The 57,671-nt window shown below is 45.4% G+C and carries 40 protein-coding genes (1 of these 40 cut by a window edge); 27 read left to right on the top strand and 13 right to left on the bottom strand.

Features of this window, described 5'->3' with window-relative positions:
- The coding region (locus LJ658_RS07300; protein WP_230545821.1) for an MBG domain-containing protein at positions 1 to 2,776 on the top strand (2,776 nt) is incomplete at its 5' end.
- A 21-nt stretch (positions 2,777 to 2,797) separates the two neighbouring features.
- On the top strand, positions 2,798 to 3,703 hold the full coding sequence (locus tag LJ658_RS07305) for a PorP/SprF family type IX secretion system membrane protein (RefSeq protein ID WP_230545822.1): 906 nt from the start codon (positions 2,798 to 2,800) through the stop codon (positions 3,701 to 3,703).
- Between the two features lie 69 nt (positions 3,704 to 3,772).
- Here LJ658_RS07305 and LJ658_RS07310 read toward each other — a convergent pair whose 3' ends face one another.
- From LJ658_RS07310 to LJ658_RS07330, 5 genes are all read right to left on the bottom strand, one after another.
- Positions 3,773 to 4,882: a glycoside hydrolase family 76 protein gene (locus tag LJ658_RS07310; RefSeq protein WP_230545823.1), complete on the bottom strand. Its 1,110-nt coding sequence runs from the start codon at positions 4,880 to 4,882 to the stop codon at positions 3,773 to 3,775.
- A gap of 182 nt (positions 4,883 to 5,064) precedes the next feature.
- Positions 5,065 to 7,107: a tetratricopeptide repeat protein gene (locus LJ658_RS20525; RefSeq protein ID WP_230545824.1), complete on the bottom strand. Its 2,043-nt coding sequence runs from the start codon at positions 7,105 to 7,107 to the stop codon at positions 5,065 to 5,067.
- A 145-nt stretch (positions 7,108 to 7,252) separates the two neighbouring features.
- Positions 7,253 to 9,445, bottom strand: a complete 2,193-nt coding sequence (locus tag LJ658_RS07320) for an alpha-galactosidase (RefSeq protein WP_230545825.1) — start codon at positions 9,443 to 9,445, stop codon at positions 7,253 to 7,255.
- A gap of 60 nt (positions 9,446 to 9,505) precedes the next feature.
- Entirely contained in the window at positions 9,506 to 11,854 is a 2,349-nt protein-coding gene (locus LJ658_RS07325) for a glycoside hydrolase N-terminal domain-containing protein (protein ID WP_230545826.1), read from the bottom strand.
- Between the two features lie 166 nt (positions 11,855 to 12,020).
- On the bottom strand, positions 12,021 to 12,917 hold the full coding sequence (locus LJ658_RS07330; RefSeq protein WP_230545827.1) for an AraC family transcriptional regulator: 897 nt from the start codon (positions 12,915 to 12,917) through the stop codon (positions 12,021 to 12,023).
- Positions 12,918 to 13,113: 196 nt separating this feature from the next.
- On the opposite strand from LJ658_RS07330, the gene LJ658_RS07335 reads away from it, so the two are divergent.
- The 4 genes from LJ658_RS07335 (at position 13,114) to LJ658_RS07350 (ending at position 19,546) form a co-directional block, all read left to right on the top strand.
- The gene (locus LJ658_RS07335; protein ID WP_230545828.1) at positions 13,114 to 14,139 is read left to right on the top strand and encodes an aldose epimerase family protein; all 1,026 of its coding nucleotides are present in this window, start codon (positions 13,114 to 13,116) and stop codon (positions 14,137 to 14,139) included.
- A gap of 17 nt (positions 14,140 to 14,156) precedes the next feature.
- Complete coding sequence (locus tag LJ658_RS07340; RefSeq protein ID WP_230545829.1) at positions 14,157 to 15,503, top strand: sugar porter family MFS transporter; 1,347 nt, start codon at positions 14,157 to 14,159, stop codon at positions 15,501 to 15,503.
- A gap of 11 nt (positions 15,504 to 15,514) precedes the next feature.
- A complete protein-coding gene (locus LJ658_RS07345; protein WP_230545830.1) occupies positions 15,515 to 18,844 on the top strand; it encodes a DUF5107 domain-containing protein in 3,330 nt (1,109 codons plus the stop codon).
- 84 nt (positions 18,845 to 18,928) lie between these two features.
- Positions 18,929 to 19,546, top strand: a complete 618-nt coding sequence (locus tag LJ658_RS07350; RefSeq protein WP_230545831.1) for an HAD family phosphatase — start codon at positions 18,929 to 18,931, stop codon at positions 19,544 to 19,546.
- A 9-nt stretch (positions 19,547 to 19,555) separates the two neighbouring features.
- On the opposite strand, the gene LJ658_RS07355 is transcribed toward LJ658_RS07350, so the two are convergent.
- Positions 19,556 to 20,272 (bottom strand): GntR family transcriptional regulator, encoded by a 717-nt coding sequence (locus LJ658_RS07355; protein ID WP_230545832.1) that lies wholly within the window; start codon positions 20,270 to 20,272, stop codon positions 19,556 to 19,558.
- Between the two features lie 122 nt (positions 20,273 to 20,394).
- On the opposite strand from LJ658_RS07355, the gene LJ658_RS07360 reads away from it, so the two are divergent.
- The 11 genes from LJ658_RS07360 (at position 20,395) to LJ658_RS07410 (ending at position 35,120) form a co-directional block, all read left to right on the top strand.
- Positions 20,395 to 20,793: a glycoside hydrolase domain-containing protein gene (locus LJ658_RS07360; protein WP_255670475.1), complete on the top strand. Its 399-nt coding sequence runs from the start codon at positions 20,395 to 20,397 to the stop codon at positions 20,791 to 20,793.
- 79 nt (positions 20,794 to 20,872) lie between these two features.
- Complete coding sequence (locus tag LJ658_RS07365; protein WP_230545834.1) at positions 20,873 to 21,706, top strand: class I fructose-bisphosphate aldolase; 834 nt, start codon at positions 20,873 to 20,875, stop codon at positions 21,704 to 21,706.
- Between the two features lie 22 nt (positions 21,707 to 21,728).
- Positions 21,729 to 22,877: a Gfo/Idh/MocA family protein gene (locus LJ658_RS07370; RefSeq protein ID WP_230545835.1), complete on the top strand. Its 1,149-nt coding sequence runs from the start codon at positions 21,729 to 21,731 to the stop codon at positions 22,875 to 22,877.
- Positions 22,874 to 23,446 (top strand): D-lyxose/D-mannose family sugar isomerase, encoded by a 573-nt coding sequence (locus LJ658_RS07375; protein ID WP_230545836.1) that lies wholly within the window; start codon positions 22,874 to 22,876, stop codon positions 23,444 to 23,446. The genes LJ658_RS07370 and LJ658_RS07375 overlap by 4 nt, the downstream gene beginning before the upstream one ends.
- 3 nt (positions 23,447 to 23,449) lie before the next feature.
- Positions 23,450 to 24,466 (top strand): carbohydrate kinase family protein, encoded by a 1,017-nt coding sequence (locus LJ658_RS07380; RefSeq protein ID WP_230545837.1) that lies wholly within the window; start codon positions 23,450 to 23,452, stop codon positions 24,464 to 24,466.
- Positions 24,467 to 24,487: 21 nt separating this feature from the next.
- Positions 24,488 to 27,313: an FAD-binding and (Fe-S)-binding domain-containing protein gene (locus tag LJ658_RS07385; RefSeq protein WP_230545838.1), complete on the top strand. Its 2,826-nt coding sequence runs from the start codon at positions 24,488 to 24,490 to the stop codon at positions 27,311 to 27,313.
- A 61-nt stretch (positions 27,314 to 27,374) separates the two neighbouring features.
- On the top strand, positions 27,375 to 28,055 hold the full coding sequence (locus tag LJ658_RS07390; RefSeq protein ID WP_230545839.1) for a response regulator transcription factor: 681 nt from the start codon (positions 27,375 to 27,377) through the stop codon (positions 28,053 to 28,055).
- Between the two features lie 3 nt (positions 28,056 to 28,058).
- Positions 28,059 to 29,423 carry a HAMP domain-containing sensor histidine kinase gene (locus LJ658_RS07395; RefSeq protein WP_230545840.1) on the top strand — a complete coding sequence of 455 codons (1,365 nt, stop codon included), beginning with the start codon at positions 28,059 to 28,061 and terminating at the stop codon, positions 29,421 to 29,423.
- Positions 29,424 to 29,487: 64 nt separating this feature from the next.
- On the top strand, positions 29,488 to 30,759 hold the full coding sequence (locus tag LJ658_RS07400; RefSeq protein ID WP_230545841.1) for a TolC family protein: 1,272 nt from the start codon (positions 29,488 to 29,490) through the stop codon (positions 30,757 to 30,759).
- A gap of 27 nt (positions 30,760 to 30,786) precedes the next feature.
- Entirely contained in the window at positions 30,787 to 31,884 is a 1,098-nt protein-coding gene (locus LJ658_RS07405; RefSeq protein ID WP_230545842.1) for an efflux RND transporter periplasmic adaptor subunit, read from the top strand.
- A 98-nt stretch (positions 31,885 to 31,982) separates the two neighbouring features.
- Positions 31,983 to 35,120 (top strand): efflux RND transporter permease subunit, encoded by a 3,138-nt coding sequence (locus tag LJ658_RS07410; RefSeq protein ID WP_230545843.1) that lies wholly within the window; start codon positions 31,983 to 31,985, stop codon positions 35,118 to 35,120.
- A gap of 242 nt (positions 35,121 to 35,362) precedes the next feature.
- On the opposite strand, the gene LJ658_RS07415 is transcribed toward LJ658_RS07410, so the two are convergent.
- Positions 35,363 to 36,091 carry a GntR family transcriptional regulator gene (locus LJ658_RS07415; RefSeq protein WP_230545844.1) on the bottom strand — a complete coding sequence of 243 codons (729 nt, stop codon included), beginning with the start codon at positions 36,089 to 36,091 and terminating at the stop codon, positions 35,363 to 35,365.
- A gap of 293 nt (positions 36,092 to 36,384) precedes the next feature.
- Here LJ658_RS07415 and LJ658_RS07420 point away from each other — a divergent pair, with 293 nt between their 5' ends.
- Genes LJ658_RS07420 through LJ658_RS07430 form a run of 3 tightly spaced genes read left to right on the top strand, consistent with a single transcriptional unit; the run spans position 36,385 to position 41,975 of the window.
- Positions 36,385 to 38,190 carry a class I mannose-6-phosphate isomerase gene (locus LJ658_RS07420; RefSeq protein WP_230545845.1) on the top strand — a complete coding sequence of 602 codons (1,806 nt, stop codon included), beginning with the start codon at positions 36,385 to 36,387 and terminating at the stop codon, positions 38,188 to 38,190.
- 7 nt (positions 38,191 to 38,197) lie between these two features.
- A complete protein-coding gene (locus tag LJ658_RS07425; RefSeq protein WP_230545846.1) occupies positions 38,198 to 39,604 on the top strand; it encodes a sugar porter family MFS transporter in 1,407 nt (468 codons plus the stop codon).
- A 16-nt stretch (positions 39,605 to 39,620) separates the two neighbouring features.
- On the top strand, positions 39,621 to 41,975 hold the full coding sequence (locus tag LJ658_RS07430; protein WP_230545847.1) for a GH92 family glycosyl hydrolase: 2,355 nt from the start codon (positions 39,621 to 39,623) through the stop codon (positions 41,973 to 41,975).
- A 273-nt stretch (positions 41,976 to 42,248) separates the two neighbouring features.
- Here the strand turns inward: LJ658_RS07430 and LJ658_RS07435 are convergent, their stop codons facing one another.
- Positions 42,249 to 42,833, bottom strand: coding sequence for a DUF1543 domain-containing protein (locus tag LJ658_RS07435; RefSeq protein WP_230545848.1), 585 nt, complete (start codon positions 42,831 to 42,833; stop codon positions 42,249 to 42,251).
- A gap of 8 nt (positions 42,834 to 42,841) precedes the next feature.
- Positions 42,842 to 44,551, bottom strand: coding sequence for an FAD/NAD(P)-binding protein (locus LJ658_RS07440; protein WP_230545849.1), 1,710 nt, complete (start codon positions 44,549 to 44,551; stop codon positions 42,842 to 42,844).
- 185 nt (positions 44,552 to 44,736) lie between these two features.
- Between LJ658_RS07440 and LJ658_RS07445 the strand changes: the two genes are divergently transcribed.
- Positions 44,737 to 46,248, top strand: coding sequence for a glycoside hydrolase family 76 protein (locus LJ658_RS07445; RefSeq protein ID WP_230545850.1), 1,512 nt, complete (start codon positions 44,737 to 44,739; stop codon positions 46,246 to 46,248).
- A 102-nt stretch (positions 46,249 to 46,350) separates the two neighbouring features.
- Here LJ658_RS07445 and LJ658_RS07450 read toward each other — a convergent pair whose 3' ends face one another.
- A complete protein-coding gene (locus LJ658_RS07450; protein ID WP_230545851.1) occupies positions 46,351 to 46,626 on the bottom strand; it encodes a DUF4242 domain-containing protein in 276 nt (91 codons plus the stop codon).
- A 110-nt stretch (positions 46,627 to 46,736) separates the two neighbouring features.
- Entirely contained in the window at positions 46,737 to 47,894 is a 1,158-nt protein-coding gene (gene bshA, locus LJ658_RS07455) for an N-acetyl-alpha-D-glucosaminyl L-malate synthase BshA (RefSeq protein ID WP_230545852.1), read from the bottom strand.
- A 140-nt stretch (positions 47,895 to 48,034) separates the two neighbouring features.
- Between bshA and LJ658_RS07460 the strand changes: the two genes are divergently transcribed.
- The gene (locus LJ658_RS07460; RefSeq protein WP_230545853.1) at positions 48,035 to 48,457 is read left to right on the top strand and encodes a VOC family protein; all 423 of its coding nucleotides are present in this window, start codon (positions 48,035 to 48,037) and stop codon (positions 48,455 to 48,457) included.
- A gap of 7 nt (positions 48,458 to 48,464) precedes the next feature.
- On the opposite strand, the gene LJ658_RS07465 is transcribed toward LJ658_RS07460, so the two are convergent.
- Both LJ658_RS07465 and LJ658_RS07470 read right to left on the bottom strand, forming a co-directional pair.
- Positions 48,465 to 50,270 carry a serine hydrolase gene (locus LJ658_RS07465; protein ID WP_230545854.1) on the bottom strand — a complete coding sequence of 602 codons (1,806 nt, stop codon included), beginning with the start codon at positions 50,268 to 50,270 and terminating at the stop codon, positions 48,465 to 48,467.
- Positions 50,257 to 51,888 carry an amidohydrolase gene (locus LJ658_RS07470; RefSeq protein WP_230545855.1) on the bottom strand — a complete coding sequence of 544 codons (1,632 nt, stop codon included), beginning with the start codon at positions 51,886 to 51,888 and terminating at the stop codon, positions 50,257 to 50,259. Before LJ658_RS07470 ends, LJ658_RS07465 begins: the two co-directional genes overlap by 14 nt.
- A 205-nt stretch (positions 51,889 to 52,093) precedes the next feature.
- On the opposite strand from LJ658_RS07470, the gene mutL reads away from it, so the two are divergent.
- The 5 genes from mutL to cysS all read left to right on the top strand — a co-directional run.
- Positions 52,094 to 53,956 (top strand): DNA mismatch repair endonuclease MutL, encoded by a 1,863-nt coding sequence (gene mutL / locus LJ658_RS07475; protein WP_230545856.1) that lies wholly within the window; start codon positions 52,094 to 52,096, stop codon positions 53,954 to 53,956.
- Between the two features lie 28 nt (positions 53,957 to 53,984).
- Entirely contained in the window at positions 53,985 to 54,692 is a 708-nt protein-coding gene (locus LJ658_RS07480) for a rhomboid family intramembrane serine protease (RefSeq protein WP_230545857.1), read from the top strand.
- A 46-nt stretch (positions 54,693 to 54,738) separates the two neighbouring features.
- Positions 54,739 to 55,569 carry a rhomboid family intramembrane serine protease gene (locus tag LJ658_RS07485; RefSeq protein ID WP_230545858.1) on the top strand — a complete coding sequence of 277 codons (831 nt, stop codon included), beginning with the start codon at positions 54,739 to 54,741 and terminating at the stop codon, positions 55,567 to 55,569.
- The gene (locus LJ658_RS07490) at positions 55,566 to 56,678 is read left to right on the top strand and encodes an endonuclease/exonuclease/phosphatase family protein (protein ID WP_230545859.1); all 1,113 of its coding nucleotides are present in this window, start codon (positions 55,566 to 55,568) and stop codon (positions 56,676 to 56,678) included. The genes LJ658_RS07485 and LJ658_RS07490 overlap by 4 nt, the downstream gene beginning before the upstream one ends.
- 103 nt (positions 56,679 to 56,781) lie before the next feature.
- On the top strand, positions 56,782 to 57,671 hold the 5' portion of the coding sequence (cysS, locus tag LJ658_RS07495; RefSeq protein WP_230545860.1) for a cysteine--tRNA ligase. 571 nt of this gene lie beyond the right edge of the window; only the first 890 of its 1,461 coding nucleotides appear in the window; it begins with the start codon at positions 56,782 to 56,784; its stop codon lies off the right edge, out of view.

Raw genomic sequence — 57,671 nt, forward strand, 5'->3', positions numbered from 1 at the left:
TATAACAGCTGATAATCAAAGCAAGGCTTACGGTGACGCAGTTCCCACATTAACGGCCAGTTATGCCGGTTTTGTAAATGGCGAAACATCCGCCAGTTTAACAACGGCCCCAACGCTTGCCACGGCAGCAACTGCGGCCTCGCCGGTAAACACCTATGCAATTACCGGTAGTGGCGCTGTTGATTCAAATTATACAATCAGCTACGCGCCCGGGATATTAACAGTTAATAAAGCGTCGTTAACCATTACGGCAGATAATAAAACCAAGACCTATGGGCAAAGTTTAACAGGCGGTTCCGGTTCAACCGTATTCACGCCAACTGGTTTACGAAACGCGGAAACTGTAGGTACAGTGACCATAAACTACGGAACCGCCGCAGCTGCCAATGCAGCCGTAAATACCTATACCGGGCAGGTAATACCAAGCTCTGCTACCGGCGGAACATTTACAGCGTCAAATTATAATATCACCTACACAACCGGCGATATTATAGTGGGAACAGCCCCTTTAACCATCACTGCCAACAACGTAAACAAAATTTATGGTGACGTATTAGTTAATGAAACAGGTTCAACCGCATTTACTTCAACCGGTTTGCAAAACGGCGAAACCATAGGCGCGGTAAATCTGTCCTACGGTACCGGCGAAGCATCCACGGCAGCTGTGGCGACCTACAGTGGCCAGGTAAAACCGGGCCTTGCCGGTGGCGGAACATTTGTGGGGGGCAACTATGCAATTACGTATGCCAATGGCGATATAATTGTGGGTGTCAAAACAATCGCGGTAACGGCAACAGCGCAAAGCAAAATTTATGGCGATGCAGACCCTGCCCTGGCTTATACCTTTACACCGGCACTGGTAGCCGGCGACAGCTTTACAGGCGCATTATCACGGGCGGCTGGTGAGAATACGGGGAGCTATGCTATCGGAAAAAACACGCTTGCTTTAAGCAGTAACTACGCATTAAACTATACCGGGGCTAACCTAACCATTGGTACCAAAACAATCGCAGTAACGGCAACAGCACAAAGCAAAATTTATGGCGATGCAGACCCTGCCCTAACTTATACCTTTACACCGGCACTGGTAGCCGGCGACAGCTTTTCGGGCGCATTATCACGGGCGGCTGGTGAGAATGCGGGAAGCTATGCTATCGGAAAAAACACGCTTGCTTTAAGTAATAATTATCTTTTAACCTATAATACGGACAACCTGGTTATCGGCAAAAAAGTGCTGACAGTAACCGCTGCGGACAAGACCAAAGTATATGGAACAAATAATCCTGTATTAACCGTAATATACACAGGATTTGCGGGTGCCGATAATAGCAGCAGTTTGAATACACAGCCGCTTGCAACAACCACGGCAACTGCAGGAACGGGCGCTGGTACTTATGCGATAATCGCGGCAGGCGGGGTAAGTAATAACTATGTGTTTAACTACGTAACAGGTAACTTAACTATAACCCGGGCACTGCTTACAATAAAAGCTGATGATAAGAGCAAGACTTATGGTGCGGCAATCCCGGCGCTTACGGCAACGTATAGCGGATTTGTAAATAATGATGGGGTATCAGGTCTTACTACCTTACCGGCCATTGCCACCACCGCAAGCACTAATTCAACATCGGGTAACTATCCTATCACTGCAAGCGGGGCCGTAAGTGATAACTATACAATCGCCTATGTTAATGGTACACTAAGCATAAACCAGGTAACACTGATGGTGACTGTAGGTAATAAGACAAAGGGATACGGTCAGCCAAATCCATTGTTAACGGTTACCTATAGCGGTTTTGTCAATGGCGATACTCCGGCCAATATCACAACCTTGCCTTCTATCACAACTGCCGCCACGCCGGGCAGCGGAGCGGGCACTTACGCGATAACCGCAGGTGGTATGGTAATTCCAGGCTACACATTTAATTATGTACCGGGAACTTTAACAGTGACTAAAGCGCCGTTAACGATTTCGGCGGATAATAAAGCGAAGCTTTACGGCACTGCAAACCCGGTGCTTACGGCTAACTACAACGGCTTCGTAAACGGCGATAACAGTGCAAACCTGACTGCACAGCCGATCATCGCAACAACAGTAACTAATTCGACGGCGCCGGGCAGTTACCCGATTACGGTAAGTGGTGCGGCAGGCTATAACTATACCGTGAGTTACCAGCCGGGCGCCCTGACAGTGATCGCGCTGACGAATGGGGCGGCAGTTAATATGACAATCAGCCAGGGCACTTTGTCGCCTGCGTTTACTGTAGGGATAAACAACTACAACATACCGGTAGGTTATGACGTGGATTACCTGAAACTGACTTTGACCTATGATCCAACCGCCAGTGCGACAATAAATGGAACAGCGGTACCCAACGGTAGCCCAAGCTACCCGATAGCTGTACCGGCAGGAACAAGTACCGTTACCGTAATAATAACGGCGCAGGACGGTACGACAAAAACCATTTATACATTAAGCATCTATAAAGCCACGCCACCAACAGCTATTATCCCAACCAATATCCTGTCGCCAAATGGTGACGGAAAGAATGACAACTGGATAATAAAAGACATCGCACTTTACCCGAATAATGTAGTAACGATCTATGATCGTGCGGGCCGCGCGATTTATAAAAAGCAAGGCTATAATAACGACTGGAGCGGCACCGTAAACGGCGCTCCGCTGGCACAAGGAACCTATTATTATGTGGTAGAGCTTAGCCCTGGCATTACGCCTATAAAAGGCTTCATAACCATACTGCGCAATAACAATTAACAGGAACAGATTAACAGAATAATGAGAAGATCAACCATAAAAAGGCTAACTACGGTATTGCTGCTGATGGCAGCAACATTAAGCAGTAATGCCCAGTTAAACCCGTTCCAGGCAAGCTATTTCCAGAACCGCTACCTCTATAACCCGGCTACTGCCGGGATGAGTGACGGGCTGAATATCAGTACCGGCTACCGCCAGCAGTGGAACAATATCCCGGGTGGCCCTAAGAATATGATACTGGCGGCTGACCTTAAGCCTTCGGACCGTGTGGGCCTGGGCTTAAATATCGCGGACGACCAGTCCGGATTAATCAGGCAGACGCGGATCATGGGCACTTATGCCTATCATTTACCGCTGGGCGAAAACAACCAGCAGTTACACTTCGGCTTGTCGTTTGGGGTGGATGATTCCAGGGTAAACTACGCGGCTATACATGGCGATGTAACGGACGAGCAGGTTGCGCAATACAACCAGCTAAAGGCGTACATAGACGGAGATTTCGGGATAGCCTATACCAATAACCATTTATATATTGGCAGCGCGATACCGAATCTAAAATCAGCCTTTTTCAAAACTTCGGACAGCAGGTTTGATGCCGACCGGCTGCTGTTTGTTGGGATGGCAAGTTATAAAATACCCTTGCAGAGTGATGACCGCAGCTTTGTGCTGGAGCCGCTGGCCGGCTACCGGATAGTAAAGGGCTATGACAATATTATAGATGCCGGCGTTAATTTTACGTTAAACAACTACGGTTTGTATATGGAATCGGTATATCACAGCAGTAAGAGCCTTGGTATTGCTTTCGGTTTAGATCAGGATGCCTATGCGATTAACCTGGCTTATAACCTGGAGACCGGCCCGCTGGCCCAATATACCCAGGGCGCCTTTGAATTAGGCCTTAAATTAAGGTTGTTTAAAAAACCATAAAGCGCGGTTCAGACCTAAGAAACCCACATAAACCAGTGATCCTGCAAGGCTACCTTGCAGGATCACTGGTTAGTTCAAATGATAATGTTTCTCCAGCCAGGCGTAGCGGGCCAATATCTCGAGCATCCCGCCATGATCAACCAGGTTTTTAACACCGTCGCGGCCGGTAAACAGGCCCTTTTCATTTTTATCGGCTTTTAAAGTATTATCCAAACATTTTTTAAAACCAAGGATGTATTTAGTATCCTTATTGTATTTCAGCAAATGCTGGTAGGCCCTCAGCAATACGGCATTAAACCAATAGTCATCCCTGAATTTGTTGCCCCCATAAAAGTAGGTTAATGAGGCGTCGGCAATTTCATTGGCGTCGGCCAGGTATTTTTTGTTGCCGGTAATTTCATACAGGTAAACGTTCGACTCCAGCATCGTGCCGGTATTGTAAGACAAGATTGGCTTACTAATGCTGCCATCCTTTACGCGGATATTGTCATAATACAGTTTTGACGGCGCCTGTAGTTTGGCGTTGGTCCAGTTAAATATTTTTAAAGCGGTATCTAAATAAGCTCTATTTTTTGTGGCCTGGTATAACTGCAGGGCCACCAACACCCCCGGACCGTTTGAGCAGGTGTTTTTTGACTCGGTGGATCCTTCTTTCCAATAAATGCCGCCGCCCAAAACCTGGTCATAGCCGGTCATGATGAAAGCGTACATCGCTTTACCAAGGGCAAGGTCTGCTTTTTGATGTTTGCGGGCGTACGCGTCTAAAGCGGTAATGCCAATCCATTCATTATCGTCATAATAACGCTCGCCGGGTTTTAATTTCATAATGTAGTCGGTATAACCCGGTTTCGGCGGGGCGGGGCTGTAATAAGCGTTCATTATTTTAAGCAAGGGGGCCATGCGGTTTACCTTTGGCTCCAGTTTTTCTATTTCGTTGGCGGCCTGGTACATAGCGCAAAACGACCATAAATAAGAATATTCGCGCAGATAGCCGTTTTTGTTTTCGCGCTGCGCGGGGTCAAGCACTACAAAGTAGTAGCCCGATGTTTTGTCATAAAAGTTTTTTTGGATAGCAGCATCCAACGACCGCATTTCTTTTCTGTAGAAACCATTTTGCGCCGAAACTAAATTTGAAAAAGCCGCCAGAAACAGCGCAACTATTAAAAGTTTTTTATTCATAATCATAACTGGTAAATTGGTTCATGAATGTTGGATTTATAATGCTGTTATAATCCAATGCAAATAAAGCCGATATTATTTATAAAAGCGCGTTTAAAACAAAAGAGTTACTTTCCTGCCAGCTGATTTAATCGTTATCATCATGCCAGGCTCTTATTTGCCGCGACAAGCGGCGGTAAGTTTTAGCGGGCTGCCTGCTTAATATGGTTATAAGCTTCCTGTAAATTATTTTTTAATAATTGGTTGTCGGGGCTTATGGCCAGTCCCTTTTTTGCAGCGGCGATAGCGCTGTCCCACTGTTGCAGCTTATTATACGCGGCGCAAATATTGTTGTAGGCTTCGGGGAAGTCAGGTTTTAAGCCGATGGCCTTTTCACAGGCATCAATACATTGCATAAACCGGCCCGCATTGTAATAAAGCAGGCTGAGCGCCAGATATTTTTCGGCTGTTGGCGCTTGTTTAATCTGATCGGCCTCTGCATCAATTTTGCTTTTTTTGCTGATAGCCGCCTGCAGGTAATTTTTGATCTCGGGATGATTAGGTTCTAATTGCAGGCTGCTTTTTGCCCAGTTGTTAAGTTCGGTCCAGTTTTCGGTGTTCTCATAGGCGTCCATTAACAGCAAACGGGCATAAATATTTGCCGGCGACAGTTTTAAGGCGGTTTGCAGGTTGGTTATAGCCTCATTATACCTGCCGCGGCTGTTTAAAAAGCGGGCATAATAAATGTAAGCATCGGGGTAGTTGCTGCCAAACCACTGGCCTTTTTTAAAATAAGTTTCGGCAAGTTCGTCGTGGCCGGTGGCGGCTTTTAAAATGCCCAGGTTAACATACAGGCTAAAGTAGGTTGGCAACAGTTTTAAAGCACGCTGGTAATAAATACCCGCAGTCATATAGTCGCCGGCCGCCATTTTGCTCAGGCCGTAGTTCATTAGCCCGCGGCCATTTTCGGGGCTTTTTACTGTGACGTCGTACCATAAGCTTTCCTCGTTATCCCAAACCCGGTTACGCTGAAAGGTGCCGTAGGCATAACCCGCTAAAATCAGTCCTAAAATAACAGCGGATACACTTTTATAGTCAGGGACGTGTCCTGCAAAAAACGGCGACCATCGTTTAGCTAAAAGCGCTACCGTCCAGCTCACGCTGATCAGTAAGCCAACAAACGGAAAAAACATCCGGTGGTCGTTCAGCACCTCGGCCAGCGGGATAATGCTTGATGTTGGAAGCAGCGCCAAAAAGAACCAGCTAATGCCAAAGCTTATGGGGCGCAGTTGTTTTTTTTGAGCTGTGATAAAGGCGATAATCAACATTGCCAAAATAAAAGCCATACCGGCTATAAAACGCCAGTCGGCCATGTCGGGCACTAACTGCCAGTCAGAGTCGGCACTTAATGCATTCGGCACAAAAAACATCTGGAAATAATGGGCGATAACAAAGGGCTGCGTGATCAGATATTGAATGGGCGATGTGCCGCCGGCCTGCCATGTTTTTGGGGTTAAATGGTTAATCAGCCAATACATAAAAGCGCAAAGGACAAAAGCGGGAACAGACTTTTTTATGGCGTTAAATACCCGCTTAAACGGATTGCTTAAACCTGCCTGCTCCTCAAACAACAGCACATAAACAAAAAATATCGGCGCAAACATGATGGATGGCGGCTTAGCCAATGCCCCGATAATCACCGGGATCAAATACAAAAAATACCTGCGGCACCGTGCCGAGCGCTGGTATAAAACAAATGCCAGCACCACGGCCAGTGTTGATTGAAGATCGGCACGGGCAATAACATAATTAACGGTTTCGGCAATGGCGGGATGCAGTAAATACAGGGTTACGGCAATAAGCGCTACCCAGGTATTGCGCTTGTCATCAGGCACAGAAATATTAAAAATGCCGGTAAAGAACCAAACCATTAATAATCCCTGGAGTAAAAACAACAGGAAGGTTGACAGGTGAAAAAAGAACAGGTAATAATCGCCACCAAGCCAGTAATCAAAAGCTAACGAGGTAGTTACTATTGGCCGGTAGGATTGATTTTGCGGTAGGGTACTGCTGGTACTGCCATCTTTAAAAAACAGCGGGATATTACGGATGTTGCGGATATAAGCATTGTTTTCTATGGTATGCGCATCATCAAAATGAAACCCGTTATCAAAATGATTGATGTAGGTGATGGTGCACAGGGCCATCATCAGCAAAATACAAAACCAAAACTGCCGCTTTTTCACCCGGTTAAGTTATTAAACATTTGCCGTTTTATAAATGGTGGCGCTATATGTCAGTGATCTTATTTCTTGTTGTTGAAATGATAAGCGGAGGGATGTATTTTTCGCGCGAATAACACATCCCTGCCGCACCACTGTTCGGGGTTTGCTACTGCGCGTCAGCCTCCAAAATCACACTGGTACGGCCCGAGTTAACTTTGGGGTTAATACCAATCTTCATCAGGAAGTCCCCGGTATAGGTTTTGCTTTCGTCAATACCTGATCTGGAGCCCGGGTACAGGTTAATCTCCTTTACTTTATATTGCTTGCCGGGGTCCAGCCCTTTCAGGCGGATAGGCTGTATGCTGCCTTCGTCATAACGATAGTTAACCAGGTAATTAAACATGATAGCCGTTGTCCTGGCTTCGTTTACATACGCTATTGATGCTACGCTGCCTTCGCGTGGATTTAGCAGGCGATACTGGTCGCCCTGCCAAACAACGGGTTTAATTTCATCAAAGGTTTTAACCGCGTTTTGCACAAACCGCAAATCATTTTCGCCCAGTTTGCTTATTACAATATCAAAGCCCAGTTTGCCCATCATGGCAACATCAGTACGGTACTTAATAGGCAGCTTGCTCCAGTCTGTAACATGGTTTGAGCTGGCAATAGCCGGATAGAAATATGAATATTCCCATTGAATAAAAACACGTTCCAGCGGGTCGGTATTATCGCTTGGCCAAAACTCGGTAAAGTATTGCAGAGCCGCATAGTCAACACGGCCGCCCCCGCCCGAGCATAGCATCATAGGCACCTTTGGATATTTGGCACGGATGCGCTCCAGCACCTTATACAAACCGCGCACATAATCCACATAAAACTGCGATTGGTTTTTTAGATGAGCCGAGTAGGCGTTATAAATAACCGCGTTGCAATCCCACTTGATATAAGCCAGGTCGGGGTTTTTGGTGAACAGGTTATCAACTATCCCGTAAACAAAATCCTGCACTGCAGGGTTGCTTAGGTCAAGCTCCAGCTGGTTGCGGAAGTAATATTCGTCACGCTTAGGCTGTTTAATTACCCAGTCGGGATGTTTTTCATACAGTTCGCTTTTAGGGCTCACCATCTCCGGCTCAATCCATATCCCGAATTTAACACCGTTGTCCTGCGCGCCTTTAACTAAAGATGCTATGCCGTTGGGTAGTTTGGTTTTAGTTTCCTGCCAGTCGCCCAGTGCGGTATGATCGCCGTTGCGCGGGTATTTATTGCCGAACCATCCGTCGTCCAGCAAAAACAGGTCGACCCCCAATTTTTTAGTGTCTTTTAACAGCGAGGCCAGTTTTGCTTCATCAAAATCAAAAAAGGTGCTTTCCCAGTTATTTAATAAAGTTAAGCGGCTGCCTTTGCCGTCAAGTAACTTATAATTGCGTGCCCAGTGCTGTATGTTACGGCTGGCTTCGCCTTTGCCATTTTTTGACAAAGTGTACCAAAACGCAGGGGTAACAAAATCCTCATTAGGTTTTAGCTGATAGGGCGACGCGTAATTGTTAATGCCCGATATAATGCGCAGGTTATTCTCAGGGTCAAGCTCCAGATCTGTACGGAAATTACCGCTCCATTCTAACCCGCCATACATTACGGTACCGTCATCCTCGGTAGCAGGTTTATCTAACGACACCATAAAAACCGAGGGCTCAAATAAATTGGCACGGGTACCAAGTTTGGTGTCCAAAGTTTTTATGCCGTGGGTTATCCGCGTTTCTTCGGGGCGCATTTCTTTGGCCCAATCGCCGTGATATTGGGTTAACCAAAACGCCGGGGCTTTTAAGTATAGGTTTGCCGATGCAAATTTTTGCAGGGTAACAATGCCTTTTTCATTATTGCGGATATTGCTCCATTGTTCAACCACGTTATCTTTCAGGTAGGCTTTATAAAATAAAGTAACCTCAAAATTATAGGCCGGGTCTTTTAATAAAATACTGGTTAGGGTAATATCATCGCTGATGTGATCTGTCTTATGGCTTACATACTGCAAGTCGAGCGAGTAATTGCCATCGGCATGGATAACAGAAATAGCGGGCTCCAGCAAATTGCGCGAGCCTCCGGGTGTATAAGCCGAAGCCATTTGCCCGCTTGGGTCGTGGTTGCTGCCATAGGCCGCGGCCACATTACTGTATTCTTTACTGTCGTTTAATTTAGGGCCAAAATATATGGTGTTTAAATAATGTTTACCATCGGCCTGTAATACCAGCGCGTTTTTACTGGTTTCAACAGGGATGGTTACGGTTTGCGCCGCTGCTTTATGCTGTGTTAAAGCGCCTAACATTAAGGGCAGAATAAGATAGGTTACTTTCAGGTTCATTGATCTCAGTTTATAAATTGGTTGGTACTAAATAAGGGCCAGCATAATTAAGCAATTGGTTTAAATTAAAATTAAATTTTTACTGCTATTAATTAACTTAATTTGGCCGTTTACTTTCACTTTTACGGGTTTAGCCTGCGGCGATGTTATACGATAGGCGGTTACTTTTCCATTTTTCCATTGCAGATCAACCGTAAAATTGCCGCGCGCCTTTAAACCTTTCACGCTGCCTTGTGCTTTCCAGCCGGCGGGGATGGCAGGCAGCAAATTGATATACCCTTCGTGGCTTTGCAGCAGCATTTCGGCAATGCCGGCACAGGCGCCAAAGTTGCCGTCTATTTGAAACGGCGGACCGGCAGATAACAGGTTAGGATAGATGCCCCCGCCACCGCTATAGTTAATGCCGGTACTGGTTACCGGTTTCATCAGCTCATGAAAAAGTTTAAAAGCGCGGTCGCCGTCATGCAGCCTGGCCCAAAACAACAGTTTATAAGCGATAGACCAGCTCGGCCCGTCATCGCCCCGCACATTCAGGGTTTTCTTTGCAGCTTCGGCCAGTTCGGGCGTGCCGTCGGCGGTAATTTCTGAGGCTGGATAAATGCCATACAGGTGTGAAACGTGGCGGTGGGTAACCTCCGTTTCTTTATAATCTTCAAGCCACTCCTGGATGCGGCCATCTTTGCTGATAATGCCTGCCGGCGGGATCTCCGTAAGACGTTTTTGTAATTGCGCACGAAAGCCCGGGTCAATGCCCAGTGTTTTTGAAGCAATTATCACATTGGCAAAAAGCTCGCGCATAATCTGGTTATCAATAGTAGCGCCAATGCAGATGCTGGCATGGCGGCCGCTGCCGTCGGGCATTTCAAAACTGTTTTCGGGCGATGAGGACGGCACGGTAACCATATACCCGCTCTTAGGATCTTTAGTTAAAATACTGTTATAAAACTGCGCTGACCCCTTCAGGATGGGGTAAATACTTTTTAAGTAAACCTGGTCGTTGGTAAAAGCGTAATGATCCCACAAGTTGCTGCATAACCAGCCCGAGCCGGCTTTGGTTACACCCCACGAGGCGCTTTCGCCAGGCTCCGTCCAGCCCCAAACATTGGTGATTACATGTGCTACCCAGCCTTCGGCGTTGTAATAAGCTTTGGCGGTGCGCTCGCCGTTTTTTACCAGCCCGCGCACCAGCTCAACCAGCGGCAGGTTTAATTCAGACAGGTTGGAAACTTCAACCGGGAAATGGTTCATCTGTACGTTAACGTCCAGGTGGTAGTCGCCATTCCATGGCGTTTGGGTTTGATTGGCCCATAAGCCCTGCAGGTTGGGTGGCAGCAACCCAACACGGGTGCTGCAAATGCTTAAATAACGGCCATACTGATAAAACAGGACGGGCAGCAATTTATCGGCGTCGGGGTTATTATGAAAGTTGATTAACCGCTGGTCGGTGGTTTCATCGTCTTTACTACTCCCTAAATTTATACTAACCCGGTCAAACAGTTTTTTGAACTGGGCTATATGTTCCTGTTTTAACAGGGCATACGGCTTTTGCATTGCGGCGGCTAAATTTTGTGTCATTAATGCTTTAAAACCAACATTCCTGAAATCAGTAGCCGCCGACACATAAATGATAACTTCAGTAGCATTTTTTACTACAAGGTTGTTGCCGGTAGTGGTTAAAGTACCGCCGGTTAGCTTAACTTTCAAGTTTGCTATGTATTGCATGCCGTCGCCATCGGTCCCGTTATCAAGCCGACCCTCCATCTGCAATGCATTGCCATTTGTGGTTGTGGTAAACCGCTCTGGGCGGGTCAGGCCAATGCGGAGATTTAACCGGCCCTGTTTATCGGCAGTCAGCCGGATCACATCCACATCGTTGCTGAAGCTGGTAAAGTATTCGCGTTTATAGGTTACACCGCCAATTTGGTAGCTGCTGGCGGCAATGGCATTGTCCAGCGATAGCTGCCGTTGATAGCTGGTGGCTTTTGAAGCGTCGGCGCCACCATACTCAAATTGAAGGTCCAAATCGCCCAGGATTTGAAAACAGCCCCAGCGCTTACCTCCTGATCCGGGACCCTTGCAAACGAAGTCTTTATTAATTAAAGATTCCGCTTCTACATTTTTGCCGGCCAGCAGCAGTTCCGTGATCTCCGGTAGTTTCTTATAGGCCTCGTAATTATTGGCATCCTGCGGTGAGCCCGACCAAAGGGTAATATCATTCAGTGTTATCTGATCGTTGGTAATACCGCTGGTTGGCATCATGCCTAAACGGCCATTGCCCAACGGCAGGGTTTGTTCCCAGTTTGTTGCAGGCTTATCATAGTGTAACTTTAAAGGCTGTTGTTGAGCAAACCCGAAATCGGATATTATCGCCAAAAAGAAAACGGCAGGCGCTAGTTGTTTTAAGTTCATTGGTTTGGCTTAAATTTCTCGGTGACAGAAATTGGTTAATCTACAGGCTACAATTTTATTGTAAAATGCAGGCGTTAAAAATAGACAAAAAGGTTTTAAAGATGGACAATTATACTTTTTGATTATTTAGCGATTTGACGTTTTAGTAGTCGTTAAGGTGGTACACCTATTTTTTATGAGTTTTACGATACTTTAGCGGCGACATACCAATCAGCTTGCTAAATAATCTCGAAAAATAATATTGATCGTCAAAACCCAAGGTTGCGGCTATCTCTTTAATGCTGCGATCTGTAAAATATAAATGCTGACAGGATGCCTGGATTTTTAGCAGGTTGAAATAATTAATAGGCGACGAGCCGGTTTTTTGGTGAAACAACCTGGAGTAATGCGATACCGACTTACTACACTGCGACGCCAGGTCTTCAATCAAGAATTTTTTCCGGAGGTTCTTTTTCATATACGCAATGGAAGCACTTACCGAGTCGGTATCATAAGCTACGGGATTTAGTTGTTTGTAATAAACCAATGAAGTTACAAAGTGCTGCAGGTACAGGTTGGTTATCTCCATTTCTTTTTCGTGAAAGCTATGCTCAAGCATGGCGTACAACTGCTCAAACAGGTTTATGCGGCTTTCATCGTAAGGCACGGAATGTACAAGAGGCGCATTCTGTTCTGTTGACCGGTGGTAGATTGCATCCGAATTTAATCCGCTAAAATGCACCCAATATATGCTCCACGGATTGCTATTTGAACTTTTATACCGATGCCCTACATTTTTGGGGATAATAATGAAAGTGTTAGGTTTAAGCGTATACGTCCGGTCGTTTAAGTAGATATAGCCTTCGCCGTCAACGCAGTACAGCAATATATACTGACCGCTACCGGTTTTGCGCTCTCGGTCATGATAAATAGCTTTGGGGTAATAACCAACAGCTGTTAAATAAAAGTTCTTTATCAGCGGGTTATTGGTGATGATTCTTTTGATATTGGGTGGCAGAACAATCATCCGCTGACCAACAAAGCCTTCTTTTATTTTTTTATTGGATTCGGTAATATTGTTCATTATAAATGGGCTACTACGACGGGCTAACGTTCATCAAATGTACATTATCCATCATTAAGTCAGAAAATAGCAATATTACTTTTTTATTGCCTATGGTAATATTGTCCATTTAATAATAAATTTTATCCATTTTAGTAAGGGTTTTAGGCACTACTTTTATTCCACCAATTAAAACCATTTGTCCTGATATAACTATATGAGTACAACTATTACCCGTAAGGCATGGGGAACAGCGCATGGCGAAGATGTTTTTCTGTTTACGCTGCGAAACAGCGCGGGCGCTTTTGTTGAAATAACCAATTACGGAGCAACGTTGGTAAGCGTTAACGTACCGGATAGAAATTCAACGCCTGGCAATGTTATTATTGGCTTTCCTGATTTGGATGGTTATCTGCATGATACCTGCTATATCGGTTCAACCATAGGCCGCTATGCCAACCGGATCAGTAACGCCGGGTTTGATTTGAATGGACGTACCTATGAGTTAGAGGCTAATGACGGCGTAAATACAAATCACGGCGGGGCAAGTGACTTCAACAGCAAGATTTTTGGGTTCGAAATAAATGACGAAGAACTGGTGATGGTGTTGCACAGCAATGACGGCGACGGTGGTTTCCCCGGCAATTTGAGCCTGCGGGTAACTTATACCTGGAGCGATCTTAACGCCCTCAACATCCACTATAAAGCCGTAAGCGATAAGGATACTTTCGCCAATTTTACCAATCACGCTTATTTTAATTTATCAAACGGCGGGCTTGATATCCTGGACCATCAACTTGAAATTAACGCAGGTAAAATTGTTGACGCCGGTGATGATTATATCCCCACAGGAAAAATTATACCAGCCGCTGTTTTGTTTGATAACACGCGGTTGGGTGATAAAATAGCCATTAAAGCTGGCCGGCCCAAAGGTATAAATGCTTACTATATCTTGAATAACAACGCGCCATTCGCGGCCAAATTGACCCACCCGACGTCGGGCCGGACCTTGACGGTGACCACATCCTACCCCGGTATGTTTTGCTATACCGGCGACTATTTAAACAGCCAATATTTGAATACCAATAGCCGCACTTGCCAGCCTTTTGAGGGCCTGTGCCTTGAATGCCAGTATTATCCGGATAGCATGAACAGGCCCGAATTTCCACTGGCATTGCTGCCTAAGCATCATGTTTATGATGAGTTTATCAATTTAAAATTCGGGCTTATGTCCGTAAAATAGTTAACCAATTTTATAAAATGACAAACCAAATCAAACCGTTTAACAACGTTTATATTACCGGGATCTCTTTTATATCAGCGCTGGGCGGGTATCTGTTCGGGTTTGATTTCGCGGTGATATCCGGTGCATTGCCATTCCTGCGCAAAGAGTTTTTGCTGGATCCCGTTTGGGAAGGATTTTTGACCGGGTCGTTAGCGCTGGGTTGTATTGCCGGCTGCCTGCTGGCCGGCAACATTGCCGAAAAGTATGGCCGCAGACCCGGTTTGATGGTGGCGGCCTTTATTTTCGCGGTATCCTCATTAGGCATAGCATTATCCAAAGGTTTGGTATTTTTCGTGATTATGCGGTTTGCTGCGGGTATCGGTGTGGGCATGGCTTCTATGCTTTGCCCCATGTACATTGCTGAGATCTCTCCGGCATCTGTCCGCGGACGGAACGTAGCTATCAACCAGTTAACCGTTGTATTAGGTATCCTGATCACCAACCTCTGCAATTATTTTCTGGCCGATAAGGGCGTTGATGCCTGGCGATGGATGTTTGGACTGGGTGTGATACCATCCGCTATATTTTTAATCGGCGTGATCTGGCTGCCTGAAAGCCCGCGCTGGTTAGTAAAAGCCGGCAAGCCCGATAAGGCTAAACAGGTATTGAGTAAAATAGGCGCTACTGAATTTGTTAACACCACATTAAAGGCGATAGAAAAATCATTAAGTGGGGCCACCAAACAATCATATAAAGCCGTATTTGCAAAAGCTGTTCGCCCGGCAGTTTTGGTAGGTATTACACTGGCAGTATTCCAGCAGTTTTGCGGGATAAATGTGGTGTTTAATTATACTTCAACCATATTTGCTTCGGTTGGGTCAAGCCTGAATCAGCAGCTTTTTGAAACGGTTTCCATTGGTATTGTAAACTTGGTGTTTACACTGCTGGCCATGTGGCAGGTTGATAAACTGGGCCGCCGACCGCTGATGCTGATTGGTTCGCTGGGCTTATCGGTACTTTATATCGCGTTAGCATTTTCCTTACAGAGCCACCTCGCTGCCGGTATCATATCCATATTGGTGTTGCTGGCTATCAGCATATATGCTACCTCTATTGCGCCCATCACGTGGGTGCTCATCTCAGAAATATTCCCCAATAAAATACGCAGCGAAGCTTCTACCGTAGCGGTGGTATCATTATGGGGAGCTTATTTTATTTTAGTATTTACGTTCCCCATACTGGCTAAAGTATTGGGGACCTACGGGCCGTTTTACCTGTACGCGGCCATTTGTTTCTGCGGATTTTTATTCGTCAAAACAAAGGTCAAAGAAACCAAGGGGCAAACTTTGGAGGAGCTGGAAGACAATTTAATAAGACATTAACAGCATTTACCATGAGTGAATTATATGTAAATATCTGGGAAGAAAAAGTAATCATCCCCACTTACGGTATTGGCAAACCCGATAAAAACCCGATGTTTTTTGAGAAACGGGTATACCAGGGCAGCAGCGGCAAAGTGTACCCCAACCCGGTTATAGAAAAGATATTTGATGAGAAAGAAGATAAAGAATACATAGGCCTGTTTTTAGAGAACAAGTATATCAAAATCATGATATTACCCGAGTTGGGCGGCCGCATCCAGATGGCTTACGATAAGATCAAAGAGCGCCACTTTATTTATTATAACCAGGTGGTTAAACCGGCTCTGGTAGGCTTGACCGGTCCGTGGATTTCGGGCGGTATCGAGTTTAACTGGCCGCAACATCACCGCCCAAGCACTTTTGAGCCGGTAGACTATAAAATTGAAGAAAACGACAACGGCAGCAAAACTATTTGGGTGAATGAAGTAGAGCGCATGTTCCACACCAAAGGCATGGCGGGCTTTACTTTATATCCTGATAAGGCTTATATCGAGATTAAAGCAAAACTCTATAACCGCTCAACCCTGCCACAAACTTTTTTATGGTGGGCCAACCCGGCGGTTAAAGTAAATGATGATTACCAGTCGGTTTTTCCGCCTGATGTTAACGCGGTTTTCGACCATGGCAAGCGTGATGTATCAACCTTCCCTATAGCTACAGGTACGTATTATAAGGTCGATTATTCGCCGGGTACCGATATTTCGAGATATAAAAATATCCCGGTGCCTACATCGTATATGGCTATTAATTCGGAGTATGATTTTGTGGGCGGATATGAACATGATACCCAGGCCGGTTTGCTGCATGTGGCCAATCATCATGTATCACCGGGCAAAAAACAGTGGACCTGGGGGCACAGTGATTTCGGACAGGCATGGGATCGTAACCTTACCGACGAAGACGGCCCGTACATAGAGCTGATGACCGGCATGTTTACCGATAATCAACCTGATTTTAGCTGGCTGATGCCTAATGAGGAAAAACACTTTACCCAATACTTTTTACCTTACCGCGAACTGGGCGTAGTAAAAAATGCCAGCAAGGATATTTTATTGGCACTCGATTATCAGGTCGGAATTATCGACCTTAAAGTTTATGTAACCGGAGCGCAAAAATCCCTGAAAATTAAACTGAGTTATGAAGGTAAGACATTGTTTGAAGAAGTAACAGCTATCGTTCCTGAACAAGTTTATACCAAAAGTATCAATGCCGCAAATATTGACGAAAACCGCCTGCTCTTAACAATAACATCCCCGGAAGGGAAAGAACTAATAAAATATGACCCGGTAAGTAACAAGTTAAATAACACCCCGCAAGCGGCCAAACCGGCATTGTTACCGCATGAAGTTGAAAATACCGAGCAGTTGTTTTTAACAGGGCAGCATCTGGAGCAATATCGACACGCCACCTATAGCCCGGTGCCCTACTATGAAGAAGCTTTGCGCCGCGACCCGAAAGATATCCGCAACAACAATGCCCTGGGGTTATGGTACCTGCGCCGCGGCCAGTTTGCTAAAAGCGAACCATGTTTTCGCAGGGCGATTGAAACCAGCATCCAGCGAAACCCTAACCCGTATGATAGTGAATGCTATTATAATTTAGGCCTTGCCCTCAAATACCAGCATAAAAATACCGGGGCTTATGATATGTTTTATAAAGCTACATGGAGCAACGCCTGGAAAGGCAGCGGCTACCTCATGGTTGCGCAGTTGGATTTGGTTAATGAGGATTATGATCTGGCGCTGGATCATATCCAATCGGCCGTTGACAGTAATGCCAATAACAGCAAGGCTTATGTTTTAAAATCGGCAGCTTATCGTAAAAACAATAACGCCAATGAAGCAGTAGCGATAGCTAAAGCGGCTTTAAAACGTGATCAGTTTAATCTGGGCGCTTTGTATGAATTGAACCTCTCGGCACAGCAATCCGGCGAAAGCCAACAGGCAAAAGCATACTTAGATGAATTACTAAAATTATCAAGGGGCTGGTATCAAAACTTTATTGAATACGCTTTGGATTATGCCGCTGCCGGGTTATATACCGAAGCTTATGATTTGCTGCAATATGCTGTAGCTGGAAATAATACTAACCCGATGGTATATTATTACCTGGGTTATTTTCAATTCAAGTCGGGCAGCAAACAAGTGGCATTTGAGTTGCTTAAAGAGGCGGCCGCTGCTGATCCATATCTTTGTTTTCCGGATAGACTGGAAGATATTGCGGTGCTTAAATTGGCAGCCCAATTAAATCCTGATGATGCAAAAGCACCTTATTATTTGGGCAATTTATGGTATGATAAGGGGCAATATGATGATGCCATTATGGCTTGGGAGGCATCTGCCAAGCTGGACGGGAGTTTCCCGACGGTATTAAGGAATTTAGCGATAGCCTATTTTAATAAACGTAATGAACATGATAAAGCGTTGGTGTATTTTGAAAAAGCTTTTGCTTTGGATAAAACCGATGCACGCGTATTGATGGAGTTGGATCAATTATATAAACGACTTAATAAAGCACCTGCCGGGCGGCTTAAGTTGTTAGAGGATAATTTAACAACAACTATGGAACGCGACGATATCTATTTAGAACGCGCGGCTATTTATAATTTTTTAGGTGATAACGAAAAAGCATTAAGTTTAATTAGCCAGCGCCAGTTTCACCCCTGGGAGGGCGGAGAAGGTAAAGCTTCAGGACAATATGTGTACAGCCTGGTTGAATTGGCACGCCGGCATTTAAATAACAACGAATTTGCAAAAGCTATTTCATTATTGGAAAAAGCGCAAACTTACCCGCGTAACCTGGGCGAGGGCAAGCTTTTTGGTGCGGCCGAAAACGATCTATTTTATTGGCTGGGATGCGCGTATGAAGGTTTAAATGAACTGGAAAAATCAAAGAAATATTTCGGGGAAGCTACTAAAGGATTGGATGAGCCGTCGGTAGCTATTTTTTATAACGACCAGCAACCCGACAAAATATTTTACCAGGGCCTGGCCTGGAAAAAATTGGGCGATGCTGATAAGGCAACCCGGATATTTAATAAATTGGTTGAATTTGGTGCAAAGCATTTAAATGATAAAGTCAAAATCGATTATTTCGCGGTATCGCTTCCCAATCTGTTAATTTTTGACGATGATCTGGACATCCGTAACAAGGCGCATTGCCTGTACATACAAGGTTTGGGCCATTTGGGTTTGGAGCAATGGGACAATGCAGTTAAATTGTTTACTGATGTATTAAAATTGGATGCTGAACATTTTGGTGCCGGTTTGCACCTAAAGTTAGCTGGGTCGCGGGCTTCATAAACTTTTATAGTTATAGAGCTTAATTTACCTTTCCTTACAGGGAGCTTACAAAACCCTGCGCCATTTTTTTTAATTTTGCGGCCTATGGAAACAGCTGATCTATCTAAATACGACAAACTGGTAAATAAAAGCAACGGCCGCTACAAAGCATTTTTGTATGATTGTGATGGTACCCTTGCCGACAATATGCACGCCCATGCCCTAACTTATATAAAAGTAGCAGCCGACCGTGGCGTAACTATTACAGGCGAGATCATTGATGAACTGGCCGGCTGGCCGGTGCCTGCTGTGGTAGCCGAGATCAATAAACGTTATAGCTCAAACATGGATCCCGAGGAATTTGCTGAAGTAAGACAGCAATTGTATCACGATGAATATATCAGCAAAATAACTCCCGTTGAGCACGTTGTCGACCATCTAAAGGCTCACGTAGGCAAGGTAAGGATAGCCGTTGTTTCCGGTGGATCACGCGAAGCGGTTGAGAAAACTTTAAATGTATTAGGCATTGCCGATTTGGTGGAAACCCTGGTTTGCGCTGGTGAAACACCACACGGCAAGCCTGCCCCTGATCCGTTTTTGGCAGCAGCAAAAAAACTGGGTGTTGACCCTAAAGATTGCCTGGTGTTTGAGGACGGCGACCCCGGTGTACAATCCGCCATAGCAGCCGGAATGGACTGGGTGCGGATTGACCGGTTAGATTAGTTCGGCCCGTTAGAAACTGTCCTGCAAAAAATTTTCTTCGGTATTACAGTATAGCGACGAATATATTCTAAGCCCTTTATTATTGGTTTGTAAGCGCCTTTTCATATGCACAATAGGGTGCGTTGTTTTAATATTCAGTAAGCCGCTGATATTTTTATCGGCATGTATGGCCCATATCTTTTGCTCGCCCTCTTTAACTTCTATTTTATAATGTTCTTTTAAAATTTTAAACAAAGACTTGTTCTCTAAATTCCTTGACGAAAAATGAGGCAGGTCAACATTAGAAATATGTGTTTCTTCGTATAAAACCGGGATATTGTCGATATGCCTTAACCGGGAGAAGAAAATACACCCCGCTTCAGCTTCGGCCTCATCCAATTCATAAAAAAAGTCATCGGGCCACGCTTGTTTAACAGGTTTCTGTAAGATGGTAGTGGTTAACTTATGATTGCCAATCCCCGCTGTTACACCGCTTAATGACAGGATGCCCAAGCCACTTTTGGGTTCGGAAACAATGCTGCCTTTGCCATGCCTGCGGGTAATATAACCCATATTGGCTAATGAAGAAAGTGCCTGCCTTATCGTAACCCTGGTGGTATCGTATGACCGGCAAAGCTCGTTTTCAGATGGCAGAAGGTCGCCTTTTTTGTACTCGCCTTTTTCAATTAAAGATTTAAGGTCTTCAATTACTTTTTTATATAAATGGATTACTTCCTTTTTGCTCATGGATTTAGGCGATAGCAACACAAATATAGCATATTTTGTTGGTTTGGAGTAACGCAGACAGTGGCTAAAAACTTTAAATATTTACTTGTATATACAAGATAACTTTTCTATGTTTGGTTTTTATGGACCCGTTAGCGACTGAGCCCGGTCTCCAAACACCGTATATGCACAACTTTACCAACCATCCCTGGAAAACCCGGCAGATAGTAAATAAGATCCGTGAGGAAGAATATACCGATGGCCCCGGCGGTTTAAGTGGTAATGATGATTCGGGCCAGATGAGTGCCTGGTATGTTTTTGGAGTGCCTGGTTTTTACCCGGTAGACCCGGTGTCTGATAATTACCAGCTGGGGACGCCGCTTTTTAAACAGACAGTAATTAATATGGCAAGTGGCAAAAAGTTTATAATCAATGTATTGAAAAAATCGCCATCTTCCATTTATCTTAGGTCTGTATTACTAAACGGAACCAGTTATAAATTCAATACCATTTCTTATAAATACATTTCGCGGGTGGTGTAATGGATATTGAATTGTCAGCCACACATAAATAAAAAATTGAGACCCAACCGAAATACAACGCTAAAAACACCTTTGAAAAATGAAATCATACAGATTAAATAGATTATTTAACGGCAAGTCAGGGAACTGTTTTGACGTAGCTATAGATCACGGATTCTTTAATGAATATCCGTTTTTAAATGGTATAGAAAACATTCAGAAAGCTGTCGACGTCCTGGTAAATGCCGCGCCCGATGCAATACAATTAACCATAGGACAGGCACAATACCTGCAATCAATCCCCGGCCGCCATAAACCCTCGTTGGTTTTGCGTACCGATGTCGCCAATGTATATGGTAAAGATCTGCCACGTACCTTATTCAGCCGCATGATTGAAAACCCGGTTGAGCAGGCATTGCGCCTTGACGCTACCTGTGTAGTGGTGAACTTATTTAGTATCCCCGGCGAGCCCGAGGTAGCCGATCAATGTATCCGGAACATACTTAAAATAAAACCGGTTTGCGAGCGATATGCTATGCCGTTAATGATCGAGCCACTGGTGTTTCGCCCTAATACCGATGCGGGCGGTTATATGGTAAATGGTGATCCGGAGAAGATCATCCCGCTGGTTAGGCAGGGTGTTGAACTGGGAGCAGATATCATTAAAGCCGACCCGACCGATGATGTTACCCAATACCATCGTATAGTTGAAATTGCGGGTAATATCCCTGTATTGGTGCGTGGTGGCGGTAAAGCCAGTGACCAGGAAATTATGGACAGAACTTACGGCTTAATGCAGCAGGGTGTAAAAGGTATTGTTTATGGCCGCAATGTAATACAGCATGCTAATCCGGCCGGTATGACCAAAGCCCTGATGGCATTGGTACATGAAGGCGCAAAACCGGCAGATGTTATGCATCTGCTAAATAGTTAATCAGAATATTTAGATGGAATTGATGAAAACACTCAATATTGGAATTATAGGCGGCGGTTTAATGGGTAAAGAAGCGGCCAGCGCATTCGGGCGTTGGTTTGCATTAAATGATTTCCCCGCCAGGGTTGAGCTTAAAGCTGTTTGCGATTTAAATGAGGAGGTATTAGCCTGGTATAAAAATATCCCCACAGTTGATTTACTGACCACTAATTATAAAGAACTGCTTGGGCGCGCGGATATCGATATGGTATACGTAGCGCTGCCGCATAACCTGCATAAAGAATTTTACCTGGAAGTATTGGAAGCCGGCAAAGACCTGCTTGCCGAAAAGCCTTTCGGGATAGACCTGGAAGCAGCGTTAGCGATCAGGGATAAAGCCGAAGAATTGGGCCGCTTTGTCAGGTGCAGCTCTGAAATGCCTTTTCTGCCTGGCCCGCAACGGGTTATTGACGAGGTAAAATCTGGCCGTATCGGCGAGATCATTGAGGTTAAAGCCGGGTTTTTACACTCGAGCGATATTGACCCCACCAAACCCATCAACTGGAAAAGACAAGTTAAATTTTGTGGTGAAATTGGCGTAATGGGCGACCTGGGCATGCATGTGTTGCATGTGCCGCTGAGGTTGGGCTGGAAACCGGAGCTGGTTTATGCCAATCTGCAAAAAATAGTTACCGAACGCCCGGATGGCAAAGGCGGCATGGCCGTTTGTGATACCTGGAACAATGCTACTTTAAATACTCAGGTTATCATAGACGGCAAGCAGGTGCCCATGTTGCTGGAGATGAAAAGAATTGCCCCGGGCGAGACCAATACCTGGTACATTGAAATATTTGGCACCAAAGGCGGCGTGAAATATAGTACCAAGGATACCAAAGCCTTATGGACCTTCAGGTTTGAAGGCGAGCAGTTTTGGCAGCGTACCGATCTTGGTTTTAAAGGCGTACCGTTTCCTACTATAACCGGCGGTATCTTTGAGCCCGGCTTTGCAGATTGTTTTATGCAAATGCTGGCGGGCTACGTAGCGGAGCGCGAAGGGTTTTTAAACGGCCGGTTTGGCTGTGTAACTCCTGATGAGGCTGTTGCCAGCCATTATGTTTTTGACGCGGCGCTTAAATCTTTTGCTAATAGCTCGGTAGAAAAAGTGATTTATCATCAACAACAACCCGCATGAAACGATCAGAAATAAACGGGGCGATAGTAACCTCAGGCAGGTTTTTTAAACAAAACGGCTGGGCATTACCGCCGCAACCAAAATGGGATGTTACTGATTTTGGTTTGGGCGAGTTTTCAAACTATGGGCTGATCTTGATCAACCTGGCTGAAGAAGCCGAATACTGTGAAAAACTGATGTACGCAGCCAGGGGGCAAACCACCCCATCGCATACGCATAAAAAAAAGAAAGAAGATATTATTTGCCGCACCGGCGAGCTAATTATAAGATTATGGGCCCGGAACCCGGCAGATGGTGAAACAGATGAAACTTTCCGGATGAAAGTGAACGGAAATTTTCAAACCGTGAAATCAGGCGATGAACTTAGTCTGCAGGCGGGCGAGCGGATAACTATTGAGCCGGGTATATGGCATGAGTTTTACCCCGCGTCTGATGAATGCATTATCGGCGAAGTATCAACGGCAAATGACGACTTGAATGATAATTTTTTTGCTGATGCTAATATAGGCCGCTATGCCGAAATTGTAGAGGATGAACCACCGATAGTAAAATTACTAAGCGATAAATAAGCGATGAGAAACGGCATTTTAGTTGGCGGCAATTGGATAATTGACCAGGTAAAAGTGATAGACGTGTATCCGGACGAAGAAAAGCTGGCGAACATTCTAACCGAAAGCAGCTGTAATGGCGGCTCGGCGTATAACGTTATCATGGGGCTATCCAGGCTAAAAGTCAATTTCCCGCTTAGTGGCGTCGGTTTGGTCGGCGATGATGATCGCGGTAACCGTATCATCAGCCATTGCCAAAGCCTGGGGATAAACACCGCGCAGATCCATAAAACTAAAAAGGCCCGTACCTCTTACACCGATGTAATGAGCGTGCAGGGCACCGGTAAAAGAACATTTTTTCATCAGCGGGGCGCAAACGCTTTGCTGAATATTAAGGATTTTGATTTCTCGATATCACAGGATAAGATCTTCCACCTGGGTTATCTACTGTTGCTTGACCAGCTGGACATTATGGAAGCCGATGGCACGACCCGCGGAACCAGGGTGTTGAAAGACGCTAAAGAACAGGGCCTTATAACATCAGCAGATATTGTAAGTGAGCGGTCTAACCGCTTTAAAAATGTGATACCGCCATCATTGCCATACATTGATTATTTGTTTGTAAACGAATATGAGGCAGGTATGATAACCGATGTACAAACCATAGATGCCGACGGCAGTATCATTTTAGACAATTGCTATGAGGCCGCCCGTAAAATAGTAGCTATGGGGGTAAACCAATGGGTTGTCCTGCATTTTCCACAGGCAGTTATTGCCGTTAATAAAGATGGCGGCTCACATTACCAGGCCAGCATCAAAATACCGTCAGATAAGATCATGGGTGCGTCAGGCGCCGGCGATGCTTTTGCCGCGGGTGTACTAACCGGCGTACATAATGATTGGGATATAAAAGACAGCCTCAGGCTGGGCGTTTGCGCCGCTGCGTCGAGTTTATTTGAAACAACTTCATCAGATGGTATACTACCTTTGGATGAATGCCTTAAATTAGCAACGCTTTTTGGCTACCGGGAAGCCATTTGATCTTAAAACACCATCTTAATAGTGGATTTAAAAATTGGTAAATTACTGGAAGCAATACTGCCGGCCGGGCGGATAAAGACAGATCTGATTGATCTGGTAGCATCAGCTTCTGACGCCGGGTTTTATTATTTACGGCCCAAAGCCGTCGTACTTCCCAAGTCAGAACAGGAGATTGTCAGCCTGTTTGCATTTTCCAAACAACACCGTATCCCATTGGTATTTCGTACGGCCGGCACGAGTTTATCGGGCCAGTCTGTTACAGACGGGATACTGGTTGACCTGAGCCAGCACTGGAACAGGATAACCATAGAAAACGCCGGCGAAACCGTTAGGGTAAGGCCCGGCGCAATTGGCGTCAATGTCAACACCTATCTCAAAAAATACCAGCGTAAAATAGGCCCAGATCCGGCAAGCATCAATGCTGCTATGATGGGCGGCATTATATCAAACAACGCCAGCGGTATGTGCTGTGGTGTACGTAAAAACTCTTATCATACGGTAAAATACATTCGGTTTATATTACCTGATGGCAAAACATACACTACGGAAGCTGCGGAAGATTATGAAAGATTTAAACAAGAGTCTCCGCAGTTACACCGTATATTAACAGCGCTTCGCGGACAAATTTTAAGCGATGCCAAAGTTTATGATAAGATCAGGAACAAATACCAAACAAAAAATACAGTAGGCTATTCGGTAAACGCTTTTATAGATTTTGAGGAACCGTTGGATATCCTGGCGCACCTGTTAATAGGCGCCGAAGGTACGCTGGGCTTTATAGCCGAAGCCGTGCTTGAAACCGTAAATGACTATCCCGAAAAGCTGACGGCGATGTTATATTTCCCGGACATTTATTCGGCTTGCCGGGCTATTTCGCCATTAACAACCTCGGGGGCTGCGGCGGTCGAGCTGATGGACCGCGCCTCATTGCAATCTATAGAAAACATAGAAGGCATGCCCACGGAAATAAAAACACTGCCAGAAAATGCCGCCGCTTTATTAGTAGAATATCAGGGAAATACACAGGACGAACTAAAGCTGCAAATGGATAGCTTCCTGGCTATCGCCAATGATCTGCAGTTATTAAATCAGGCCGAATTTACGTCTGTCCCGTCCCGGCAGGCCTTGTTTTGGAAAGTGCGTAAAGGCATGTTTCCGGCTGTAGGCGCCATCAGGGCCAGCGGCACCAGTGTAATTTTAGAGGATATTGCTTTCCCGGTTGATAGCCTGGGTGATGGCATAGCTGACCTGCAATTGTTGTTTAAAAAACACGGTTATACGCGCGCCATTATTTTTGGACATGCCAAGGACGGTAACATTCACTTCGTGGTTACACAGGCATTTGATACCGCTGCCGAAATAGAACGGTACAGCATTTTTTTGCAGGATGTAGTTAACCTGGTTATAAAAAAATATAACGGCGCTTTAAAGGCAGAGCATGGTACCGGCCGCAATATGGCCCCCTTTGTTGAAACCGAGTGGGGCGGCGAGATTTACCGGGTAATGAAAGCTGTTAAAGAAGCCGTTGACCCGGACAATCTGCTTAATCCGGGTGTGATTATTAATGCCGATAAACAAGCCCATATAAAAAACCTGAAAGATTTGCCGCAGGTTGAAGAAGAGGTAGACCGCTGTATTGAATGTGGTTTTTGCGAGCATAAATGCCCAAGCCGTGATATTACACTTACGCCCCGCAAGCGTATCGTGGTGCGCCGCGAACTGATTAAACTTAAAGGTAAAGGTTACAATGGCCAGTATGCCGAGTTGCTGCAACAGTACCAATATGAAGGATTGGATACCTGCGCGGTAGATGGCCTTTGCGCCACAGCCTGCCCGGTTGATATTAACACCGGCGATCTGGTAAAGCGCCTGCGCAGGGAAAATCACTCGGGTATAGCAAACAAACTGGCGCTATATACGGCCCGGCATTTCAAAACAGTATATAGCCTGGTAAGATTTGCTTTGTCAACCGGTGTTTTTATCAATAAGCTGTTTGGGCGGCGGGCAATGTTCACGCTTACCAAAGCTTTACGCGGTGTTATTCCGGCGTTTCCGTTATGGTCCAATCAGCTGGCATTGGCGGGGCCAATTCCAAAAAACTTATATAAAAATAGCTATACCCGTTCGGTGGTTTATTTCCCGGCATGTATATCCCGGGCAATGGGCGAGAGCCAGGGCGGTCAAAAAGGAGTAATGCAAACTTTTATGGATGTATCTGCTAAAGCGGGCATCAATGTTATCATTCCAGCCGGTATTGAAAATAATTGCTGCGGACAGATCTATTCGTCAAAAGGGTTTAAAGATGCTTATGCCTATACGGCTAATCAAACCGTGGAAAAACTTTGGTCAATTACCGATGGCGGAACACTGCCGGTAGTTTTAGACATAAGCTCATGCACGCAAACATTAGCGCATTGCCGGCCGGTATTAACCGATGAAAACAAGGCCCGGTTTGATCAGCTGGTAATTATTGACAGTGTTGCTTATATTCATGATTATGTGATGCCGCAAATTACTATCGTTAATAAAAAACAAAGTATTGTTTTACATCCGGTTTGTTCCCTGCAAAAAATGCCGGGGCTGGAAAGCCGGTTTGCAAAAATTGCCGCAACTTTTGCAAATAAGGTTAGCCAGCCCGTTTTTGCCGGTTGCTGTGGCATGGCAGGCGACAGGGGTTTTCTTCACCCGGAACTCACGCAGTCGGCCACGCATCCCGAGGCAGCCGAAGTTAGAGCTAACAGCTTTGACGGATATTATTCCTCATCAAAAACCTGCGAAATAGCCCTGTCGGAAGCTGTTGGAAAAAACTATCACTCCATATTGATGCTGGTTGACGAATGTTCTTAACCGGTAAGATCATTATAACAAACAGCATTATAGGCTATAAACCACTTATATTTGCTACGGTATGGCACAGATTTTTTTAGTTGAAGACGAAGAACGGGTATCTGCTCTGGTAAAAAAGACGCTCGAAGAACATCATCATGTGGTAGAAACTGCCGCTGATGGGGCAGAGGCTGTAAGGCGGTTTGCAAACAAACCTTATGACCTGGTTATACTGGATGTGATGCTGCCTTATTTAACCGGTATCGAGGTTTGCCGCCATATTCGCCAAAAAAATAAAACCGTACCCATATTGATGCTTACTGCGCTCAATAGTGTAGACGATAAAGTCACCGGTTTAAATACCGGCGCTGATGATTACTTGGTTAAACCGTTCCATTTAAAAGAACTGCAGGCCCGGGTTGACGCATTGCTGAGGCGCAATATGTCGGACACTGCCCCGGTCATCACATTTGGGAAAATAACCTTAAATACCGCAAATAATTCTGTTGAGCGCGAAGGCCGGAAGATAATTTTAACCACTAAAGAATGTGCCTTGCTGGAATTGTTGATGAACAACAATGACAAGATATTATCAAGACAAACCATTGCCGAGAAGGTATGGGGAATATCTTTTGATACCGGTACCAACGTGGTAGATGTTTATGTAAACTACCTGCGCAATAAAATAGAAAAAGGTTTTACCGAAAAGTACATCCACACCGTTATCGGCAAAGGGTATATATTTAAAACAGAAGAGGCTTAAAAGGTGAAAATAAAGGACAGGCTTTCGCTTTACTTTACGTTAATAGGCTCCGGCATATTGCTGGCAGTTATGATATCGCTTTACATCTCTGTTTACACCATTGTCCGCAATGACTTTTACACGCACTTAAATGACAGGGCAAACACAGCGGCACAGCTTTATCTGAAAGCCGACGAAATAACGCCCGACTCGTTAAGCCGGGTCAGAAATCGGTTTTTAAAAAGCCTGCATGGCGAGGTAACCCGCATTTATGACGACCGTAACAGTGCGGCGTTTATCAGCGATAAAGAACAATACTGGGATCATAAAACCATAGAAGCTGTAAGAAGGCGTAATTATTTAGCGTATAGCAGTAAAGGCAACCAGGTAGTTGGTATTTATTATAAAGACAACCAGGGTAATTTTGTTATACTGGTTTCCGCCATGGACAGCACGGGCAAACGTCAGCTCGACGCGATATTTGATGCGATGGTTATTGTTTTTTTAATAGTAACCGCTACTTTGTTTCTGGTGAGCCGCTGGTTGGCGCAAAACACATTATCGCCAATAAAAAAAGTAGTGCAGCAAATGCAGCTTATTAAATCAACTAACCTGCACCTGCGGGTAAATGAAGGTAAGGGCAAAGACGAAATAAGCGAACTGGCCAATAATTTTAACAGATTACTGGAGCATTTGGAAAACGCCTTTGAATTGCAGCGGACCTATGTGGCTAACGCATCGCATGAGTTGCGTACGCCTATAACAACTATAATTGGCGAGGTGGAGCTTGCCCTGCGCAAAGAACCCAGCGCCGAAGAAAATAAAAGAACACTGCAACTGGTGTTAGAAGAATCGGAAAGATTGCGGGACACTATATCAGGGTTAATGGAACTTGCCCAGGTAGATATGGATTATACCATTGCCGAACAAGGCCCCGTGCGGGTAGACGAGTTGTTGTGGGAACTGCAGGACTATTGGGCAAATAAAATAAGACAGGGCGCATTGCAGGTTAACATTGAACATATGCCTGAAAGTGAATCAATGTTAACGATACCGGCTAATTATCAGTTGCTCTTCATCGCTTTAAATAACTTAATCAGCAATGCCTTTAAGTTTTCGGATCAAAGGCCCGTTAAGTGTAATTTCTATGCTGATGAGTCATTGATTCGCATGCAGATCATTGATTCGGGCATTGGGATACCCAGGGACGATCTCGACCTGGTATTTAAATCATTTTACCGCGGAAACAACTCGCACTCTTTTGCAGGGAGCGGTATCGGCTTATATGTTACCCAAAAAATAATCCAGCTTTTTCACGGCACGCTTAGTGTTGATTCTGTTGAAGGGCAAGGCACCTGCATGACTGTAAAATTTATACGCACAAATTAAATTCTAATACCGTTCTAATTTAGCCCGACCGGTCATAAGTTAATTTTGGCCCTTTAAATAAACTATGCGTTTTAAAGTCGGTCTTTTAATTTTTTCATTTTTAGTTTGTATAACAGCCATTAAAGCAAATGCCCAGGCTGATACCGTTTCTTTAACATTTCAGGATGCCGAAAAACAATTCCTGGCAAATAACTTCCAGTTACTTGCTCAAAAATATAATATTGAAGCATCAAAGGCCTTAATAACCCAGGCGAAGCTTTGGGATAACCCGGTATTAAGTACCGATCAAAATATTTATGACGGTAGCGGCAAGAAGTTTTTTTATCATAATAATAGCCTGGGGCAGGTATTTGTACAGCTTAGCCAGGTATTTACCACAGCCGGCAAGCGTGGCAAACAGGTACAGGTAGCCAGGGATAATGCCCAGGTGCAACAAGCTGCCTTTGACGATCTGATGCGCAACCTGCGCTATAATTTACAGTTAGACTTTAGCCAGCTGGCAACCTTGTTGGACGAGGAAAAAGTGTACCGGTTAGAGATCAGCTCAGCAACTAACCTGGTTAACGGTATCCAGAAGTCCTTTGATTCAGGTAATACTTCTATGAAAGACCTGATCAGGCTAAAGGCTTTATTATTTGGCCTTGAGAATGACCGGATCGAAAATAGCAGGCAGGTAAATGATTTGCAAACCGAACTTAAAACCTTACTTGGAGCAAAAGAAACAACATACATTACCCCGATTTTAAATAATGAAGTAAGCCAACCGATCAAACTGGATCTTCCGGTTTTGATCGGTCAGGCCGAAACCAACCGTGCTGATTATTTGGGCAACAAGTTTCAGCTTAATTCTGCAACGCATCAGCTGGCTTACCAAAAGGCACTTGCTGCCCCGGATATCACCGTGGGGGTATCCTATGACAAAAATAGCAGTTACGCGCCAAATTATTACGGTTTGCAGATAGGGTTGCCGCTGCCATTTTTTAATCGGAACCAGGGGAATATCAAAAATGCCGAGTATTCTTTAAAAAGCCAGGAAAACACGCTAAAAGACAATGAGCTACGCCTTAAAAACGAGGTAGCAGCGGCCGTGCGCCAATATGAATTAACCCAGGAATTGTTTTCGACCCAGCAAACAGCTTTTAATGAGCAGTATGATAAGCTGTTTAACAGCATGCTTAAAAGCTTTAAGGAGCGGCAAATTGGTTTGATTGAGTTTGTGGATTTTTTTGACACCTACAAAGACACCAAACTAAAAATACTGCAACAGCAAAACAACCTGCAAAAGGCCATTGCCGATTTAAATTTCGCCACCGGGACAACTATAATCAAGCCTTAATACTAACTAGTGATAATGTATATACTAATGAAAAGAGAAACGTTTTTGATTGGTCTCTCCGGCTTAATGCTTTTGGCCGCATGTAAACAAAAACAAGCGGATGTGCCCGAAAATAAACAGGTATGCGTGAGTGATTCTTTACAAAAAATGATCATGATAGATACCGCCAAAACCAGCACCATGAAAGATGAACTGGCCTTATCAGGCGAGGTAGCAAGCGATGATAACAACGTGGTAAAGGTTTTTCCTTTTTCAAGCGGACAGGTGATAGCCGTAAAAGTTTCTCTTGGCGACAAGGTAAGCAAGGGCCAAACGCTGGCTATAATGCGCAGCGCCGATGTCGCCGGTAATTATACTGATTTATCGTCTACACAATCTGATGTATTGGTAGCTAAACGTCAGCTTGAACAGGCAGAGTCGCTATACAAAAACGGTATTTCAAGTGAGCGCGATTATACTGAGGCAAAAGAGAGCTATAATAAAGCAATGGCCGCTAACCGCAAGGTTAAACAACAACTATCCATTAACGGCGGCGGCAACACCAGCGAGAATGGTACGCTGGTGATCAGGGCTCCGCAAAGCGGCTATATTATTGAAAAGAATATCACGTCCGGCAGCTTTATCCGTCAGGATAACAGTGGCAGCATGTTTACCATCTCAAATATGCAGGATGTATGGATCTGGGCAAATGTTTTTGAGTCAGATATCAGCAAAGTTAAAACAGGTTATACCGCCAAAGTAACCACGCTGGCCTATCCCGGGAAAGTGTTTATGGGTAAAGTAAATGAAATAAGCTCTGTACTGGATCCGGATAATAAGGTAATGAAGATCAAAATAGCGCTGCCCAACCCGGGGATGTTATTAAAACCTGAAATGTTTACCAATGTGGTGATCACCAATAATGAGAATGCGCAGGCGGTTTCTGTGCCGGCGAAGGCCGTAATTTTTGACAGCAGCAAAAACTATGTGGTAATTTATAATGGTAAGTGCGACTTGAAAGTGCGTGAGGTAAATGTAATTAAAACAGTAGATGATGTAGCCTACCTAGCCTCTGGCTTAAATCCGGGAGATAAGGTAATATCAAAAAATCAGCTGCTGCTTTATGATGCCTTAACCAGCGAATAGTTTTGAGATCCTGGTATCAATATAGTATCAACACTGATATGCACTTTGATACCATATAGCATCTTACTACCTGACACTAATTACTTGACACTAAACAAATGAATAAATTCATTAAAAATATAATCTACTTCTCACTAAAGCACCGCTATTTTGTGTTTTTTATGACCGCCGTACTGGCTGTCATTGGTGTGTGGAGTTACAGCAATACCCCTATTGAAACCTTCCCGGACGTTACCAATACGCAGATCATTATTATAGCGCAATGGCCGGGTCGCAGCGCCGAGGAGGTAGAGAAACTCATTACCATACCCATAGAGACGGTATTAAACTCGGTACAGAAAAAATCTAACCTGCGTACCACATCGGCATTTGGGTTATCCTATACCCGGATTATTTTTGACGACGATGTTGATGATGCCTTTGCGCGCCAGCAGGTATTAAGCCGCCTGGCTAACGCCGATCTGCCCGATGGTGTAAAACCGGAAATTGAACCGCCCTACGGCCCTACGGGCGAGATTTACCGCTACACCCTAAAAAGCAAAACCAAATCTTTACATGACCTTACCGCCATACAGGATTGGGTGCTTGACCGCCAGTTTAAATCTGTACCGGGTGTTGCCGACGTGAACAGCTTTGGCGGCGAAGAAAAAGCTTATGAAGTAAGCGTTAACCCGGCGTTACTTCAAAAATATGGGCTGACATCGCTTGATGTTTTTACGGCGATTAACCGTAGCAATATCAACGTAGGCGGCGATGTTATTGAGAAAAATGACCAGGCGTATGTGGTGCGCGGTATCGGCCTGATCAACAATATGGATGATATGAAAAGTATCATCATAAAAAATGTAAATAACGTACCAATATTGACCAGGGATGTCGCCGAAATAAAAGAAGCCGGACTGCCACGCCTGGGACAAGTAAGCCGCGACAAGCAAAAGGATGTAATTGAAGGCATCATCGTAATGCGTAAGGGCGAAAACCCGGCCGAGGTACTTGACCGTGTACGCGCCAAAGTAAAAGATCTTAACGATAACATATTACCCAAAGATGTAAAAATTGATACGTTCTACGATCGTACCAACCTGATGGATTTTTGTACCGAAACGGTAATCCATAATTTGCTGGAAGGTATTGTGCTGGTAACGGTAATTGTATTCCTGTTTATGGCCGACTGGCGCACCACGCTTACGGTGGCCATCATCATCCCGCTGTCGCTGTTGTTTGCTTTTATATGTATGCGCATAAAAGGCATGAGCGCCAACCTGCTCTCAATGGGTGCGGTTGATTTTGGTATCATTATAGACGGCGCAGTGGTAATGGTGGAGGGGATCTTCGTAGCGCTTGACCATAAGGCCAGGGAGGTAGGCATGGAGAAATTTAACAAGCTGGCCAAACTGGGCTTGTTTAAAAATGTAGGTGCCGAGATGGGTAAAGCCATCTTCTTCTCCAAGCTGATCATCATTACCTGCCTGATCCCGATTTTTGCGTTCCAGAAGGTTGAGGGCAAAATGTTCTCGCCGCTGGCGTATACCCTGGGGTTTGCCTTGCTGGGGGCATTGATATTTACGCTGACATTGGTGCCAGCTTTATCAAGCATCCTGCTTAACAAAAACGTGCGCGAAAAGCATAACGTTGTGGTGCTGTTTTTCGAAAACGGCATCCGTCGGATGTTTGGCTATACTTACAGAAATCCAAAAGCGAGCGTATTGGTGGCGGTAGCATTTATGGCGGTCACCTTCTTCTCGGCCAGGTTTTTAGGAACTGAGTTTTTGCCCGATCTGAATGAAGGCGCGTTATGGGTGGAGGCCGAGTTGCCAATGAGCGTTTCATTACCCGAAGCTGAAAGTATCAATCAAAAAATGATGCAGATACTGGCAAAATTTCCGGAGGTTAAGCAAACACTGGCCCAGGTGGGCCGTACCAACGATGGTACCGACCCTAAAGGCTTTTTTGATGTACAAATACAGGTCGACCTGAAAAATAAAAAAGAATGGCCCGCCGGCGTCACCTCAGACGGGCTCATTGACCAGATGGATGCCCAGTTAACCAAGATACCGGGTACCGTATTCAACTATTCGCAACCTATCCGTGATAACGTGGAAGAGGCCGTTGCCGGTGTAAATGCCGCGCTTGCCGTAAATATATTCGGACCAGACTTTAAGGTGCTTGATGGAAAGGCCAATGAAGTAATGAAGGTTTTAAAAACCGTAAAAGGTATTGATGACCTGGGCATATTGCGTAACCTGGGCCAGCCCGAATTTAGAATTGAACTTGATCAGCGTAAGATGGCGCTTTATGGCGTTGCTACTGCCGATGCCAACTCGGTAATTGAAATGGCCATCGGCGGTAAAGCTGCCACCGAGCTTTATGAAGGCGAGCGCCGGTTTGATATCCGCGTACGCTACCAAAAACAATTCAGGGATACCCAGGATAAAATTGAGAACCTGATGGTGCCCACACTTAATGGCTCAAAGATCGCCATAAAAGAAATCGCCACCATAAAAATACTAACCGGCCCGGCCTTTATTTACCGGGATAATAATATGCGGCACATTGCGGTGAAATTTTCAAACCGCGGGCGCGATTTGGGCAGCACCATTGCCGAAGCCCAGCAAAAAGTTAACCGCCTGGTAAAATTAGACCAGGGCTACTCGGCACAATGGGTGGGCGAGTTTGAGAACCAAACCCGCGCTTCAAACACGCTGGCTCACGTGGTGCCTATTTGTTTACTGGTCATTTTTTTAATCCTGTTCATCACTTTTGGTAATGTTAAAGACGCATCGCTGGTGATCATGAACGTACCGTTCGCGCTCATCGGCGGGATACTGGCGCTGCATATTACCGGCATTAACTTTAGTATATCGGCAGGTATCGGGTTTATAGCCTTGTTTGGGGTATGTATCCAAAACGGGGTGATCCTGATATCGGTATTCAAAAAGAACCTGGAAGAGCACATGCCGCTGGATACTGCTATTTTAGAAGGGGTAATATCCCGGGTGCGCCCCGTTGTGATGACCGCATTAATGGCCGCTATAGGTTTGATGCCTGCGGCGATATCTACCGGCATTGGCAGCGAAACGCAAAAACCGCTGGCCGTAGTAGTTATAGGAGGATTGATAACCTCCACAATACTTACATTATTGATTTTACCGGTAATATATGCCCTGGTGCATCGTTTAATACACAAGCGCGAGAACCGTAAATTATTAAAGAAAATAGGAGCCGTTCACGGCTAATATTAATTAGGTTAGGTTTGTTTATGCAGAAAGCCCCCAATCGAAAGATTTGGGGCTTCTGTGTTTTAGGTAACCGAAGTTTTACGGCGCCGGCGTTAGCCGCCTTAGAACAAGGATTGTTAAAATAAAAAAAAACTAACTTAGTAAAACCAGTTATCGGTTATACAATGATCATCCTCGTTGAAGGCATAAGCCTGGTGCCGAGCTTTGAGAATAAGCCATTAAAACAGAGTCATTTACAGTTATCGCGAACTCTCTACCGTATACACAAAACTATCAGCTTTGTAGTAACCCAGGTTATATTCAATGGGGCGTTCGCCGTGGTCAAAAACAAAGCGCTTGCGGAAAAGTACCGGGTCATTTACGGCTATTTTAAGTTTGCCGGCTATAAAAACATCCGCCGCTTTGGCGCTTATTTCTTCTTTAGACAGGGTAGCTATTACAGAATGCTCATTTTCCAGCATCTCATACAGCGGGGTGGTAAAATCCTCCTCGCCGCTTAAACCAACGCGGGGATGAAAGTAAGATACAAAGTACACAAAAGGCTCATCAGGCTTGCCCCGCAGCTTCTCCATTTTGAGGATTTTACGATCTGCTTTTATTTCAAAAAATTCAGCAATCTCGTCATCCGGCAATACCCATGATATATGGGTTTCAAAGTTTTTAATGGTGATACCCCGCAGCTTCATTTCCTGCGAGAAACTTAGCCAGTTATTTGATTTGGAACTTACTACGCCCCGGGCTACTTTGGTGCCGGTGCGTTTTTTTCGCACCAGTAATCCTTCAAAAACCAGCTTGTTGATGGCCTGCCTTAACGTTGAGCGGGATATAGCCAGGATCTTGGCCAGCTCAATCTCGCTCGGGAACGTTTTCCCGTTTTGGTATTCGTCCTCGGCAATCATTTTACGCAAAAGCAGTTCGGCCTGCGCGTGCAGGGGCATAGGGCTTTTATGATCGATGGAGTAGCGCATGTCTAAGAATATGCAATTATAAGGGTTTTAAAGCTTTGGTTGTGCATGGGCGTCTTAAATCATCCCGGCAGTGAGGAAGTCTCTTCCGCCGGGAAGGTTATTCACATTTGTTTGTTTTTTAAGAGTCGGGGGCCGACTGAGCTATTTATCGGGGCTATTTGATATCCTGATTTTATTTATAAGTTTGTATCAACAATAATAAACTAACCAACTATTAATTTTTTTTGAATTCGATTTCCCGGTCAGAACGCTATATTTGACATTTAATATGTACATACATTACAACATTTAAGATGAATATTTCAACTACCGGAAATCAGGATACCGATACACTACCCATTGAACAAATGCGCAAAACCACGCAATACTTAATGCCCAATACACTGCCTGATGTTAAGGATGGCGAGGTATATAATATCTACCCGGTTACCAAACTGGCTCCCGGTAAAATATTTAACGGCTATGGCAGCCTGGCCAAATGGATCATTGCGCAAAAAAAGGTGGTTATTGATGGCTTTGATGGTGTGATATGGGATGCAACCCAAAATGCCCTGCAAGCCGAAATTGAAAAAGCAGGCTTAACGGTAAACTTTATAGCTACCGCCGATTATTTTAAACCATCCGCAGAAATAGAAAAGCTGGTACACCCCTTTTTAGGTACGCCAACATCGGTATGGGGTACTAAATGTACGCTGGATCTGGCCGATCTTTTCGATTTAGCCACCGTCCCATCGCCTGATGAAAGCAGCGATATCAATATTGTGATAGGTACCGGTGCGGCTCTGGCTGGCTGGGACGCGCCTGTTGTTTATATCGACGTGCCAAAAAACGAGATCCAGTTCAGGATGCGGGCAGGCTCGGTAGGTAATTTAGGGACGGATAAGGTGATTGAGCCGGCGCAGATGTACAAACGCTTTTATTTTGTGGATTGGGTGTTGTGCAACGCGCATAAAAAAGCCATCCTTAATAAAATTGCCGTAGTAGCCGACGGGCAATGGGCAACCGATATTAACTGGATGTTTGGAAGCGACCTTTTAGATGGCCTTGACCAGATCAGCCGCTCGGTTATCCGGGTGCGTCCCTGGTTCGAGCCGGGTGCCTGGGGCGGACAATGGATCAAGAAACATATTCCGGGATTGAATAAAGACGCGGTTAACTATGCCTGGTCGTTTGAGCTGATCGTACCCGAAAATGGGCTGATCTTTAAAAGTGACGGTAACTTATTAGAGGTATCGTTTGATATGGTGATGTTTAACAACAACCAACAGGTATTAGGTAAACATGCCAATATTTTTGGCGATGAGTTCCCTATCCGCTTTGACTTTCTGGATACCTTTGATGGCGGTAATCTGTCCATCCAGTGCCATCCGCATTTAAAATACATTCAGGATAATTTTGGCGAGACCATCACCCAGGACGAGACCTATTATATACTGGATTGCAAGACCGATGCGCAGGTGTACCTGGGTTTCCAGGAAAGTATCGAACCTGAAGCATTTAAATCGGCCCTGATCAGCAGTCAGCTGGAAAACAAGGGGTTGAATATTACCGACTACGTACAATCGCACACCGCTAAAAAGCACGACCTGTTTTTGATCCCTAACGGAACCATCCATAGCGCCGGGGCAGATAACCTGGTGTTAGAGATTAGCGCTACGCCCTACATTTTCACCTTTAAAATGTACGACTGGTTAAGGCTTGACCTTGACGGTAAACCGCGGCCAATTAATATAGACCATGCCTTTAAAAACCTGGTGTTTGACCGGAAGGGCCAAAAGGTGCAGGACGAACTCATATCAAAACCGGCCGTGATTGATGAGGGCGACGATTGGAAACTGATCCATATCCCCACCCATCGCGAGCATTTTTATGATGTGCACCGTATTGATTTTGAAAGCAGCATTAGCGTTAATACCGACAACAACTGCCACGTAATGATGCTGGTGGAGGGCGAAACTGTTTTACTGGAAACCGACGACGGCACGCGCCACGTTTTTGCCTACGCCGAAACCTTTGTGGTACCGGCAGCGGCGCAATCATACACCTTAACCAACGTGGGCCAGCATACGGCAAGAGTTATAAAAGCATTTTTAAAATAAAAATAAAATGACAACACAGACGACAAAACAAAGCGGCACCTATCTGTACCTGGTATGCCTGGTTGCCGCCCTGGGCGGGTTTTTATTTGGCTTTGATACGGCCGTAATATCCGGCACGGTAAGTTTGGTAAAGCACGACTTTAATCTCAATGTTTCCTTAGAGGGCTGGTTTGTAAGCTGCGCCTTGCTGGGTTGCATTATTGGGGTGAGCGTATCCGGCAAGCTAAGCGATAAATATGGCCGCAAAATTATCCTGATCCTGTCGGCTGTATTGTTTTTGGCTTCGGCCTCGGGCTGTATGGTATCGGGCTCATTTGGCCAGCTCATCGCTTTCCGTTTAATTGGGGGGCTGGGTATTGGGGTGGCTTCAATGGTGTCGCCCCTGTATATCTCAGAGTTTTCGCCGTCACGTTACCGCGGGATGATGGTATCGTTATACCAGCTGGCCCTAACCATCGGCATTGTGGTGTCTTATTTCTCAAATGCTTACCTGGCCAACCATACCGGCGATACATTTAGCAGCGACACCATGCATAAAATATTTTCGGCCCAGGTATGGCGCGCCATGCTGGGCCTGGGCACTATCCCTGCCGGGATCTTCCTGTTGTCATTGCTGTTGGTGCCCGAGTCGCCACGCTGGTTATTGCTGCAGGGGCTTGAAGCAAAGGCAAAAGATATTTTAATAAAGATTGATGGCGCCGATGCCGCCAAAAAAGAAATAGCTGCCTTTAAGGCGGCAGGAGATACCCACGGCGACGGGGACTTGAAAGAATTATTTAAACCCGTTTATCGTAAAGCTTTATGGATAGGTTTGTTATTGCCGTTCCTGTCACAGGTCTGCGGCATCAACGCTGTTATTTACTATGGCCCGCGTATTTTAGAGCAGGCCGGTTTTACCTTAAACAACGCTTTGGGCGGCCAGGTTACCATTGGCCTGGTAAATGTGGTGTTTACCTTTGTCGCTATTTTTACAGTTGATAAGTGGGGGCGCAGGCCGTTGCTTTTTGTGGGAGTTGGCGGCGCGGTAATAGGGTTGTTAACCATTGGCGTACTGTTTGCGCTGGGTATTACTTCAGGGCCGTGGATATTGATATTTATTTTATTGTTTATTGCCTGTTTTGCCTTTTCATTTGGCCCGGTTTGCTGGGTGGTAATCGGCGAGATCTTCCCTAATGCCATCCGCGGCAAGGCCATGGCGTTAGCCACGCTGTCTTTATGGATAGCCAACTTTTTAGTAGGGCAATTAACCCCGTTGATGCTGGAAGATCTTGGATCATCGGTAACGTTCTGGCTGTTCGCCATCTGCTGTTCGCCGGCATTATGGATCACCTGGAAACTAATCCCCGAAACCAAAGGCAGATCGCTGGAGAATATTGACAATTACTGGAAAGAAAATTATAAAGCCGCTAACTAGTTAATCTTATTTATATATGAAAACAGGCATCAAATCAGGTTTTGCAGTTGCCGCTCTTTTACTGTCGGCGGGCCGTACCATGGCGCAGGACCTGTTGAAATATGTAGACCCAAACATAGGTACCGCGCATAGCCGCTGGTTTTTTTATACCCCGGCGGCAGTGCCGTATGGCATGGCCAAACTGGCGCCGTCAACCAACGGGCACTATGGTAATGCCAGTGGTTGGGAAGCTGTTGGATACGATACCCGGCACAACTCGATAGAAGGATTTGTGCATTTTCACGAGTGGCAGGTAGGCGGCGTTAGCGTGATGCCGGCCACCGGCGAACTTAAGACAAACCCCGGCGAACTGAATAAACCCAACAGCGGTTACCGTTCACATTTCGACCGTAAGAACCAGGTGGCGCAGCCCGGGTATTACAAGGTGTTACTGGACGACTACAATATCACCGCCGAGCTAACTGCTACCAAACATGTGGGTTTTCACCGGTACACCTTCCCCAAAAATGATCAGTCGCGTTTAATATTTGATATTGGCAATGCGCAGGGCGAGAGCGGGGCCGTTAAAGATGCGGGTATCAAAATGACAGATGCCACCCACTTTGAGGGTTATGTAATTACCTATCCCAAATACGTAAAAAAATATGATCCTGACGGGCAGGTCGCCATGTACTTTTATGGTGAAGTGAGCCGAAAGCCCTTATCGGTTGGCTCGTTTAATGCCGGGGGGAATAAGGCGGGTTCAAACAGCAGCAATGGTAAAGGCGCGGGGCTTTACCTTAATTACCAGACGCAGGCCGGCGAGCAGATTGAGTTAAAAGTAGGCTTATCCTATACCTCGATAGCTAATGCGAAACTAAACCTGGCTGCCGAGGCCAATGGCCTTACATTTGAAAAAGCCAGGCAACAGGCACAGGCTACCTGGCGCGCCGAGTTGGGTAAAATAGTTGTACAGGGAAGTGATCATGACAGCAAGGTAAAATTCTATACCGGCCTGTTCCATGCGTTATTGGGCAGGGGTATTGCCAGTGATGTTAACGGGTCATTCCCCAAACATGATGGTACAATTGGCAGGTTGCCCAGAGATAAACAAGGCAAATTCAGCTATAACTTTTATAATACCGATGCGATATGGGGCGCCTATTGGAACCTCACCCAGTTATGGGCCTTATCCTATCCCAGTCATTATAATGATTATGTACACACCGAACTGGAGATCTATAAAGAGCGGGGCTGGTTTGGCGATGGCATTGCCAACAGCAATTTCGTGTCGGGCGTTGGTACTAATATGGTGGGGCTGGCTATTGCCGGAGCTTACCAGGCAGGCATCCGCGATTATGATACCCAACTGGCCTACAAAGCTATCCGCGCAAATGAATTGGATGGCAAGGACCGTAAAGAGGGCTCGGGCAAGATGGATGTGGACGCGTTTGTAAAGTATGGGTACTCGCCTTTTTTGGATGCGGATAAAACAGATTCCACCGGCTCGCATTTCTCGGCATCACATACGCTCGAGTACAGCTTCAGCGCCTTTGCCGCCGCGCAAATGGCTAAAAGCATGGGTAAAACAGCCGACTATAAACTGCTGATCAAAAACTCAAACGGCTGGGAGCATATCTTTGATAAGGATCAAAAGCTAATACGCCCAAAGTATGCGGATGGCAAATTCATAGACAAGTTTGACCCGAACGAGCCATGGCGCGGTTTCCAGGAAGGTAACGCTATTCAATACACTTTCTTTGTGCCGCAAAACCCCGAGGGTTTAATTAACGCAACCGGCAAGGATGAGTTTAACAAACGCCTGAATGACATTTTTGAATCATCAGAGAAGGACGGCTTTAGCGGGGGGAAAACCATTGACGCGTTTGCCGGAATCAAGTCGCTTTATAACCATGGTAACCAGCCATGCCTGCATGAGAGCTGGCTGTTCAACTTCTCGGGCAAGCCATGGCTTACTCAAAAATGGACGAGGGCCATCTGCGATGAGTTTTATGGTGTTGAACCGATCCATGGCTATGGCTACGGGCAGGATGAAGATCAGGGCCAGTTGGGTTCATGGTACGTAATGTCGGCGCTTGGCCTATTTGATGTAAAGGGTTTTACCGACCTGCGCCCGATAGTTGAGCTAAGCAGCCCCGTATTCAATACCGCTACCATCAGGTTAGGTAACGGAAGGCAACTGTTTATCGAAGCAAAAAATAATTCGAAGACTAACGTTTATATCCAGTCGGCGGTGTTTAACGGCAGGGTGCTTAATAATTGCTGGCTGTATCGCGATGAATTAATGAAAGGCGGTAAACTGGTATTGACCATGGGCATTAAACCCAATGAGGCATGGGGCGTTAAGGTGCCGCCGCCATCGGCGCAATAATATAACCGCGTGATCCGCGAAAATGTGGGTCACGCGGATCACCAAAATCAAATAACCAATTGATAGTGAAATAATTAACACATAGAGCGGATCGCTTTTGGATCAACTTATTGGTCAGGATTTTTACGTTTAGATGCTGGCTAAGAAGCTGTAAATCAGGCGAATGAAAATGGTTGCTTTTTAAGCCGGTGGATCACTAATATCAATTTCTGCTGTCAGGCAAGTAAAGGACTTATCATCCTGTTCACAGCGGAATCGAACAGGCCTTTTAGCCTACAATCTGTCCAGCCTAAAATATCCCAGGTGCACCTCATCTTCCGGCAAGTCACAGCCGGGGGTGATCTCTAAATGGTACTGCGCCTTTTGCGCCGGTGGCAACATCTCTTCTATCTTATAAATATCATCTACATCAAGGCCATACTTATCGTCAATGTGCGCGTTGGCGCCTTTAACGGTGGTAATAGTATTGGTTTTAAAAAAGGCTGCTTTCTTGGCGTTCTGTATGGCCTGGGTACGGTCGGGTTTTACGCTTAATATAACGTAATGCTGTTCTTCCAGCCGGCCGGCAATATAGCCCCCCAGGTTGATGAAAAACAATTTATCCGGCGATGGTGTGGCGGCCCCCTCTTTCAAAATCACCTTAATATTATAACCATCGACCGTATTCACTTCGCGCCAGCCGTCAATATGCAGGTTGCCAACGGCCCCGCGCCAAAATACTTTAATGGCGGGTACCAGCTCTTTCAATGAGGCAGCTATCCCGAAAAAAAAGTCATGCTGCTCGGTATGCCGGCCCGGCGCTTTTGAGCCCAGCAACAGCATATAGAGTTTTAAGGGTGCCTCCGCCGGTTCAGTCATAACTTATCTTAATTAAACATATTTTTTATAATCGCATCCGAAGCAGCCTCGCAAAAATCAAGCCCCGAGTAGTCTGGGTTAAAGCCGCCGATATAAGGCACTGCCATTACATAAATACGATCATTAAAAGCGCCGTAATCATCTATGGGCTGAAAGCTGTCATTTATGGCAATGCCCGGTACCCTGAGGTAGTAGTTGCCTTTACCGTCGGTTTCGATATGATCATCGCCTTGCTTTAAAGCTTCTTTTCCGGCAGCTGCATCTTTAAACCTCAACCGGGCCGGGCTTACGGTTTGCCTGCTGATGAGGCTTTTAAAAGGCAGATCTTCAAAAGCCAGGTGGGGCTGGCCCACGCAGTCCACAAAAGTATCAAAGGCTACAGCCTGCGGCTGCCCGTCGGTATCGGTATAATAATAAACAGCGCCGGTGTTTTTGCCTGGTTCTACGTGGCTGTCGCCGCCCACCGCGATGATCTCAAGTACGCCGGCCTGGTGCAGGGCCATAATTTCTTCGCATGAACTTTGAGGCACAAATGCAATTACTATTGATATGAGCGGCATCAGTACCTTTTGTAATCTCAGGCTGTCTTCGGCTGATAAATATTTGGCCGGGTAATTCATGGAATAGCTAAGTATCGCCAGCACCTCTTTCCAGTATACAGATTCTTTTCTTTTGATGGAGCGTTCGGCCTCCGCATATTCGGCTTTAAACAGTTGAAACGGCTCAACATATTCGCGCAGGTCCATCATGCCGGCAACAAATGTTTCCAGGTCCATGTCTTTTATACGCTCATAAAACGCGGGCCGCTTATCGCGGAACAGATCCTTGAAATTATGCTCAAACAGGTAATCCAACGACATAAAGCCGCCGTTTTCTTTGCGGTGCGCCTGCATCCGGGCCCTGGTAAGGGTGCCTTCTTTTGAAAGATGCGGGTCTTCCAAATGAAACCTTACAGCAGGTAACAAACCCTCGCGCGAGTGCATGATCAATTTAAAATCGGCGTTGTCATCTGCCAGCCGGTAACGGCGCACGCCGTCATCGTCAACCGTAAACGTGCCGTTGGCGCGGGCCAGCGTGCGGATGGCGTCGATAGCGGTAAGCGATGATCCTTTGACAGCTACCGGTGCGTTTGTTTTTATAGCCAGTTTGGCTGGCGGGTAAGGCGAGTCGTAATAGCCCGTAACCGTACCTTCATACTTCGCGGGCCAGCGGTGCCCGGTGCAGATAATTACCTGGTCATATTCAAACAGCTTTTCGCCGTTTACCTGCAGGGTTACCTTTTGTTGTTCGGGATGATCTGTAATATCGGTAACCCGGCTGTCAAAATAAACCTTGTCCAAAATACCTGCGGCAGTTGCTTTAGCTAAAAGCAGCTCAAATTGCGCCACCAGGTACTGGCCAAACAGCAATCGCGGCAGCACTTTAAAATCATTATATTTTTGTGGGGTGATTTGGTAATGGTTCAATAATGCCGCCGGGGCGGTTTCAATCCATTCGGTAACCGAGGTCACCAGTTCAGGTATTTCGTTGCCGGATACATTGGTAATATGCTCATCCCGGGCGCCATCGGTACTGTAGGGCATGCCTTTACCCAGCTGTTCGTTTTTTTCAAAAATAGTTATCGACAGATCGGTGCGGTTAGCGTCTACCAATCTTTTAAACATAAACAGCCCGCTTGGGCCCCCGCCTATAATAGCTATGCGTTTTATATTCTCCAATTAAATGTCCCCACCATTAGAAGTGCTAACAGTTAATTTAAAAGTGGTTTAAATTGTTTTACCAGCCGGCGGTTTTTATGCAGACGATGCAATGTAACATATTCAAAACATTGACTTATAAATTGAATTTTATACTCAATATTGCCCGTAATAACCAATACACTAATTACTTAAATTACCCCGCTATGAAATTACTTTACTTACGCAGTGCGGTTGTGATGGCTTTTCTTACAATCACAGCTACCGGTTTTGCACAAACCGGGGGCATCACTTCCGGCGCCGTCTATTCATTAAGATCCAAATCTAACGGCAAATTGCTGGATGTAAGCAACGCATCGGTTGATAACGGCGCGATGGTTGATACGTGGACGGATACGCGGTCGGATGCCGAACGCTGGATAGTAAAACTGATCAGCAAAAATACCTACACGCTAACCAATGCCGGCAGCGGAAAATTGTTGCATGCGGCCGCTGTTCCGGCTGATTCTGTTAAAGTAGATCAAAGCGACGATACCAATAGCGACGACGTTAAATGGGTGATTAAAAAAGCCGGAAGCGGGGCTTACTTTTTGCAACCGGCCGCAAACCCCGCCTTTGCGCTTAATTTAAACGCTGCGGGAACTGCCGACGGGACCAAAGTTAATTTGGCAGCCTCATCAAATGCAGCTGTGCAAAAGTGGGTCTTCCAAAAAGAAACCGCACAGGAAGCCGCGCCGACATTAGCAACAGCGAAAAAAGTATTTGAGGATTGGTACAACGGCTATAAAATAGAGGAGCACAAAGGTTTTTGGGACCAGGCCGAAATGATGGAAACCGTTTTGGATGCCTATGAAGTTACCCGGGACCCCATTTACAAAGCGCGGTTTGATGTATTGTACAAAAATTTTATAAGCAATCATAAAGAGGATTGGATGTACAATAAATATAATGATGATATTACCTGGGCGGTGTTGTTTTGCGTACGCGGCTACCTGCTTACCGGCAACAAAACCTATCTGGATAAGGCTAAGGATCAATATGATAAAATGTATAAACGCGCGTTTACCAACAGCTATGGCGGTGGCTTGATATGGTTTGAAACCAAGACCTCAAAAAACGCCTGTATTGAAGGCCCTGCGGCAGTTGCCGCCTGTTACCTGGCAGAAGCTACCGGCGATAATACTTACTATGATAAAGCCATAGCGTTGTACAGCTGGTCGAAAATATACCTGTTTAACCCGGCTACCGGCAAGGTGAAAGACAATGTCGACCTGAATAAAAGGACAGGCCTGCCAAGAACCAGCAATATCAGTTTTACTTATAACCAGGGCACTTTTTTAGGTGCGGCAACTATGCTTTACAATTATACCAGGGAAGCCACTTACCTGGCCGAAGCGGAAAAGCTGGCAACATTTACCCGCGACACTATTTACAGGGGCAGGGTAATGAACAACGAAGACAGCGGCGGCGACCTCCCCGGCTTTAAAGGGATATTTGCCCGCTATGCCCGTAAGTATACGGCCGGGACCGGTAAAACCGATTTGGTTGACTGGCTGTACCTGAATGCCAGGGTTGCTTATAATAACCGCAACACTTATGGTATTATTCAAACCAAATGGGCAACGCGCACCAGCGAGGACAAGCCGGTATTGAAAAAAGGTTTTGGGCCGTCAACAGCGGTGTCGTTATTGATGAATACGTACCCTTTGAAAAAATAAGGGGCTGTCTGTCGTTATAAACCTTTTCGGATAGCAGGTTTAACTAAAAAGCAAGGCCCCGGTTTAACCGGGGCCTTGTGCATAATACTATCGCGTTGATTGTTATGATGCGCTGGTAGCAGGGTCGATAATAGTTGTTACCTCGGCTATGCTGGTTACAGGGAAGCCCCCCAGGCTTGCATGTTCACGTATTGCGTCTTCATTTTCGGCGATATGGATGCAATACATCTTATCGCCGGTAATGAAGGATTCCACCCAATGATAGGGTTTACCCATTTCATTCAGCACCGTGCATGATGCCTGTGAAATAGTTTGCAATTCCTGTGCTGATAAATTTCCGAGACCGGGGAAGTGTCTTTCGATAACAAATTTTTTCATAAAATTTTTATTGGTTTAAATTTTTAATTTAACCAATACGCAAATATGAAATTCAGGGTTGCCTGTTGTTGCCAAAATAATTGATAAAATAAATAGGGGTAAAACGATGCTTATGCTTTTGCGCAGCTGGCGGCCTGTTGCCGGGTTTTGGCTATCACTTCAATATAGTAGTTTTCATACAGCGGCAATATTTTAGCAAGGTCAAATTCTTTGGCGCGGGCTAAGGCGTTCTCTTTAAAAGCAGCCAGGCGGGCCTCATCTTCTAAAATATAAATAGCGCTGTCTGCCATGCCCTGGATATCGCCTATGTCTTTTAAAAAGCCGGTTACGCCATCAATATTCAATTCGGGCAAACCACCCGCGTTCGAGCTGATAACCGGTACTTTGCAGGCCATAGCCTCTAAAGCTGCCAAACCAAAACTTTCAGACTGTGACGGCATCAGGAACAAATCAGATACCGATAAGATCTCCTCAATGGCATCCTGCTTACCTAAAAAGCGGGTATCGTCGCCTACGCCCAGGTCGCGGCAAAGCTGCTCGCAATCGCTCCGCTCGCCGCCATCGCCAACCATTAATAGTTTTGATGGTATTTTTTCGCGGATCTTAGCAAAGATCCTTACCACGTCTTCGGTACGTTTAACCTTGCGGAAGTTGGAAGTATGGATGAGTATTTTCTCTCCTGCCGGCGCTATCGCTTTTTTAAAGTGATCCTTGGCCTGCAGGCTAAAGCGCTTCAGGTCTATAAAATTGGGTATTACTTTAATATCGTTCTCAATGTCAAAAAACTCGTACGTATCTTTTCTTAAGTTTTCAGACACTGCCGTAACCCCGTCTGATTTATTGATCGAGAAAGTTACCACCGGTTTATAGGTGCGATCTTTGCCTACCAGTGTGATATCAGTTCCGTGCAGGGTAGTAACCACGGGTATATAGATACCGAAGGTTTGTAAGATCTGCTTGGCCATAAAGGCCGCCGAAGCATGGGGGATGGCGTAATGTACATGCAGGATATCCAGTTTTTCAAAACGTACCACATCAACCAAACGGCTGGCCAGCGCCAGCTCATACGGCGGATAATCAAACAACGGATATTTGGATACAGAAACCTCGTGATAGAAAAGGTTTTCTGAGAAAAAATCTAACCGGGCAGGTTGGTTATAGGTTATAAAATGAACCTGGTGACCATTATCGGCAAGGGCCTTGCCAAGCTCTGTGGCTACAACCCCGCTACCGCCGAAAGTTGGGTAACAAACTATTCCGATTTTCATTAACGTAGATTACTGCTGTGATGATTAATTATGCAAGTTTAACAGCAAAATGTGGGAATAGTGTTTGCATTTTGTAATATTAATTTCGCCCGGCGAACACTAACAGCGGCTTTTACCGTTATTAACTTAGACGTTAATATATGGAACCTGCAATAAATTTAAATATCAAAGCCATACAGCATATTGGCATACCGGTAACCAATGTGGTTATGTCGGCATTGTTTTATAGCAGGCTGGGCTTTGCCAATGTGATGGAAAAGCAATTTGACCATAACGGCGAACAGGGTATCTGTATGATGATGAAGCGCGATGCGATGATTATTGAGCTATACCAGCTGCCTAATAACGCACTACCTGAAATAGCCGCGCGTAAAGACGGGCATATCGACCATGTAGCTTTTGATGTGGCAGATATAGACGAAGCCTATTCCATTATTAAAGAAGGCGGATTCAATATCATTGAGCCCGGGCCGGTGTTCCTGCAGTTCTGGACGGACGGTTGCAGGTATTTTAATATAACGGGCCCTGACGGCGAGCGGCTGGAGTTTAACCAGGTGTTGTAATCCCCGGCTAAAGCCCTTTCGCTATTGCTTTATAAATCACATCCTGTATGCGGGGCCTTATATTAAGGCTGCCCAGCTTGCTGCTTACCTTGGGATAGGTGCGGTTTGACAGGAATACATATACCAGGTTATATTTAGGATCAACCCAAACGCAGGTGCCCGTGTAACCGGTATGGCCATAACTATCCGGCGATGCCAGTTCAGATGGATAATGATGATCTGTTATGGGGTCCCAGCGGTCAAAACCCAAACCCCTGCGACTGATGCGGGTTTGTTTTGAGGTAAACAGATCAACCGTTTCCGGTTTAAAGTACTGGTCGCCACCGTACGAACCTTTGTTTAACAACATCTGGTAAAGGATGGCAATATCATTAGCGCTGGCAAATAAACCGGCATGGCCCGCAACCCCGCCCATCAGGGCAGCTGTCGGATCGTTTACATAGCCCACCAGTTCGGCATGGCGGTAAACTTCATCATCCTCGGAAGGTACGATCTGGCCGGGCGAAAACCGCGAAAGCGGTAAAAAGCCCGCAGTTTGCATGTTTAACCGGTTATAAAACTGCTGCTGCACATATTGGTTGATAGGCGTGTTGGTAACAGCCTCAATAACCTGCTGCATTAAGATCATGCTCAAATCACTGTAAACATATTGCCCGCGCGTCCTGAGCGGCGAGTTGAGTATCGCAGGGAACATAATATCTTTAAAATAGTCTTTACGCAGGTAGTAACCATTATTAACCTTGACAGGATACAGCGCTGATGAATCGGTACTGTGGTCGGCAGGTGTTATTTTTTCAAAAGTTGGGATATCGGGGATGAGGCCGGCCTGGTGCAGCAATAATTCGCGCAGCTGTATATCGCTTTTATTGGTATTGCGGGTAATGGGCAGGTAATAACTCAAAGTCGAGTCAACATTTAGTTTGCCCTCGTCCTTAAGCTGCATGGCCGCAATGGTGGTTGCAGATATTTTGGTCATTGACGCCACATCAAAAATATCCGTGATCTGATCAGCCACATCTGCCGAATAGGTGCGGTAACCATAGGCTTTATTAAATATCACTTTGCCGTCTTTGGCAACCAAAACCACGCAGCCGGGTGTGGCATGGGCCAGCATGGCTTCTTTGGCAATTTTATCAATGTCCTGCAAATTGCCCGAGTTAATGCCGGCGGCCTCGGGCACGCTGTATTCAAGCCGGGTTTTCTCTGTTAAAAAACCCATCCCAAACCGGTAACGCTGGGTAACTGTGCCGGTTAACTTCCGGGTAAGGGCAATGCCGCCAAAAATAGCCTGCGCGCTAAAGCCGGCGGCTACTGCTGTGGTCCGCTCTGCGTATAGTATCGGCGCGGTAACCTCGTTTAGTTTATCCAGCGCCTGCCCCCTGCCAAAGTAAGCAACCACCACGTTTCTGACATGCTGATTATCTGTTATAAATTTTACCAGCTGGGCATTGTTAAGATCAGCCTCATTGGCCTGCACTATTATCGTGTTGTATGATTTTAAATCGGCAGTTAAATTGCTGATGGGCTTACCGGCATAAGCTGCTATGCTGACAGACCGTACCCGGGCATATTTATTTAACAAACTGTCAAAACCCGAAGCATAGGGGTTTGATAAGTGGATGCTGGCAATCTTTAAATTGCCAATGTTTTTAAGCGGGATAAGATAATTGTCATTATTTAATAACACGGTTGATTGCTCAACCAGTTTTTGTTCTTTAAGATAAGCCTGACCAGCGTTTTGTGCACATGCATAATTGAATAAGGTAAATGCTAATAAAATTATAAGTAAGCAGTTTGGCTTATTTTCGCTCATATACTTTTTCTCCGTTTATATAGGTTTTTAATACGTTAACTTTTGGCAATGCACTGGCATTAACCTTCATCAAATCCTGGTCGGTTATTATAAAGTCGGCATATTTACCTACTTCAATGCTGCCTTTTTCTTTTTCTTCAAAATTAGCTTTTGCAGCCCAAATGGTCATGCCTTTTAATGCTTCATCGCGGCTAAGGGCATTTTCCGGCTGGAACCCGTTTGCCGGTAGTCCTTTCAGATTTTTACGCACTACTGCTGCGTAAAAGGTGTAAAACGGACTAATATTCTCTACCGGGAAGTCCGTTCCCAAAGGCATCCAGCCATTTTGTTGCAGCAATTGTTTGTAAGCGTAAGCCGACTTTAGCCGCTGGCTCCCCAGGCGCTGCCCGGCCCATTCCATATCAGACGTGGCATGGGTTGGCTGTACAGATGGAATAATATTGTATTGACCAAACTTATTGATATCATCGGGCGATACTACCTGCGAGTGCTCAATGCGCCACCGCCGGTCGTTTTTGCCTTTTAACACGCTGGCATAAGTTTTAAGGATAACCCGGTTAGCCGAGTCGCCAATGGCATGGGTACACATCTGGAAACCTTTTTCGGCAATCATTTTTGCTACTTCCTCAAAATGTTTCTGGCTGCTTAATAAAAAACCGTTCCAGTTTTTTTTGTCGTTGTAGGGTTTTAATAAGCATGCGCCTCTTGAGCCCAGCGCACCGTCAGCATAAACTTTAAATGCGCGCACATCCAGCCCCGGGGTTTTAAATACGCCACGTTTAAAAAGATAATCATAATTTTCCTGCCTGTCGGCCAGCATTACATACAACCGCATTTTCAGGGCGCCTTTATGCTGCAGCTCGGCAATGGTGCTAACCATGGTATAAGGCAGGCCGCAATCATCAACAGTTGTTAATCCTACCGCAAAACAGTTGCTTTGCGCACTCAGCAGGGCATTTTGTATCAGTTGATCTGTCGGGTCGGGTATTTTGCGCGTTACCAAACCTACCGCATTATCAACCAGTATACCTGTAAGCTTGCCGTTTACGGTTTCAACCTGGCCGCCGTTAACAATTTGCCCGGGCTTAATACCTGCAATGTTTAAGGCCGCCTGGTTGGCAATCACAGCGTGCCCGTCAACCCGGTGCAATATCACGGGCCTTACCGGGAACAGGGAATCCAATTTCGCCTTATCCGGAAATTGCTTTCCTGTCCATAAGTTCTGGTCCCAGCCGTTGCCAATTATCCAGCCATCGGGGGTCCGTTCAGCATAAGCTTTTACCGTATCAATAAGTTCGTTCCAGCTTTTAAGCCCTTTCAGATCTAACTGTACCAGGCCCAAACCATATTCTAAAAAATGAGCGTGCGCATCAATAAAGCCGGGGTATACGCTTTTTCCTTTGGCATCCACAACTTCGCGGGCCAGGTATTTATCCTGCAGCGTCGCCAAATCGCCAACGGCTACAATTTTTCCGGCAGCTACAACAAAGGCATTAGCGGTGGTAAACGCGCTGTCGACGGTGTAAACTACTGCGTTTTTAACTAAGAGATCGGCATTATACTCTTTTTGCTTACAGGCTGCCGCAAAAAGCAGCAGGAGGGGCCAAAGTTTTTTCATACAGATGATGTGTGCTGTAAATATATTACACTTAAGGTATATACAACCAGTTAATCATAAAGTTAGGAAACCATTTAATTATTATTTGCCTCAGGTTCGCCCTCCGGTCTTTCAGACAGGGGCGGGCTGAGTCAAAAAAAAGAAAAGTTATGCTATCAAATAATTAATTTAGCATCGAAAACGAAATTGAAGGGAAATTTTATAAATGTCAGATATAATTCAGCTTTTACCGGACTCAGTTGCTAACCAGATCGCCGCCGGCGAGGTGGTACAGCGACCGGCATCCGCGGTAAAAGAACTGATTGAAAATGCTATTGACGCCGGGGCGGATAAGATACAGTTGATTGTTAAGGATGCCGGCAAATCATTGATACAAGTTATTGATAATGGCTGCGGCATGAGCGGTACCGACGCGCGTATGAGCTTTGAGCGCCATGCCACGTCGAAAATTAAGAAAGCCGAGGATCTGTTTGCTATCCGCACCATGGGTTTCAGGGGCGAGGCAATGGCATCCATCGCCGCTATTGCGCAGGTCGAGCTAAAAACCCGCCGCCATGAGGATGAGCTGGGTACACAGATTTTCATCGAAGCATCTGAGGTGATCAAACAGGAAGCCTGTTCGGGCATAGCGGGTACGTCAATATCGGTAAAGAATTTATTTTATAACATACCGGCACGCCGTAACTTTTTAAAAAGTAACCCGGTGGAGATGCGCCATATTATTGACGAGTTTCAACGGGTGGCATTAGCGCACCCCGAGGTATTTTTTACGCTGCATCATGATGGGCAGGAGGTTTATCATTTGCCGTCAACCACGTTAAAACAACGCGTTATCCACCTGTTTGGCAATAACTATAACCAGCGCCTGGTTCCGGTTGAAGAGGATACCACAATTATTAACCTGCGGGGATTTGTGGGCAAACCCGAGTTTGCCAAACGCACCCGCGGCGAACAGTTCTTTTTTGTAAATAACCGGTTTATTAAGGACCCGTATCTGAATCACGCCGTATTAACCGCTTTTGAGGAATTGCTGCCTGACGATACTTACCCGTTATATGTGCTGTTTATTGATATTGATCCTTCAAAAATCGATATCAACGTACACCCAACTAAAACCGAGATCAAATACCAGGACGAGAAAGCTATTTATGCAATCATCCGCTCGGCAGTGAAACGTTCTTTAGGGCGATATAACATAACCCCGAGTTTGGATTTTGACCAGGAAAACAGCATTGAGCATTTAATAACGCCCAAGCCTTTTGCAGAGATCATTGCGCCGGTAATTGCTTTTAACCCTGATTTTAATCCGTTTGCCAAAACCGACCGCGAATTGCCTTTTTTACGCGATACCGGCGGCGGCAGTAATAACAGTAACCGAAGCAACCCTATCCCCAAAAACTGGGATACGCTGTACGAGATCAGCAAGAGAGATAACATCGTTCAGCAGGAAATACATGCCGAAGAAACCCTGGCGGTGAATGAGCAGGAGATTGTAAAATCAACCGACAGACAGTTTTTCCAGATCCATAACCGGTTTATCATGTCGCAGATCAAATCGGGTTTTATGCTCATCAACCAGCAGGCCGCGCATGAGCGGATATTGTACGAACGCTTTTTACAACAACTGCAAAACCATTCGGGGGTTAGCCAGCAAAGCTTATTTCCGCAGTCGCTTACACTAAACGGCGCCGATTTTGAGTTATTGAGAGAGCTGATGCCGGATATCAGGGCGCTTGGTTTTGATATCCGCGAATTTGGCAAAAACACGGTAGTGGTTGAGGGGATACCGGCAGACCTGAATAATGTGGGCGAACATGAATTGCTGGAACGTTTACTGGAAGGGTTTAAAAACAACCAGTCTATATTAAAACTGGATAAGCGGGACAACCTTGCCCGGTCCTTAGCACGTAATGCAGCTATTAAAGCCGGTACCAAAATGTCATCAGAAGAAATGAACCTGTTAACCGACCAGCTTTTTGCATGCCAGATGCCAAATGTGGCGCTAAATGGCAAGCCGGTAATTAGTACCTTTACATTAAATGAATTAATAGAACGGTTTGAAAAATAACCTTAAATAAAAATATACTTAAACATCTATGCAATCCCCGTTAGCCCATTTACCCCCGGTTGTAAAAAACCTGTTGATCATCAATATTATATGCTTTTTGCCATCATTAATCTATAGTCATAATTTTGCCGGCACTGCCGATCCGGTAGGGGCTATGTTTGGGGTTTACTATTTTGCGTCGCCATTATTTAAACCGTGGCAGCCCATCACCTACATGTTTATGCATGGCGGGTGGATGCACATCATCTTTAATATGTTTGCGCTATATTCGTTCGGAGGGATAGTTGAGTATGTTATGGGTTCAAAACGTTTCCTGGCTTTTTATTTTATTTGTGGGATAGGCGCTTTGGCATTGCAAATGCTGGTTCAGGCTTACGAGGTGCATGCTATGACCGGCAGTTTTACGGTACCGTTAGATTTCCGTGCTGATCCTGCCGTGATTGCCAAACTTCAGGAAATTTTATTTGCGCCCATGGTTGGTGCCTCGGGTGCAATATTTGGTTTGCTGATTGCCTTTGGTATGCTCTATCCAAACGCCGAGCTAATGATCATGTTTATACCGGTACCGGTAAAAGCAAAATATATTATCCCGGTTTATGTGTTAATTGAGCTGTCATTGGGCGTGGGCCAGTTTGGGGGCGATAATGTTGCGCACTTTGCTCACCTGGGCGGTGCTATTTTAGGTTTTATATTAGTAAAAGCATGGCGCCTGCAAGGTCCCCGAAATTTGATTTAACGAGGTTTATACGATCATGAATTTTTGGCAAAATATACAATACAAAATGTTCCATTCAGGTAGTAAACTCTACCTGCTCATTGGCATTAATGTATTTATTTTTTTGGTGATTAGTGCGCTATCCATATTTGAAAAGCTGGTATTCAGAACCAATATTGTAGATGTTTATAGTTACGATTACCTGTCATTGCCGGCCTATCTGCCCAAGCTGGCGGTCCGCTTCTGGACACCTTTTACCTACATGTTTATGCATGCCGATTTTTGGCACCTGCTGTTTAACATGCTTTGGTTATACTGGATGGGGCAGATATTTGAAGAGTTTTTAGGAAATAAGCGTATATTAGGTTTATACCTGCTGGGCGGATTGGCGGGCGCCTTGCTTTTTGTGGCCAGTTATAATATATTTCCGGCATTTTCACAAAGCGGTGTACTGTTACTGAGCGCGGTGGTAGGTGGTTCGGCCAGTGTTATGGCTATTATTGCAGGTGCCGCAACTATTACTCCAAACTATACCATAATGCTTTTTGGCATAGTGCCCGTTAAGTTAAAATGGATAGCCCTGTTTTATGTTGCAATGGGCTTTTGGGGTATAAATGGCCCTAACGCGGGTGGCGAAATTGCGCACCTGGGTGGCGCCTTGTTTGGGTTTATATACGTAAGGCAACTGCAAAAAGGTCGGGATATGATTGGCGCCATAGCCGGCATTTTTAAGAAAAGATCCAAACTAAAAGTAGCGTCAAATAATATGGACCGCAGCGCGCCGGGCACGCCGAGGCAAGAAGAGATTGACCGTATTTTAGATAAAATTTCGACGACGGGATATGATAACCTGAGCAAGCAGGAAAAAGAAACATTATTTCGCGCCAGCAAAAAATGAGATCAAAGCAAAAACTACCCTTTATTGATAAAGTTTTTTTATGGATTAACTGTGGTTTATGCCTGGCTTTGCTGATAAGTTATCTCGCCCCGATAACCGATCCCAGAAAATTCTGGCCCGTAGCTTTTTTCGGGCTGGCCTATCCGCTATTATTGCTGAGCAATATAATTATGATGGTTTATTGGGCCCTGCGTAAAAAATGGTTGGTGCTCATCTCTGTTTTAGGCATACTTTGCGGGATTACGGTATTAGAGGATAACATCGGGATGCATCCGGGAAACAGCAACGTTGTAAAACCGCAGGACCCGAACGCTATCAGAATGATGACCTATAATGTCCACGACTTTAAAAAATTTGGCTCGGGTAAAGACATCTCCACCAAACATGAGATCCTGGAGATAATAGCCGGAAAACAACCGGATGTTATAGGCATACAAGAATTTTACGCGCGCAAACGCGGCCAATATGCCATGATCGACTCCGTGTCAAAAATTATCGGATCCGATAATTACTATTTTGAGAACTTTTCCGGTAGCGATGAAGAGAAATCAGGCATGGCTATTTTTTCAAAATATCCGATAGTTTCAAAAGGGCTTATCCAGTTATCCGGAATGAATAACGGTAATCAATGCCTGTATGCCGACATTAATAAAAATGGACGTATTTTCAGAGTGTACAGCATGCACCTGCAGTCGATCAATTTTGAGCCCGAGGATTACCGTTATCTGGACACCGTTGCTAAAAAAGGGAAGCCCGACCTTAGCTCAACCAGGCGCTTGGGCAGCAAATTAAAAAAAGCATTCATCAAGCGCAGTGAACAGGTTGCTAAAATAAGGAGCCACGCGTCGCAGTGTCCGTACCCTTATATCATTTCCGGCGATTTTAATGATACGCCGTCATCATTCGCGGTAAACCAAATGGCTAAGGGGCTCAAGAATACCTTCTGCGAGAAAGGCTTCGGGCTGGGGCGCACCTATAACGGCGATTTTCCAAACTACCAGATAGATTATATTATGGCCACCCCGGGTTTTGACGTTACCAGCTATACGATCATCGAAAGAAAATTATCTGATCATTACCCCGTATGTGCAGACCTGCTACTGAAGTAAAACAAGAATGTTAACAGGTTGACCGATTGTAAAAATTAATCACCCGCGCAATCAGCTTAATCCGGCCACCCAACTAAAACCGAAAAATCGTAAGTTTGCCACCATGGAGCAAAATTTATTTGTTTACAATACTTTAACACGTAAAAAAGAAGAATTTAAGCCGCTTAATGCTCCGCACGTGGGTATGTACGTTTGCGGGCCCACGGTATACAGCGATGTGCATTTAGGCAATTGCCGTACCTATATATCGTTTGATCTGATATTCAGGTACCTTACCCATATCGGGTATAAGGTGCGTTACGTACGTAATATTACGGATGCCGGGCACCTGGAAGGTGATGCCGATGAGGGCGAAGATAAAATATCAAAAAAAGCAAAAATTGCGCAGTTAGAACCAATGGAGATTGTACAAAAGTATACCGTTGGCTTTCATGACGTTTTGCAGATATTTAACACCCTGCCCCCAAGCATTGAACCTACCGCAACGGGCCACATCATTGAACAGATTGAGCTGATAAAGATCATGCTGCAAAGGGGCTACGCTTACGAAGCTGACGGCTCTGTTTATTTCGATGTTGAAAAATATAACAGTACCCATGATTACGGCGTGCTTAACGGCCGCAATTTAGAGGACCTGCTAAACAATACCCGCACCCTTGGCGGCCAGGATGATAAACGCGGCAAGCTTGACTTTGCCTTGTGGATAAAGGCCAAGCCCGAGCATTTGATGAAATGGCCCTCGCCGTGGAGCGTTGGCTTTCCGGGATGGCACCTGGAGTGTTCGGCCATGAGCCATAAATACCTGGGCGACCAGTTTGATATCCACGGCGGTGGGATTGACCTGGTACCTACGCACCATACCAATGAAATTGCGCAAAACATAGCCTGCTGCGATAAAAACCCCGCTACCTACTGGATCCATACCAATATGCTGACGGTAAACGGGCAAAAGATGTCAAAATCGTTAGGCAATAGTTTTTTGCCGCATGAGCT

This window comes from Mucilaginibacter sp. UR6-11 (assembly GCF_020880695.1).
Classification (GTDB): Bacteria; Bacteroidota; Bacteroidia; order Sphingobacteriales; family Sphingobacteriaceae; genus Mucilaginibacter.

Coding starts and splice junctions, on each gene's coding strand:
- LJ658_RS07445 (WP_230545850.1), top strand. CDS start 44,737: ATGAAATTACTTTACTTACGCAGTGCGGTTGTGATGGCTTTTCTTACA.
- LJ658_RS07345 (WP_230545830.1), top strand. CDS start 15,515: ATGAGTGAATTATATGTAAATATCTGGGAAGAAAAAGTAATCATCCCC.
- LJ658_RS07485 (WP_230545858.1), top strand. CDS start 54,739: ATGTTCCATTCAGGTAGTAAACTCTACCTGCTCATTGGCATTAATGTA.
- LJ658_RS07405 (WP_230545842.1), top strand. CDS start 30,787: ATGAAAAGAGAAACGTTTTTGATTGGTCTCTCCGGCTTAATGCTTTTG.
- LJ658_RS07415 (WP_230545844.1), bottom strand. CDS start 36,091: ATGCGCTACTCCATCGATCATAAAAGCCCTATGCCCCTGCACGCGCAG.
- LJ658_RS07370 (WP_230545835.1), top strand. CDS start 21,729: ATGAAAACACTCAATATTGGAATTATAGGCGGCGGTTTAATGGGTAAA.
- LJ658_RS07350 (WP_230545831.1), top strand. CDS start 18,929: ATGGAAACAGCTGATCTATCTAAATACGACAAACTGGTAAATAAAAGC.
- LJ658_RS07490 (WP_230545859.1), top strand. CDS start 55,566: ATGAGATCAAAGCAAAAACTACCCTTTATTGATAAAGTTTTTTTATGG.
- LJ658_RS07430 (WP_230545847.1), top strand. CDS start 39,621: ATGAAAACAGGCATCAAATCAGGTTTTGCAGTTGCCGCTCTTTTACTG.
- LJ658_RS07330 (WP_230545827.1), bottom strand. CDS start 12,917: ATGAACAATATTACCGAATCCAATAAAAAAATAAAAGAAGGCTTTGTT.
- LJ658_RS07390 (WP_230545839.1), top strand. CDS start 27,375: ATGGCACAGATTTTTTTAGTTGAAGACGAAGAACGGGTATCTGCTCTG.
- LJ658_RS07480 (WP_230545857.1), top strand. CDS start 53,985: ATGCAATCCCCGTTAGCCCATTTACCCCCGGTTGTAAAAAACCTGTTG.
- LJ658_RS07325 (WP_230545826.1), bottom strand. CDS start 11,854: ATGAACTTAAAACAACTAGCGCCTGCCGTTTTCTTTTTGGCGATAATA.
- LJ658_RS07400 (WP_230545841.1), top strand. CDS start 29,488: ATGCGTTTTAAAGTCGGTCTTTTAATTTTTTCATTTTTAGTTTGTATA.
- LJ658_RS07465 (WP_230545854.1), bottom strand. CDS start 50,270: ATGAGCGAAAATAAGCCAAACTGCTTACTTATAATTTTATTAGCATTT.
- LJ658_RS07470 (WP_230545855.1), bottom strand. CDS start 51,888: ATGAAAAAACTTTGGCCCCTCCTGCTGCTTTTTGCGGCAGCCTGTAAG.
- LJ658_RS07320 (WP_230545825.1), bottom strand. CDS start 9,445: ATGAACCTGAAAGTAACCTATCTTATTCTGCCCTTAATGTTAGGCGCT.
- LJ658_RS07340 (WP_230545829.1), top strand. CDS start 14,157: ATGACAAACCAAATCAAACCGTTTAACAACGTTTATATTACCGGGATC.
- LJ658_RS07365 (WP_230545834.1), top strand. CDS start 20,873: ATGAAATCATACAGATTAAATAGATTATTTAACGGCAAGTCAGGGAAC.
- LJ658_RS07450 (WP_230545851.1), bottom strand. CDS start 46,626: ATGAAAAAATTTGTTATCGAAAGACACTTCCCCGGTCTCGGAAATTTA.
- LJ658_RS07460 (WP_230545853.1), top strand. CDS start 48,035: ATGGAACCTGCAATAAATTTAAATATCAAAGCCATACAGCATATTGGC.
- LJ658_RS07435 (WP_230545848.1), bottom strand. CDS start 42,833: ATGACTGAACCGGCGGAGGCACCCTTAAAACTCTATATGCTGTTGCTG.
- LJ658_RS07335 (WP_230545828.1), top strand. CDS start 13,114: ATGAGTACAACTATTACCCGTAAGGCATGGGGAACAGCGCATGGCGAA.
- LJ658_RS07310 (WP_230545823.1), bottom strand. CDS start 4,882: ATGAATAAAAAACTTTTAATAGTTGCGCTGTTTCTGGCGGCTTTTTCA.
- LJ658_RS07360 (WP_255670475.1), top strand. CDS start 20,395: ATGGACCCGTTAGCGACTGAGCCCGGTCTCCAAACACCGTATATGCAC.
- LJ658_RS07305 (WP_230545822.1), top strand. CDS start 2,798: ATGAGAAGATCAACCATAAAAAGGCTAACTACGGTATTGCTGCTGATG.
- LJ658_RS07375 (WP_230545836.1), top strand. CDS start 22,874: ATGAAACGATCAGAAATAAACGGGGCGATAGTAACCTCAGGCAGGTTT.
- bshA (WP_230545852.1), bottom strand. CDS start 47,894: ATGAAAATCGGAATAGTTTGTTACCCAACTTTCGGCGGTAGCGGGGTT.
- LJ658_RS07410 (WP_230545843.1), top strand. CDS start 31,983: ATGAATAAATTCATTAAAAATATAATCTACTTCTCACTAAAGCACCGC.
- mutL (WP_230545856.1), top strand. CDS start 52,094: ATGTCAGATATAATTCAGCTTTTACCGGACTCAGTTGCTAACCAGATC.
- LJ658_RS07425 (WP_230545846.1), top strand. CDS start 38,198: ATGACAACACAGACGACAAAACAAAGCGGCACCTATCTGTACCTGGTA.
- LJ658_RS07420 (WP_230545845.1), top strand. CDS start 36,385: ATGAATATTTCAACTACCGGAAATCAGGATACCGATACACTACCCATT.
- LJ658_RS07380 (WP_230545837.1), top strand. CDS start 23,450: ATGAGAAACGGCATTTTAGTTGGCGGCAATTGGATAATTGACCAGGTA.
- LJ658_RS07355 (WP_230545832.1), bottom strand. CDS start 20,272: ATGAGCAAAAAGGAAGTAATCCATTTATATAAAAAAGTAATTGAAGAC.